This window comes from Thioalkalivibrio sp. ALE19 (assembly GCF_000428605.1).
Classification (GTDB): Bacteria; Pseudomonadota; Gammaproteobacteria; order Ectothiorhodospirales; family Ectothiorhodospiraceae; genus Thioalkalivibrio.
In genome coordinates, this window is sequence record NZ_KE386771.1 from 1 (window position 1) to 50,721 (window position 50,721).

Annotated in this window: 81 protein-coding genes and 1 tRNA gene; 4 read left to right on the forward strand and 78 right to left on the reverse strand. The window is 61.3% G+C overall.

The features are described 5' to 3' along the window. Positions 1 to 31: 31 nt before the first annotated feature. The 28 genes from F787_RS0114755 to F787_RS0114890 all read right to left on the reverse strand — a co-directional run bounded on the left by F787_RS0114755 (position 32) and on the right by F787_RS0114890 (position 16,610). Positions 32 to 1,590 (reverse strand): IS3 family transposase gene (locus tag F787_RS0114755; protein WP_369774285.1). Its coding sequence is split into 2 segments (ribosomal slippage): positions 32 to 1,098 and positions 1,098 to 1,590, totalling 1,560 coding nucleotides; the frame shifts between segments, so codons are not numbered across the junction. 127 nt (positions 1,591 to 1,717) lie between these two features. Then, positions 1,718 to 1,894 (reverse strand): hypothetical protein, encoded by a 177-nt coding sequence (locus F787_RS16935; protein WP_155989649.1) that lies wholly within the window; start codon positions 1,892 to 1,894, stop codon positions 1,718 to 1,720. Between the two features lie 24 nt (positions 1,895 to 1,918). Continuing rightward, on the reverse strand, positions 1,919 to 2,233 hold the full coding sequence (locus F787_RS0114770; protein WP_028492690.1) for a hypothetical protein: 315 nt from the start codon (positions 2,231 to 2,233) through the stop codon (positions 1,919 to 1,921). After that, positions 2,233 to 2,706, reverse strand: a complete 474-nt coding sequence (locus tag F787_RS15940) for a hypothetical protein (RefSeq protein WP_051246217.1) — start codon at positions 2,704 to 2,706, stop codon at positions 2,233 to 2,235. The genes F787_RS0114770 and F787_RS15940 overlap by 1 nt, the downstream gene beginning before the upstream one ends. Positions 2,707 to 2,807: 101 nt before the next feature. Next, complete coding sequence (locus F787_RS0114780; protein WP_019022994.1) at positions 2,808 to 3,065, reverse strand: hypothetical protein; 258 nt, start codon at positions 3,063 to 3,065, stop codon at positions 2,808 to 2,810. Beyond that, positions 3,062 to 3,337: an ATP/GTP-binding protein gene (locus tag F787_RS15945; protein ID WP_155986672.1), complete on the reverse strand. Its 276-nt coding sequence runs from the start codon at positions 3,335 to 3,337 to the stop codon at positions 3,062 to 3,064. Before F787_RS15945 ends, F787_RS0114780 begins: the two co-directional genes overlap by 4 nt. A gap of 1 nt (position 3,338) precedes the next feature. Beyond that, positions 3,339 to 3,824, reverse strand: a complete 486-nt coding sequence (locus F787_RS0114790; RefSeq protein ID WP_028492691.1) for a hypothetical protein — start codon at positions 3,822 to 3,824, stop codon at positions 3,339 to 3,341. 39 nt (positions 3,825 to 3,863) lie between these two features. After that, the gene (locus tag F787_RS0114795) at positions 3,864 to 4,109 is read right to left on the reverse strand and encodes a hypothetical protein (RefSeq protein WP_019022991.1); all 246 of its coding nucleotides are present in this window, start codon (positions 4,107 to 4,109) and stop codon (positions 3,864 to 3,866) included. A 63-nt stretch (positions 4,110 to 4,172) separates the two neighbouring features. After that, positions 4,173 to 4,358, reverse strand: coding sequence for a hypothetical protein (locus F787_RS0114800; protein ID WP_028492692.1), 186 nt, complete (start codon positions 4,356 to 4,358; stop codon positions 4,173 to 4,175). Positions 4,359 to 4,396: 38 nt separating this feature from the next. Continuing rightward, positions 4,397 to 4,855 (reverse strand): hypothetical protein, encoded by a 459-nt coding sequence (locus F787_RS0114805; protein ID WP_028492693.1) that lies wholly within the window; start codon positions 4,853 to 4,855, stop codon positions 4,397 to 4,399. A gap of 212 nt (positions 4,856 to 5,067) precedes the next feature. Further along, a complete protein-coding gene (locus F787_RS16940; protein WP_155989650.1) occupies positions 5,068 to 5,685 on the reverse strand; it encodes a hypothetical protein in 618 nt (205 codons plus the stop codon). 145 nt (positions 5,686 to 5,830) lie between these two features. Continuing rightward, on the reverse strand, positions 5,831 to 6,346 hold the full coding sequence (locus F787_RS17070; RefSeq protein WP_019022989.1) for a hypothetical protein: 516 nt from the start codon (positions 6,344 to 6,346) through the stop codon (positions 5,831 to 5,833). Positions 6,347 to 6,393: 47 nt separating this feature from the next. Beyond that, positions 6,394 to 6,723 (reverse strand): hypothetical protein, encoded by a 330-nt coding sequence (locus F787_RS0114815; RefSeq protein ID WP_028492694.1) that lies wholly within the window; start codon positions 6,721 to 6,723, stop codon positions 6,394 to 6,396. A 68-nt stretch (positions 6,724 to 6,791) separates the two neighbouring features. Next, on the reverse strand, positions 6,792 to 7,466 hold the full coding sequence (locus tag F787_RS16220; protein WP_051246219.1) for a hypothetical protein: 675 nt from the start codon (positions 7,464 to 7,466) through the stop codon (positions 6,792 to 6,794). Between the two features lie 49 nt (positions 7,467 to 7,515). Further along, positions 7,516 to 8,316, reverse strand: coding sequence for a hypothetical protein (locus tag F787_RS0114825; RefSeq protein ID WP_155989651.1), 801 nt, complete (start codon positions 8,314 to 8,316; stop codon positions 7,516 to 7,518). An 88-nt stretch (positions 8,317 to 8,404) separates the two neighbouring features. Then, a complete protein-coding gene (locus F787_RS0114830) occupies positions 8,405 to 8,683 on the reverse strand; it encodes a BrnA antitoxin family protein (protein ID WP_028492696.1) in 279 nt (92 codons plus the stop codon). Between the two features lie 99 nt (positions 8,684 to 8,782). Next, the gene (locus F787_RS0114835) at positions 8,783 to 9,313 is read right to left on the reverse strand and encodes a hypothetical protein (protein ID WP_028492697.1); all 531 of its coding nucleotides are present in this window, start codon (positions 9,311 to 9,313) and stop codon (positions 8,783 to 8,785) included. 176 nt (positions 9,314 to 9,489) lie between these two features. Beyond that, positions 9,490 to 9,681: a DNA-binding transcriptional regulator gene (locus F787_RS16225; RefSeq protein WP_051246221.1), complete on the reverse strand. Its 192-nt coding sequence runs from the start codon at positions 9,679 to 9,681 to the stop codon at positions 9,490 to 9,492. 82 nt (positions 9,682 to 9,763) lie between these two features. Further along, positions 9,764 to 10,114 carry a hypothetical protein gene (locus F787_RS0114845; RefSeq protein WP_019023113.1) on the reverse strand — a complete coding sequence of 117 codons (351 nt, stop codon included), beginning with the start codon at positions 10,112 to 10,114 and terminating at the stop codon, positions 9,764 to 9,766. A gap of 15 nt (positions 10,115 to 10,129) precedes the next feature. After that, positions 10,130 to 12,214 (reverse strand): bifunctional diguanylate cyclase/phosphodiesterase, encoded by a 2,085-nt coding sequence (locus tag F787_RS15965; RefSeq protein ID WP_051246223.1) that lies wholly within the window; start codon positions 12,212 to 12,214, stop codon positions 10,130 to 10,132. Positions 12,215 to 12,268: 54 nt separating this feature from the next. Continuing rightward, complete coding sequence (locus F787_RS0114855; RefSeq protein WP_051246225.1) at positions 12,269 to 12,928, reverse strand: hypothetical protein; 660 nt, start codon at positions 12,926 to 12,928, stop codon at positions 12,269 to 12,271. Between the two features lie 29 nt (positions 12,929 to 12,957). Next, positions 12,958 to 13,968 (reverse strand): ERCC4 domain-containing protein, encoded by a 1,011-nt coding sequence (locus F787_RS0114860; RefSeq protein ID WP_028492699.1) that lies wholly within the window; start codon positions 13,966 to 13,968, stop codon positions 12,958 to 12,960. A 19-nt stretch (positions 13,969 to 13,987) separates the two neighbouring features. After that, positions 13,988 to 14,260: a hypothetical protein gene (locus F787_RS0114865; RefSeq protein ID WP_028492700.1), complete on the reverse strand. Its 273-nt coding sequence runs from the start codon at positions 14,258 to 14,260 to the stop codon at positions 13,988 to 13,990. After that, positions 14,260 to 14,790, reverse strand: a complete 531-nt coding sequence (locus tag F787_RS0114870) for a hypothetical protein (protein WP_028492701.1) — start codon at positions 14,788 to 14,790, stop codon at positions 14,260 to 14,262. The genes F787_RS0114865 and F787_RS0114870 overlap by 1 nt, the downstream gene beginning before the upstream one ends. Further along, positions 14,787 to 15,230: a DUF192 domain-containing protein gene (locus tag F787_RS0114875; RefSeq protein ID WP_369774293.1), complete on the reverse strand. Its 444-nt coding sequence runs from the start codon at positions 15,228 to 15,230 to the stop codon at positions 14,787 to 14,789. The genes F787_RS0114870 and F787_RS0114875 overlap by 4 nt, the downstream gene beginning before the upstream one ends. Before the next feature lie 80 nt (positions 15,231 to 15,310). Further along, positions 15,311 to 15,538, reverse strand: a complete 228-nt coding sequence (locus F787_RS0114880) for a hypothetical protein (protein ID WP_028492703.1) — start codon at positions 15,536 to 15,538, stop codon at positions 15,311 to 15,313. Further along, positions 15,535 to 15,759 (reverse strand): hypothetical protein, encoded by a 225-nt coding sequence (locus F787_RS0114885; RefSeq protein ID WP_019023042.1) that lies wholly within the window; start codon positions 15,757 to 15,759, stop codon positions 15,535 to 15,537. Before F787_RS0114885 ends, F787_RS0114880 begins: the two co-directional genes overlap by 4 nt. Positions 15,760 to 15,761: 2 nt before the next feature. Then, the gene (locus F787_RS0114890) at positions 15,762 to 16,610 is read right to left on the reverse strand and encodes a hypothetical protein (protein ID WP_155989652.1); all 849 of its coding nucleotides are present in this window, start codon (positions 16,608 to 16,610) and stop codon (positions 15,762 to 15,764) included. Between the two features lie 215 nt (positions 16,611 to 16,825). Here F787_RS0114890 and F787_RS0114895 point away from each other — a divergent pair, with 215 nt between their 5' ends. Then, entirely contained in the window at positions 16,826 to 17,287 is a 462-nt protein-coding gene (locus F787_RS0114895; RefSeq protein ID WP_155989653.1) for a hypothetical protein, read from the forward strand. A gap of 386 nt (positions 17,288 to 17,673) precedes the next feature. Here F787_RS0114895 and F787_RS0114905 read toward each other — a convergent pair whose 3' ends face one another. The 28 genes from F787_RS0114905 to F787_RS16015 form a co-directional block, all read right to left on the reverse strand. Beyond that, positions 17,674 to 18,207, reverse strand: coding sequence for a PH domain-containing protein (locus F787_RS0114905; RefSeq protein WP_028492706.1), 534 nt, complete (start codon positions 18,205 to 18,207; stop codon positions 17,674 to 17,676). Next, on the reverse strand, positions 18,197 to 18,769 hold the full coding sequence (locus tag F787_RS0114910; RefSeq protein WP_155989654.1) for a hypothetical protein: 573 nt from the start codon (positions 18,767 to 18,769) through the stop codon (positions 18,197 to 18,199). Before F787_RS0114910 ends, F787_RS0114905 begins: the two co-directional genes overlap by 11 nt. Next, the gene (locus tag F787_RS16235) at positions 18,762 to 20,363 is read right to left on the reverse strand and encodes a hypothetical protein (RefSeq protein WP_051246234.1); all 1,602 of its coding nucleotides are present in this window, start codon (positions 20,361 to 20,363) and stop codon (positions 18,762 to 18,764) included. The genes F787_RS0114910 and F787_RS16235 overlap by 8 nt, the downstream gene beginning before the upstream one ends. Next, positions 20,360 to 20,818, reverse strand: coding sequence for a hypothetical protein (locus F787_RS15980; protein ID WP_042806097.1), 459 nt, complete (start codon positions 20,816 to 20,818; stop codon positions 20,360 to 20,362). The genes F787_RS16235 and F787_RS15980 overlap by 4 nt, the downstream gene beginning before the upstream one ends. A 22-nt stretch (positions 20,819 to 20,840) precedes the next feature. After that, complete coding sequence (locus tag F787_RS15985; protein ID WP_051246235.1) at positions 20,841 to 21,095, reverse strand: hypothetical protein; 255 nt, start codon at positions 21,093 to 21,095, stop codon at positions 20,841 to 20,843. Positions 21,096 to 21,098: 3 nt separating this feature from the next. Then, the gene (locus F787_RS0114930; protein WP_042806099.1) at positions 21,099 to 21,500 is read right to left on the reverse strand and encodes a hypothetical protein; all 402 of its coding nucleotides are present in this window, start codon (positions 21,498 to 21,500) and stop codon (positions 21,099 to 21,101) included. Positions 21,501 to 21,857: 357 nt separating this feature from the next. Further along, complete coding sequence (locus tag F787_RS0114935; RefSeq protein WP_028492709.1) at positions 21,858 to 22,070, reverse strand: hypothetical protein; 213 nt, start codon at positions 22,068 to 22,070, stop codon at positions 21,858 to 21,860. Positions 22,071 to 22,073: 3 nt separating this feature from the next. Further along, complete coding sequence (locus F787_RS0114940; RefSeq protein WP_028492710.1) at positions 22,074 to 22,442, reverse strand: hypothetical protein; 369 nt, start codon at positions 22,440 to 22,442, stop codon at positions 22,074 to 22,076. Then, a complete protein-coding gene (locus F787_RS0114945) occupies positions 22,432 to 22,638 on the reverse strand; it encodes a hypothetical protein (RefSeq protein ID WP_028492711.1) in 207 nt (68 codons plus the stop codon). Before F787_RS0114945 ends, F787_RS0114940 begins: the two co-directional genes overlap by 11 nt. Further along, positions 22,635 to 23,789, reverse strand: a complete 1,155-nt coding sequence (locus F787_RS0114950; RefSeq protein ID WP_155989655.1) for a hypothetical protein — start codon at positions 23,787 to 23,789, stop codon at positions 22,635 to 22,637. The genes F787_RS0114945 and F787_RS0114950 overlap by 4 nt, the downstream gene beginning before the upstream one ends. 61 nt (positions 23,790 to 23,850) lie before the next feature. Beyond that, positions 23,851 to 25,086: a hypothetical protein gene (locus tag F787_RS0114955; protein ID WP_155989656.1), complete on the reverse strand. Its 1,236-nt coding sequence runs from the start codon at positions 25,084 to 25,086 to the stop codon at positions 23,851 to 23,853. Continuing rightward, positions 25,083 to 25,475 (reverse strand): hypothetical protein, encoded by a 393-nt coding sequence (locus F787_RS0114960; RefSeq protein ID WP_028492714.1) that lies wholly within the window; start codon positions 25,473 to 25,475, stop codon positions 25,083 to 25,085. Before F787_RS0114960 ends, F787_RS0114955 begins: the two co-directional genes overlap by 4 nt. A 274-nt stretch (positions 25,476 to 25,749) precedes the next feature. Continuing rightward, complete coding sequence (locus tag F787_RS0114965; RefSeq protein WP_028492715.1) at positions 25,750 to 26,136, reverse strand: hypothetical protein; 387 nt, start codon at positions 26,134 to 26,136, stop codon at positions 25,750 to 25,752. After that, positions 26,129 to 27,046: a hypothetical protein gene (locus tag F787_RS17280; RefSeq protein ID WP_051246237.1), complete on the reverse strand. Its 918-nt coding sequence runs from the start codon at positions 27,044 to 27,046 to the stop codon at positions 26,129 to 26,131. The genes F787_RS0114965 and F787_RS17280 overlap by 8 nt, the downstream gene beginning before the upstream one ends. Beyond that, a complete protein-coding gene (locus F787_RS16955; protein WP_155989657.1) occupies positions 27,046 to 27,519 on the reverse strand; it encodes a hypothetical protein in 474 nt (157 codons plus the stop codon). The genes F787_RS17280 and F787_RS16955 overlap by 1 nt, the downstream gene beginning before the upstream one ends. 158 nt (positions 27,520 to 27,677) lie before the next feature. Continuing rightward, positions 27,678 to 28,535: a glycine-rich domain-containing protein gene (locus F787_RS16960; RefSeq protein WP_155989658.1), complete on the reverse strand. Its 858-nt coding sequence runs from the start codon at positions 28,533 to 28,535 to the stop codon at positions 27,678 to 27,680. A 240-nt stretch (positions 28,536 to 28,775) separates the two neighbouring features. Next, positions 28,776 to 29,042: a hypothetical protein gene (locus F787_RS0114980; protein WP_155989659.1), complete on the reverse strand. Its 267-nt coding sequence runs from the start codon at positions 29,040 to 29,042 to the stop codon at positions 28,776 to 28,778. After that, positions 29,035 to 29,475, reverse strand: a complete 441-nt coding sequence (locus tag F787_RS16005; RefSeq protein ID WP_155989660.1) for a hypothetical protein — start codon at positions 29,473 to 29,475, stop codon at positions 29,035 to 29,037. Before F787_RS16005 ends, F787_RS0114980 begins: the two co-directional genes overlap by 8 nt. 299 nt (positions 29,476 to 29,774) lie before the next feature. Continuing rightward, positions 29,775 to 30,095 (reverse strand): hypothetical protein, encoded by a 321-nt coding sequence (locus tag F787_RS0114990; protein WP_028492717.1) that lies wholly within the window; start codon positions 30,093 to 30,095, stop codon positions 29,775 to 29,777. 357 nt (positions 30,096 to 30,452) lie between these two features. After that, positions 30,453 to 30,803: a hypothetical protein gene (locus tag F787_RS0114995; RefSeq protein WP_028492718.1), complete on the reverse strand. Its 351-nt coding sequence runs from the start codon at positions 30,801 to 30,803 to the stop codon at positions 30,453 to 30,455. Positions 30,804 to 30,907: 104 nt separating this feature from the next. Continuing rightward, on the reverse strand, positions 30,908 to 31,231 hold the full coding sequence (locus F787_RS16965) for a hypothetical protein (protein ID WP_028492719.1): 324 nt from the start codon (positions 31,229 to 31,231) through the stop codon (positions 30,908 to 30,910). Positions 31,232 to 31,423: 192 nt separating this feature from the next. Continuing rightward, positions 31,424 to 32,212 carry a LexA family transcriptional regulator gene (locus tag F787_RS16010; RefSeq protein WP_155989661.1) on the reverse strand — a complete coding sequence of 263 codons (789 nt, stop codon included), beginning with the start codon at positions 32,210 to 32,212 and terminating at the stop codon, positions 31,424 to 31,426. Between the two features lie 115 nt (positions 32,213 to 32,327). Continuing rightward, positions 32,328 to 32,825 carry a hypothetical protein gene (locus F787_RS0115010; protein ID WP_028492720.1) on the reverse strand — a complete coding sequence of 166 codons (498 nt, stop codon included), beginning with the start codon at positions 32,823 to 32,825 and terminating at the stop codon, positions 32,328 to 32,330. A 43-nt stretch (positions 32,826 to 32,868) separates the two neighbouring features. Then, entirely contained in the window at positions 32,869 to 33,162 is a 294-nt protein-coding gene (locus tag F787_RS0115015; RefSeq protein ID WP_231373473.1) for a hypothetical protein, read from the reverse strand. Positions 33,163 to 33,250: 88 nt separating this feature from the next. Next, the gene (locus F787_RS0115020; RefSeq protein WP_028492722.1) at positions 33,251 to 33,568 is read right to left on the reverse strand and encodes a hypothetical protein; all 318 of its coding nucleotides are present in this window, start codon (positions 33,566 to 33,568) and stop codon (positions 33,251 to 33,253) included. Between the two features lie 137 nt (positions 33,569 to 33,705). Continuing rightward, positions 33,706 to 34,122 (reverse strand): hypothetical protein, encoded by a 417-nt coding sequence (locus F787_RS0115025; RefSeq protein ID WP_155989662.1) that lies wholly within the window; start codon positions 34,120 to 34,122, stop codon positions 33,706 to 33,708. Positions 34,123 to 34,198: 76 nt separating this feature from the next. Continuing rightward, positions 34,199 to 34,384: a hypothetical protein gene (locus F787_RS0115030; protein ID WP_028492724.1), complete on the reverse strand. Its 186-nt coding sequence runs from the start codon at positions 34,382 to 34,384 to the stop codon at positions 34,199 to 34,201. Between the two features lie 29 nt (positions 34,385 to 34,413). Continuing rightward, the gene (locus tag F787_RS16015) at positions 34,414 to 34,665 is read right to left on the reverse strand and encodes a hypothetical protein (RefSeq protein ID WP_196801946.1); all 252 of its coding nucleotides are present in this window, start codon (positions 34,663 to 34,665) and stop codon (positions 34,414 to 34,416) included. A gap of 79 nt (positions 34,666 to 34,744) precedes the next feature. Here F787_RS16015 and F787_RS0115040 point away from each other — a divergent pair, with 79 nt between their 5' ends. Next, entirely contained in the window at positions 34,745 to 35,359 is a 615-nt protein-coding gene (locus F787_RS0115040; protein ID WP_196801947.1) for a DNA-binding protein, read from the forward strand. 75 nt (positions 35,360 to 35,434) lie between these two features. Here the strand turns inward: F787_RS0115040 and F787_RS0115045 are convergent, their stop codons facing one another. From F787_RS0115045 to F787_RS0115065, 4 genes are all read right to left on the reverse strand, one after another. Continuing rightward, entirely contained in the window at positions 35,435 to 36,202 is a 768-nt protein-coding gene (locus F787_RS0115045) for a hypothetical protein (RefSeq protein ID WP_028492726.1), read from the reverse strand. Between the two features lie 158 nt (positions 36,203 to 36,360). Next, positions 36,361 to 36,993, reverse strand: coding sequence for a hypothetical protein (locus F787_RS0115050; RefSeq protein WP_028492727.1), 633 nt, complete (start codon positions 36,991 to 36,993; stop codon positions 36,361 to 36,363). A 68-nt stretch (positions 36,994 to 37,061) separates the two neighbouring features. Next, positions 37,062 to 37,814: a helix-turn-helix domain-containing protein gene (locus F787_RS16245; RefSeq protein WP_051246241.1), complete on the reverse strand. Its 753-nt coding sequence runs from the start codon at positions 37,812 to 37,814 to the stop codon at positions 37,062 to 37,064. After that, positions 37,814 to 38,431, reverse strand: a complete 618-nt coding sequence (locus F787_RS0115065) for a hypothetical protein (protein WP_028492728.1) — start codon at positions 38,429 to 38,431, stop codon at positions 37,814 to 37,816. The genes F787_RS16245 and F787_RS0115065 overlap by 1 nt, the downstream gene beginning before the upstream one ends. A gap of 146 nt (positions 38,432 to 38,577) precedes the next feature. Here F787_RS0115065 and F787_RS0115070 point away from each other — a divergent pair, with 146 nt between their 5' ends. After that, a complete protein-coding gene (locus F787_RS0115070) occupies positions 38,578 to 40,029 on the forward strand; it encodes an N-6 DNA methylase (protein WP_155989663.1) in 1,452 nt (483 codons plus the stop codon). 62 nt (positions 40,030 to 40,091) lie between these two features. On the opposite strand, the gene F787_RS0115075 is transcribed toward F787_RS0115070, so the two are convergent. From F787_RS0115075 to F787_RS0115110, 8 genes are all read right to left on the reverse strand, one after another. Continuing rightward, positions 40,092 to 40,427, reverse strand: a complete 336-nt coding sequence (locus F787_RS0115075) for a hypothetical protein (RefSeq protein WP_028492730.1) — start codon at positions 40,425 to 40,427, stop codon at positions 40,092 to 40,094. Positions 40,428 to 40,740: 313 nt separating this feature from the next. Further along, positions 40,741 to 41,235 (reverse strand): hypothetical protein, encoded by a 495-nt coding sequence (locus tag F787_RS0115080; protein ID WP_028492731.1) that lies wholly within the window; start codon positions 41,233 to 41,235, stop codon positions 40,741 to 40,743. A gap of 240 nt (positions 41,236 to 41,475) precedes the next feature. Beyond that, positions 41,476 to 42,180 (reverse strand): hypothetical protein, encoded by a 705-nt coding sequence (locus F787_RS0115085; RefSeq protein ID WP_028492732.1) that lies wholly within the window; start codon positions 42,178 to 42,180, stop codon positions 41,476 to 41,478. Between the two features lie 30 nt (positions 42,181 to 42,210). Next, a complete protein-coding gene (locus F787_RS0115090; RefSeq protein ID WP_028492733.1) occupies positions 42,211 to 42,393 on the reverse strand; it encodes a hypothetical protein in 183 nt (60 codons plus the stop codon). A 54-nt stretch (positions 42,394 to 42,447) separates the two neighbouring features. Beyond that, on the reverse strand, positions 42,448 to 43,122 hold the full coding sequence (locus tag F787_RS16030; protein ID WP_051246243.1) for a hypothetical protein: 675 nt from the start codon (positions 43,120 to 43,122) through the stop codon (positions 42,448 to 42,450). Positions 43,123 to 43,344: 222 nt separating this feature from the next. Then, complete coding sequence (locus tag F787_RS0115100) at positions 43,345 to 43,719, reverse strand: hypothetical protein (protein ID WP_028492734.1); 375 nt, start codon at positions 43,717 to 43,719, stop codon at positions 43,345 to 43,347. 209 nt (positions 43,720 to 43,928) lie between these two features. Continuing rightward, positions 43,929 to 44,357, reverse strand: a complete 429-nt coding sequence (locus tag F787_RS0115105) for a hypothetical protein (protein ID WP_028492735.1) — start codon at positions 44,355 to 44,357, stop codon at positions 43,929 to 43,931. 15 nt (positions 44,358 to 44,372) lie between these two features. Further along, complete coding sequence (locus tag F787_RS0115110; protein ID WP_028492736.1) at positions 44,373 to 44,903, reverse strand: hypothetical protein; 531 nt, start codon at positions 44,901 to 44,903, stop codon at positions 44,373 to 44,375. Between the two features lie 378 nt (positions 44,904 to 45,281). On the opposite strand from F787_RS0115110, the gene F787_RS16970 reads away from it, so the two are divergent. Further along, complete coding sequence (locus F787_RS16970) at positions 45,282 to 45,425, forward strand: hypothetical protein (protein ID WP_155989664.1); 144 nt, start codon at positions 45,282 to 45,284, stop codon at positions 45,423 to 45,425. Between the two features lie 71 nt (positions 45,426 to 45,496). Here F787_RS16970 and F787_RS16035 read toward each other — a convergent pair whose 3' ends face one another. The 10 genes from F787_RS16035 to F787_RS0115170 form a co-directional block, all read right to left on the reverse strand. Then, positions 45,497 to 45,886 carry a hypothetical protein gene (locus F787_RS16035; RefSeq protein WP_231373474.1) on the reverse strand — a complete coding sequence of 130 codons (390 nt, stop codon included), beginning with the start codon at positions 45,884 to 45,886 and terminating at the stop codon, positions 45,497 to 45,499. Then, entirely contained in the window at positions 45,879 to 46,406 is a 528-nt protein-coding gene (locus tag F787_RS0115125; protein WP_155989665.1) for a hypothetical protein, read from the reverse strand. The genes F787_RS16035 and F787_RS0115125 overlap by 8 nt, the downstream gene beginning before the upstream one ends. A gap of 165 nt (positions 46,407 to 46,571) precedes the next feature. Next, positions 46,572 to 46,937 (reverse strand): hypothetical protein, encoded by a 366-nt coding sequence (locus F787_RS0115135; RefSeq protein WP_028492738.1) that lies wholly within the window; start codon positions 46,935 to 46,937, stop codon positions 46,572 to 46,574. A 141-nt stretch (positions 46,938 to 47,078) separates the two neighbouring features. Beyond that, the gene (locus F787_RS16040) at positions 47,079 to 47,618 is read right to left on the reverse strand and encodes a DUF1643 domain-containing protein (protein ID WP_369774290.1); all 540 of its coding nucleotides are present in this window, start codon (positions 47,616 to 47,618) and stop codon (positions 47,079 to 47,081) included. A 177-nt stretch (positions 47,619 to 47,795) separates the two neighbouring features. After that, positions 47,796 to 48,356: a hypothetical protein gene (locus F787_RS0115145; protein ID WP_155989666.1), complete on the reverse strand. Its 561-nt coding sequence runs from the start codon at positions 48,354 to 48,356 to the stop codon at positions 47,796 to 47,798. A 196-nt stretch (positions 48,357 to 48,552) separates the two neighbouring features. Beyond that, entirely contained in the window at positions 48,553 to 48,762 is a 210-nt protein-coding gene (locus F787_RS0115150) for a hypothetical protein (RefSeq protein ID WP_028492740.1), read from the reverse strand. 80 nt (positions 48,763 to 48,842) lie between these two features. Next, positions 48,843 to 49,301 (reverse strand): hypothetical protein, encoded by a 459-nt coding sequence (locus tag F787_RS16250; RefSeq protein ID WP_051246245.1) that lies wholly within the window; start codon positions 49,299 to 49,301, stop codon positions 48,843 to 48,845. Between the two features lie 79 nt (positions 49,302 to 49,380). Beyond that, positions 49,381 to 49,944, reverse strand: coding sequence for a hypothetical protein (locus F787_RS16050; protein WP_155989667.1), 564 nt, complete (start codon positions 49,942 to 49,944; stop codon positions 49,381 to 49,383). Positions 49,945 to 50,106: 162 nt separating this feature from the next. Next, positions 50,107 to 50,370 (reverse strand): hypothetical protein, encoded by a 264-nt coding sequence (locus tag F787_RS0115165; RefSeq protein ID WP_028492741.1) that lies wholly within the window; start codon positions 50,368 to 50,370, stop codon positions 50,107 to 50,109. 190 nt (positions 50,371 to 50,560) lie between these two features. Then, a tRNA-Ile gene (locus tag F787_RS0115170) sits at positions 50,561 to 50,637 on the reverse strand. Positions 50,638 to 50,721 lie beyond the last annotated feature (84 nt).

The following is a 50,721-nucleotide window of genomic DNA, read 5'->3' on the forward strand; positions in this document are numbered from 1 at the left end:
CGGTGGCTGTCAAGGAAGTTGGCACATTGGGTCATGCGGCCTCTAATGCCGGCTCCGGGTTGAGGTGGACCGCCTCGACGGGCGTCCAGTCACGGACCGGTCGGCCACCCCAGCGTTCCGGTTTGGCAGCCCTGGCCTGTTCGTAGCGATGCTTGCGGCGTGCCAGGAGATGGCGGTCCCGGCCCCGATGGCGCTCGGCCGGCGTGACATACTGGATGGCGCTGTGCCGGTGCTCGTGGTTGTACCAGTGGACGAAGTCCAGGACCCACTGGCGGGCCGCTTCTAGGTCGTCAAAGCCGTCCGGCGGATAGCTTGGCCGGTACTTCGCCGTCCGGAACAGCGCTTCGGAGTAGGCGTTGTCGTTGGAGACCCGGGGCCGGCTGTGGGAGCGCGTGACCCCCAGTTCCTCCAGACGGGCGCACAGCGTGGCGCCCTTCATGGCGCTGCCATTGTCCGCATGCAGCACCAGAGGCCGGTGGGCCACGCCCTCGCGCAACACGGCGCGTTCGATGACGGTGCGGCTGTTGGCCGCACTCTCGGTCCCGAAGACCTCGAAGCCGGTCACCTTCCGGCTGAACAGGTCGATGATGAGATAGAGGTAGAAGAACTGCCCCCGGATCCGGGTAGGCAGATAGGTCACATCCCAACTCCAGAGTTGATTGGGGCCAGTGGCGGTGTGCCGTCGTGGCGGGCCGGGGTTGTGGGGCGCCGCGGCCCGCCCCCGGCGCTGCTGCTCGCCGGCGGCTCGCAGAAGGCGGTAGAAGGTGGATTCCGAAGCGAGGTAGCGGTCCTCCTCGTCCAACAGGCGTGGCACGATTTGCCCCGGTGGCAGACTGGCCCATGCCGGCCGATGGCAGACGGCCAGGACCTCGTCCCGCTCGGCTTCGGTGAGCGCGTTGGACGGCGATGGCCGCACCGCGTGCCGGCGGCCATCGACGCCACCGGTTTTCCAGCGGCGATAGGTGTTCAACCCAATGCCGAGCTCGACACAGGCCGGGGCGAGGCGCGCCCCCTCGGCCCGCGCCTCGTCGACCAGCTTGATGGCCTGTTCGCGATCCGGGGCGCTGGTCATGCGTCCTCGTCCCCCCAGATCGCGTTCGCTTTTTTTCGCAAGGTCAGCAGAGCGGCGGTCTCGGCCAGTGCCGACTCCTTGCGCTTCAGCTCCTTCTCGAGTTCTTTCGACCGTTGGCGCTCAGTGCGAACCTGCTCCCGCTCCTGCCGCGCCGATGCGTCGGCGGCATCGTTGGCCTGCTCACAGCTCGCGCGCCAGCGCTGGAGCTGTTCGGGATACAGACCCCGTCGGCGGCAGTACTCCGCCACCTCGGCCTCGGACAAGGGCGCCGTCTCCAGCACGGCATTGAACTTGTCCCGGGAGCTCCAGCCCTCGGGCTCCGGGCTGCTGTCCGGCAACAGCCGACCCTGCTCGCGGGCCTTCCGGCGCCAGTTATACAGCGTGGCGGCCGAGATCCCTTCTTCATCGGCCAGCTGAGCCACGGTCCGGTTATGCGGCGGCAGCAGCTTCTTCAGCACCGCCTCCTTGCGTTCATCCGAGTACTTCACAGGAACCTCTCTTCGCCCCCGGTCGTTGATAACACCCTAACATCGGGTGAGGTTCCAACTAGCCTGACAGTGGGGGAGGATGTGCCGGATCAGGTTCTGGTACTGCTCCATCGGTCGTGCCTCCGTGGCGTTCTACGCGGCCGTGTGCTGGCCGCGGTCAGTCGTGGGTTTCGTGGGTATGGTTTCGTTGGTGTTTGCGTTTGGTGCCCCTGCGGCTTTCGCGGTCGCGGTCGCGCGACTCCTCCCACCGCCAGGCCTGGTATCCGATGGCAGCCAGTCCTGCGACGACCAGGAGAATGGCAAGGACCCCGCCGACGACATCCGATGTCGACATGGAACCTCCCTGTGTTTCTCTTGTTCAGTGGTGATCGAAATCGCTGCCCGTGCCCATCGAGGACGAGGAGTGGTCACTGAAAGGATAGCATTTGCTCTGGTCATGGAACATAAAGTATTCCTCGGTGGAGCTGCGACTCTTCATCTGCGCCATCCCCGAATACCTTTCCTTTTTCACTGAAGCCCTTTCCTTTTTCACTTTATTGCCGTTTTTCGCCGTCTGACCTTTCCCCGGCATGGGCGGGTCGAATACGTCGCTCACCCAGAGGGCGATAACTCCCAGAACAACGAAGATTGCTCCAAGAACCAACAGGCTGATGAACATGCTCGGCTCTTCCATCAGACGGCCTCCTCTTGCTGTTTTCGTTCGCTTTCGGTCACGACATCCGGGCATTCCGGCCGATCACTTTTCACCTGGTTACCCATTCTAAGGATTTCCGGCCCCTCCGGTCGCATGAACGCCGCGTGGAAACGCAGCGCCGTATCGGCGGCTTCGCGGGCGGTCTCCGCGATAATGGAGACGGAGCGCCCCAGGGTCACGTTGGGTGGAAGCGGGAACGGGGTCGGGCGTCGAAAGCACGCCTCCAGATCGGCCCGCAACCATTCACCGCCGTTGTCGGTCACGCGGTCCATGTCTTCGGGGCCCAGGGGCAGGGCCAGTATCCGTTCACCCCGTTCTTCGTCCAGCAGAAAACTCCCGACGCAGATCCGCTCCCCGGAGAACTCGATCGGCTCCCAGTAGACATGCGTGAACGTCCATTCCCGTTCGGTTTCCATCCCATCGTTGTGATGTCCTACGTCTCCTTCGTACATGCGGCCTCCTTCCAGTTCGAGGGCTTGTTGATTCTGCCACGAGCGAAAACCCTCCCGGTGTCGCGGTTCAAGCGCGACACCGGGAGGGTTGCGGGGTGGGGCTATTCTTCGCTGGCGACGCGGGCCTGAATCGGCGTCGCCTCCGGCATCAATCGGCGTTCGACTTCCCCCTCGGGGATATCGAGGGCCACGATCCGGACGGCGCTGAATTCCCGGTTACGCGAATACTCGTTCCGCCGCTCTTCAAGAAATTCCGGGTTGATGTCGTATTCGTACTCGGTCATCGCTCCCAGAGCTTCGGGGCCGTACTCTCCCTCGTAGCTCTCTTTGCGCTGTGCCAACAGGACATAGATTTTCACGCTTCGGCCTCCTTCGAAAGATCCTTGGATGCGGCTTCCTCTCGGGCGCGCAGGGCGTTGTTCAGCCCAATCAGGCGATGAGCCACGTCCTCGGCTGTTTCGGGCTCCGACGGCGGGAAAATCGGCATCAAACGGGACATAAGCTCTCGATAGGATCCGCCCTGTTGGAGCGCCGCTGCGCAGTCGGAAGCGATGTGTTCCGCCTCGGTCGCTTCCATGTCCCAGGCTTCCAGCAGCAGCTGGCGGATTCGTTTGTTCAATTCAACAGTCAATTCATCGCTCCCCATACGCTGTGGCCGATTCGCCTTGGGTCTTCTTCAACTCCTGGTACGCTTCCTTGATCTCCTGATAGTCCCATCCGGTGATGCACTCCTCGTTATAGGTGACGAACAGGATACTTCCACACCCGTCGCCTCTGCGCTCCTCCACCATTGGCTCCAGATCCGGCTGTTCTGCGACCATTCGCTCGATCTCGGCGTTTCCTTCTTCTCCAATCGTTCCGTTCGATTCGATGAAGAAGGCGACGACCGGAAACGCCATCAGAATCAGGATTGGAACCCCGATGTCGAGGGCCCAGTTGTACCGGGTCAGATGGAGCCCCTTGGGAATCGGCGTTTCCTCGCGCCTTTGACTTCTCGTTTTCGGCTTCGGCTTCTGTTCCGGCCTGAAACGGGTTTCGGCATAGATAACGCGCCCCTTTTCTTCGGGTTTGCCTGGGTCGTTGCGCTCGTTCGTCTTCGGGCGATTATCCCGGCTCATGGAATACCCCCTTGAACCTTGGAGGGGCAAAGGGGTGTTTCACCCGCCTTTGCCCTCACTATCCTGCCCGACCGGGTACTCTTCGGGGGCAGTGGGATCGCCCACGAGCCCCCAACGGAGGCTGATCCCGTCCCAGGGCCTGCGGGTGATCCGTCCGCTACCATCCGCGCCCTTGCGGAGCACGGCCTGACCGTTTTCGATTTGCATCACGCGGACGTAATAACCTGCCGAGTTCTCCCAGACCTGACCTTCGTGAAAGCGTGTGACTCGATCATCCGAAATCATGGATTGTCCTCTGCTCGATGGATTCATCATCCACTTTGCCAGAGTTTCCCCGCCTGTCGATTTTTAGAAGATGCCGAACCAGACCGCTGCACCGTGGATGATCCCAACAGGGAAAAAGAGAGCGCCGATGACCAGAATCACCCAGGCTTCTTCCGCGATGGAGTGGATTACATGTGTAACGTACGCCGCCAGCATCGCGATTATCGTCAAAAGTCCCAATACATTCTGAACTTCTTGACTGTTGATCATTTTCCTTCCTTCGCCTTAAATTATTTTGGGTATCCGGATTAAGTGGTTGATGAGGTGCCACTTACCGTAGCAGCTCGACGTTCCACGTCGGATTCGGTAATCAGACCATGCTTGACCAGCAGCACTTCCGTTGTATCAATCTGCGACTCGATCTTTTCCTTGATGGACTGGAAGCGTTCCACTTCATCCCATGCCCTGGCGCTGAATACGTCTCGGAACCTTCCGGTATTGCCAAAGAGGCACGCCAGGGCAGCAGCCCCACCGGCGAATGTGCAGATAACCCGCAGGCCCTCTTGCAGATCACCTCGTGAGTACGCACTAAGGTCTTGAGTGATGAATGCGAAGATCGCGGCGGCCGAGGTATAGGTAGTGGTCATGATCACCCACCAACCTAGCACCCGGAAAAGACCGAAAAGCACGTTACCTACTTGTTCCAGGTAGGCTTCCGGGTCACGGAGCTGCTTACGTAGTGCATCGCTGAATGTGATGTCGTTCATAATCTCTCCCTTCTATGTATCAACCGGATAATCCGGATACCCATTATTTTAGATCAGCGATTTTCTGTGCTCGATCGCCACGCCGGAAAGGGTGGTGTATCCGTCGAACGGCACGGAAGGAAATGCCGGGTTGCCAGGCTTAACGTGATGGATTGAGCCCCCGCGTTCTCGTCGAAGCCTGTGTGGTACAGATGGCATACGGTCTCCCATAGTTACGACACCGCCCCCATCTGTCTGCAAGCCGATTCTGCCTTTTGCCTCCTTTCTTCGGTTCCTTCTTCCCCCCATACCCGCTTTCGAGCCACTTTGTATTCCACAACAAGAGGTCGACGGCCTTGATGTGCGATCTTTCTCTGGTAACTTTCCAAGACTTTATCTTGGTTTGTCAGGCAGAGATAAACAAGGCATTCGTCAGGATGGGTTTCCGGGCAAATAGGCCTTAGCTTCATCAGCTCTTTCTTGATGTTCTCTCTTGGCTCATGAAAGCTTTTGTGTTCGCGAGAGCTGGCGTACCTATAACCCAGCCAATACCCAAACATGGATATAACAAAAGTGCCTCCCAGGTAAACAGCCGCAACATTCGCTTCCTTATGCGTCTCACTTGGATTATCGCTTTCCTCCAGAAGGGTTGATAATCTCTCGTGCTCCTGCTGGGAGATGAGTATTAGCGCCACAAGTGTTGCGATAATCATCCAAATCATCGTGGATGACCAATCGCCCTGGATCGCCAGAAACGCAAAAAACGCAACGATTAAGACTGGAACCACGAAGTGCGGCCAGTCAACAATACCGCTGTACCAGGTCGCAGTGAATACTGCTGTCAGCAGCACTCCTGCAATTCGGTTTTTACGTCGATATCGAGCCTGATCTTCATTGGTTCGTTTCCAGCTTTCGAGTAGGTCTTCGTTCCATTGCTCGATCGTTTCGGGGGATGGGGGGGGTCGCAGTGTACATCGATGTCCGATACTTTCATCATTACTTTGTCTCCCCTCTCGTATTCTTCCGCTGCGCCCAGACTCGATCCCAGATTCCCACCCCCGGGTATTGGCGGATCAGTGGCTCGGGGTCGATCCCCTCCAGCTGCGCCAGGAACCGGCAGGCCTCTTCCCAGGCACGCTGATCGCCGTATTCAGCGACCGAGAACCTCCGCTGGATTGTGGTTCCATTGCGGTATTTCCGAACGCCCCAGGCCCGATATTCGTAACGCCGTCCGTTTTTCTCGCTATCGGTCAGCATCGGCTGAACACCGCTGACCGGAGACAATCCCTTGGGCTTGCGCGCCTGGCGCCGCCGTTCGCGGGCGGCCTCCATTGCCCGGAGCAACTGCGCGTCGTACTCCAGGGCAGCCTGACGAGCCTTTTCGACCACATCAGGCGGGTCCCGGTCGGCCCGGGCGGGGAAGCTGCGCTGGTGGGTTTCTCCGTTGATCGTGCGGCGCACGATGAAGCCGTAGGTTCCCGAGGGTGATGGGGTTCGGGTGTGGTCTTTCATGGCCTCTCGCGCGGATTCGTTTTCGTCGTGGCGCCGGTTTCGCCGGCTCAGTCCTGCCCGATGGCGCTGGCGTCGATCACCCGCCAGTATTGGCACTGTTCCCGACGCATGCCGGGTTTGGCATAGATGCATTCCTCCGGGCGGCCGTAATCCAGCACACAGTTCTCGTCGATGATGCCTTCGATCTCGGCTTCGACATGGCAGCCGTATTTCATCCGCCCAAGGGATTCGGTTTCGAACATCTGTCCGATCGCGTCCGCCGCATCGTACATCCCGAGGCGGTTGGCGACCTGGCGCAGATCGGCCATCTGTTCGCTCACCGAGTCCTGACGTTGTGGCTGCGCCGGAATGGACTGCAGCAGATCCGTACTTTCCATCTTTCCTCTTTCCTCTTTTCGATGTATTCAGGGAAAGCGTATCGAACCGCCTCCGTTTGTCGATTTCTTCACTCGACCAGGATTGACGGGAGCAGGGGATAGGGAACGCGAATACGTGCCCGCCGGCCACTTTCCCAGGCGCCCAGAATCGTCACGGTTTTGGGGTTGCGTCGCTCGATGATTCCATTGAATCGAACCCCCTGGTAGTCGATCGCCAGTTGACGACCAAGCGGGAGCGGGGGCAATTCGATCTTCGGCGGTTGGGGCCGTTCGGGTTTGTCCGGCGTCTCCTGGATGGCCTCATCCGGGTAGGCGGTCCGGATCGCAGCCTCCAGCTCCGAGGCCCAGCCGTGCCCGGGCAGGCTTGCCAGGATTCGATAGAAGGTCGCGTTATGAACGCTGCCGTACCGGCGCCCACCCTGTTCGATCTGAACCGCATGAGCAGCTTCGTGCAGCACCACATGGGTCAGCAGTGTCGGGATCGAGCAGGGCACCGGCCACCCCAGGCGATTGCGCTCGCGATAGTTCAGCCAGCCGTGCACATCCCCGACCAGGTGCTGGCGGACCATCTCCGGCCCGATCGTGATCCGGTGTTCCCCGTCATCGAGGCAGTGGTAGGTTCGCTTCCCGCGTCCCCGGCGAAACCGCAGCGGCTGTTCGAGTTCGCCGCTCAGGTTTTCGGGGATGCAGTCGTGAGCGATCTCCACGAGGGTTCCCGCGAAGTCGCGGGCTTCATGCTCCATTGCTCGAGGCTCCTTCCTCCTGCCCATGTTCGTCTCCTGCCGTGGATGTTCAGTGGGGTGCGTTCGTGTTCGAGGCCCCGGTCTGCATGGCGGCCCGGAGCTCCTGTGCGAGCGGGGATTCACCGCCGTCGCCGGCCACGGAAAGACGGGCCTGTTCTTCCCTGCGTTCCCGCTCCAGCGCCTCGTAATCGTCCAGGCCCCGGGCCTCCCGCTGCAGGCCTTCCCACAACGATTCGTCGCGAATCCGCCCGGCTCGCCGCAGCCGTTCCCACATGGCGCCGGCCTCCAGGATCAGGACGGGCGGCGGGTTCTTTTGGGGTTCACTCGGAACAGGGAGCTTGAGATCCCGGAGATCCCGGGTGGTGCCAATCGAGGGCGGCGGCTTGAGCTCCGGCACCGGCCGCACCCAGATCACGCAGTGCGCGATCTGCGGGTTCAGATGACGCAATACGGTGCGCCGTCGGTTCGCCTGCCCGCGTCCGGCCGTCAGGGCGGACTTTGCCGAAGCGCCCGATTTGACCTCGAAAAACCGCGGCGGACGGTCGGCCGGGGCTTCGACGGCATCAATCTCCAGCATGCCCGCGCGCTGATCCCAATACGCACCGTGTCGAAAAAGGGCGACCCGCTTGTCGGTCAGTGGCACGCCCTGGTCAGCCAGCCAGTCGCGCACGGCCCATTCGAAATCCTCCGCCAGCCGATGCGTCGGCCTCGGGTTGGGCATCCGATTCGCTTGCTTCGGGGCCTTCTGTTGCATGGTCTGACGCAGCATTCCCCGATAGCCGGGATCCTCCGGCGTCACCAGGCGAACCCGCGTCGGGTTCTCGATGGGGGCTGTCCGTGTGCGAACCATCAATGCATCTCCGGGTTGTGCGTGGCACAAACCATGGGTGCCGCCACCGCACCTCGCTGGTGCGTGAAGGCGATCCGGGGGCGGGGCGTTATGACTTCTTGTGCGCTTCCATGTACGCCCGGAGCAGGGCATTGATCCGGGACTGGTATCCCTCTCCGCCGGCCCTGAACCACTCCAGGACGTCGGCGTCGATCCGCATTGTCACCTGTTGCTTCCGGGGTGGCGGCTCGAGGCCTCTTCGGGCCGCGGCGCGCGCGAACTGTTCCGGTGTCGGGTCCGGGATGTCCGAGGTGTCGATGTCCTCGTCCGACATTTTCTGCAGACGGTCCCAGTCGGTACCGGGTTTCTCGGGAGGGCTGGCGGTCATCGTTTTTCACCTCGAGGGTTCGCTACTTGGCGGTGGTCGATCACTCCCGAGTGTAACGCCAATCCGTCGTTACGCGCAACGCGCATCGTGGCACGGCCTTCAGAATGCCACCGAGGCGTATTCGGCCTGCTTGCGCTGAAGCCAGCTCTCCATGTTTTCACCTTCCGGCCCCGGAGTGAGATCGTCATCCGTCAGCACCCGGCCCACGAAATCCCGAGCCGCCTGCCATTCGAGTCCGTTTCGGTCCCCGTCGGAGGTCACATCGACCGCATCCGGTGCGACCTTTTCCGTGACAAGCAGCACCGCGCAGACCATCAGATCGTACGGCTTGCGGTCGGTTTTGACCGAGGCCGGATCGTTCTGGCCTTCTCGTGTCATCCGGAAAGGCTCACAGCTGAGGTCCATACGGGAAGCCCCATCGGCCCCATTGAACCGGATTTCGTCTCCATCAACCTTCGGCGGGTTGCCATCTCCATCGTCGATGATCAGGGGATCTTCCGCGTGATAGCCGCCGGCCGTGTCCGTTCGGGGCGGCATGTGGTCGATGAGTTTCATGAAGGCTTTCTGGATCGCCTTCCACTCGTTTTTCGAAAATGCCCGGTTCCTGTCGACATGGTGTGCGTATCCCATTGCGTCTCTCTCTCGATCGTTTTCTGAATTCGATCCTGATCTTATCGAGAGCCCCCTTTCTGTCGATTTCTTCCTCGCGGCTAAGATTCTCCGGGCGTACAGCAAAGAACGTTAAGGGAAGGGCAGGCCAGGGGAAGGGTTGGTTGTCTCAAGGGAACCGGATGCCGAAGCCCCGGTCAGGGCCGATAAGGCCAGGCCGGCAACCCATAGAGCAGGGCGGCGACCGCCAGCCCCAGGTACGGCGGCGGGTTACGGCGGCCGGACTCCCAGTCCTCGATCGTTCGGGTGCTGACGCCCAGCGCCGCCGCGGCCTCCCCCTGGGAGTAACCGGACATCTCGCGCCAGCGCCGGATGTCTTCGGGATTCAATGCGTCGCCTCTGTCTTCGGTCCCACGTTTTGCGTGGCCCCGCCGTCGCTGGCGCCACGCAATGCGTGGCTGATCACCCGTGTCACCCTCGGCCGCCTTCGGTCAGCCGGACCAGTTCCTCCCGGTCCAGCCAGACCACGACCGGCGTTCCCTCGTCGGCCGGTGTTGCGGCCGGTCCGAAGCGCGTCATCCAGCCCGGTGGTTCAACCAGGCCCAGCTCCTCGGCGTCCGCGACCAGAACTCCGCGCTGCAGCATGGCCTGCATTCCATCCTTCTCCGGAATCCGATCACGCTCGACGCCCGGCAACCCGTTCCGGCGCCGCTGCCACTTCAGACTCCGGGAAAAGCGATCGGGCGCATCCTGCTCCTCGATGGCGACGTAGGGACGGCCTCGCCCCTGGTGTGCGGTTACGATCAATGCCTTGGTCTCCATCCCCATCCTCCCCTGTCAGTTCTGTCCGGCCGCCAGCTTTTCAAACCGCCAGCCCTCGCTTTCCGATTGGGCCCACTGGGTCAGCCACTCGGGCACCTCTTCGGCCGGCATCGGCCGGGCGATCCCGAACCCCTGGCCCTGACTGCACCCGCGTTCGAACAGCACGCGGCCGTGCTCCCGGGTCTCGACCCCTTCCGCGATCACCGTTCGGTGAAAGGCCTTCGACAGACTGATGACCCCGTCGATGATGTTGAGGTCCTCGGGATCCTCCAGCATGTCGCGCACGAAGGTTCGATCGATCTTGAGGGTGTCTGTAGGCAACCGCTTGAGGTAGGCCAGCGATGAATACCCGGTTCCGAAATCATCCAGAGCGAGTCCAACCCCCAGGTCCCGGATCTCCTTGAGCGTTGCGGAGATGCCCTGGATGTCATCGATCGCGCCCGTCTCCAGGACTTCCAGTTCTACCCGATCCGGAGCCACGGAGGGGTGCCGACTCAGCATCTCGCGGATCATCGGGACGAAGTCGGCACTCTGCAGCAGGTCGACGCCGATGTTCACGCTGATCGGGACGTCGATCCCCTGTTCCGACCAGGCTTCGATCTGCCGAAGGGCGAGCCCCAGCACATGCCGGTCGAGATCCTGGGTGACGGAGGTGCCTTCGATGTAGGGCAGGAATGCACCCGGGTTGAGAAAACCCCGCTGCGGGCTTTGCCAGCGGATCAGGGCCTCCATGCCGATCACCTCGCCGGAGGCGATGCTGATTTTTGGCTGGTAGTAGAGGACAAATTCATCGTTGCGGATGCCACCGTGGACGGCGCGCATTTCGGACGACTGGGCGGCGAGCCGGCGGTTGTTCTCGTTATCGAAGAACTGGATCTGATCGCCACCCTGCTGTTTGGCCGCGACCATCGCCTGGTCGGCATGGCGGATCAGCTGGTCGCTGTCCCCCGCGTCGTCCGGGAACACGGTTACGCCGATACTGGCCTGGATGTTGATGATCTCGGTGGAAAGCCGGATCGGGCGGATGATCGCCTCCCGGATCCGCTCCACGATGCCGGGGATGTCCTCGACGGACCGGATGTTCTCCAGCAGGATCACGAATTCATCCCCGCCGGGGCGGTGGACCGTATCCGTCTTCTGCAGGATGTTCCGCACCCGGCGAGCAACGATCAGGATGATGTCGTTTCCCTGTTCCCGCCCGATCGCGTCGTTGACCTCCTTGAAATTGTCCATGTCGATGTAGACGAGCGCCCCGATGGACTGATTGTCCCGGGAGTGCGTGATCGCCTGTTCCAGCCGGCACGTCAGGATGTTGCGATCGGGCAGCCCGGTGAGCGTGTCGCGCTGATCCTTGATCCGGCAGTCGCTCTCGCCCGAGCTGGGCGCCTCCTCCGGGTTCAGATAGAGCGTCCCGAAATAGAAAGGGCCGCCTTCGTTCCCTGAAAACCCGTTCACGACCCGAAGGTCCAGGATCATGTCGGTGCCGGCCGTCTCCGGATGCCCGAAGTCCTGCAGTCCAACCCGGCCGATCCAGAACCCCTTGAGCCGGAGCACCCGCAGGATTTCCGTCGGGATGGTGGCCTCGTCTTCCTGTCCCGGGAAGAACGGCGGACGGGCGCAGGCATCCTCCCCGGGGCGGGCATCGAAGAAACGCTTGTAGCTCTCGTTTTGCGCCAGGATCGTCCCGTCATGGCTCATCGTGAAGCAGGGCCGGGACTTCAGGAACGTTTCGCTGCCCGCTCCGCCGTTCCGCATTTCCCGGCAGATGCGAATCGAGTCGTTGTGATCGAAAATCCAGCCGGTCACGCCGAACGAGCCATCCTCAAATGCCTCCGGATCCACGCAGCAAACGACCCACTCCGAGGGCCCCGAGCGCCGTTTGAGCCGGATATCGAGCAGCTGGCAGGTATGAGCCTTTGCCCACTCATCGAAGGTGTAGGCGGGATCCGGGGTTTCGATCCATTCGTCCACCCCGGTCCGGAGAGCGGTGGAGCGGGGGATGCCCGTCATGTCCTCCCACTCCGGCCCAAGGTCGATGATGTATCCGTTCGGGTCGATACGGAACCGCACGGTGGGGTAGATCACCGGGAAAACAGGCATCGCGTCACACTCCTTGTTGCAGACTTTGTCCATTTTCGGCCCGCGCCGGGCCGTTCAGCTGACTTCGGGATACACGATCGAGCTCAGCATTTGGGAGACCTGGCGAGAACGGGCATCGCGCGGTGGATTACGCCATTCGGGGCATTCCTCGTCCATCTTGGCACACAGCGCGTCCCACTCGAACGCGATGGCCTTCCACTCCGGGCTGGCGTCGAGCAGATCGGGCAGCTGGTTGGGCGAGGCCTCGGGCACCTGTTCCACCAGCAACCGGCACCGGCGCAGATCCCCCGCATCGAGGGGGTAGTCGATGTCCTCGGGGAGCGATCCGTTCCCGTGCTTCGCTTTCGCATAGGCCGCCAGCGTCTCCGAAGACAGTCCGCGTTCGCCGAACTCAAACCAGTGCCTCAGTCGCTCGATAAAGCCGGCGCCGGCATCCGGCCGATTCTTTTCCGCTTCGGCCTTCTGTTCGTCTCGGCGTTGAATCAGCGCCTCCTGCGGACCGAGGAAATAGGTCCACCCCAGACGTCTCGACAGATCGACATCCATCTGAAGCGACGGATCCTGTTCCGCCAGCCCGTGGAAAAGGCTGGCGATCAGTCGCATGGACGCGCCCTGCGGCGCCTCAATACCGAAACAGCCGTCCGGCATCTCGTGGATGATGACCTGGTTGGGGGTGCCCGCCAAATGGTCGGGCTCCTGCGTGTTTTCTTCCATGATTTCTTCGATCTCTTCTCGTGGGTTTCCTATCCGCCGCCGAGCACCCGACGCATATCCGCCAGGCGCTTGGGGCCGATGCCTTCGATCGACAGCAATTCCTCGTCCGAGGCGTTCACGATGTCTGCCAGGGTGTCGTACTGCGACGCGATGCGCTGGGCGAAAGCCCCGCTCAAACCGGGAAGCCCCTCGAGCACGAACGCCAGCCGCTCCTTTTGCCCGGCCGGCTTCTTCCCGCGCAGCGGCGGGACGTACCCCAGGCCTGACCGGTCGTGGGTCGCCAGTTTCACGAGGACGTAGGCCGTGTGATGCACCGAATAGGTGGTGATCACGTTCAGCCGCTGGACGGTCACCAGGAACGAGATCGCCCCGTCCACCTGTTGCGGCGTCATGGCCTGCTGGGACTGGTGGGGCTCACCTTCCAGGATGAAAATCGGCAGGCACCCCTCCGCCAGCCGCATCTTCTCCGACTGCGTGAACAGGCGCTTGTCCTCGCCGATCACGGAGGCCTCGAAATCGGTGTGACCGTCACTGTTCCCTCGGCACGACTTGCGCTCGATCACGATGGACCCGTTGATTTCGATATCGCCCATCGGCAGCTCCGCGCGCTCGATCTCGACGTTCGGGATGCCCGCCAGCGCGTCGAACAGCTCCGGCGGCTCGCGATGGTCCACCCGAATGGTGACCGGGTCCGGTACCGGAATCGTCCGCGGATCCAGTGCGGCCACCTCGGCATCGCGGTGTGCGGGACCCCGGGTCGCCCGCGCCGGGGGCGGGGCGGCCGGCTCCTTCTCGCTCGCTTCCACCACGTCTTCCAGGCTCATGCCGGCCAGGTCCGCCGCTGAGTCGAGGATGCCGGCTTCGAACAGTTGCTCCAGCGCGTGTTCGTGCCAGTCGCCGGCCACCAGGCGGATGCCGATCCGGGAGCGCCCGATGGGCTCGAAATACAGCTTGTTCTCGCGGGGAACGCCCGGCATGCCATTGATATACACGCGGCGAAGCGTTTTGCGCTTGGGGTGCTGCCAGAGGGCCATTCGCATGGCGCGTTCTCCTGTTCGTTCAGGCAGGGAACCCGACCCGCCCGGTGATCCGGATGGAAGCCTTCAAGGGGTCCTCGATCTCCCGCTCGGTCTCCACGATATAACTGGCGACATGCGTTGCGGCCCACATGGCCCGAACGCCTTTCTTGAACCAGGTCACCCCCTGAATACGATGCACCAGGTCCGCCGATCCGTTTTCATCAATGCGAATGGCGATCGGCAATACGCCATACTGACGCCCCAGGTACTGGAATCCATTGCGGTACAGCGTCTCACGATCCAGCCAGAACATCAGTCCCTCCATGGAACGGCGCGTGTGGGCGCGAATTCGTGTCTTGATGGGCACATGGTCGAGGCCAGATACACGACCTCGACGGGGGTGGCGATCGACAGCGCGCGGTAATGCGCCGGGGATTTCAGCTCCAGCTTCTTCGCCATCGATCGACGGATCTGCTCGATCTCGTCGTCCGATACGGCCTCGGACTCCAGCCAGGCGCCCGCGCTCGGATTCACTTCGTCCGAGTGAATGATCTTCAGGCGCCGTACCTCGCTTTCCACCAGCTCCAGGCCGTCGAATCGCTGGAACCCGATCAGATCACCCACCTCCAGGGGGAAACCGCTGATCGTCTGCCCATTGCGCTGCACGGACACCTCGGCCGTGGCGATGCCGCACATCTCGACCTGAAATGCGATCCGCGGCGGTTCGGGGTCGTCCGGGGTCTCCTGCGCACACGACACAAAACGGCGGTAGCCGCAATCGGAGATAAACCGCATCTCTTCGGTCAGTGTTCGGGATCCCTGCAGGGTGCGCAGTTCGATCAATTCGCTTCCCCCTCAAATTGCGACCGGTCCAGCTCCGGTATCCGGTCACCGGCCTCGATGCCGTGCGCCTCGAACCATCCGGCATTGACCTCCAGGGCGTAAGGAACCGGGCCTGCGGACTCATGCTGGCGGGTGGTCTCCGGCTGCATGGTCTCGATGTTGGTGATGACCCCCTCGGCGTCGATGAACGCGACGTCCAGCGGGATGACCGTATTGCGCATCCACATGGCCCGAGGGCCGGCGTTGTCCCACAGGAACAGCATGCCGTGGTCATCGGGCAGATGCTCACGGTGCATCAGCCCGCGTCGCTGACTTTCGGGGCTGGCGGCGAGCTCAACCGTCAGCGTCCGGTCGCCCACCTCCAGGGGTAGGGTCGGCAGATCCCCGGGCGCGTTCTTTGCGAGTTGGTCTCGGTTGTTTTCGGCGATCGCCAGACTCATGCCGACCATGAGCCCCACCGTCAGGCCCACCAGAATGGAGACCCACGGGATATAGATACTCGAAGGAACATGCATCACGATTAAGCCCTGCTGCTAACCTGTTCTCGGGACTCCCAGCGTTGACGGGCACGCGTCCAGGCCTGCGGCGCACTGCGGCCCATGGCATACGGCTGCTCCACACCCGGCAGGAGGATCACGAAATGCGGGTGAGGGGAGGCGCCCCGGCGCTGGCACCGCGTCCCCTCCGGCAGCACCCGCATGGCGTCGTCCCGCGGGCTGGTGCCGGGCAGGGGGCCCAGTGCCATCATGCGTTCACCTCACGTTCGTAAGCCGCCCGTGCCTCTTCGAAAGAATCGCCCTCGTAGACCACCTTTTCGCCCAGGCGAATCTCGAAATCGTTTGCGCCGACGTTGGTGACGAACTCGAGGGGCTTGCGGAATGATCCGCGAGTCACCATGCAGCTTGCATACACCAGGCGCTGTTTCTCCACCCAACGGAAGAAATCCTCGCGGTCGATCGTTCGATCCAACGTCAATCCTCCTTTTTCATCGGCTGATACCCTCCGGCAAAACCCCGAACCGGGGCCCCATAGACATCTTCCAGCCCGTAGTCCCGAGCGAACCGGTCCATCCACTCCTCGATCTGCGCGGGTTCCCCGCCGATCAATCCGACCTTGATGCGTTTCGATCGAGCATCTTCCATGCGGTATTCCACCGGCACCCCCAGCTGCATCGAAGCCTCCGGCAGCTCATTGATCGTCCCCGGGAGCCGCACGATGGGGCCACCCGCGATCTCCACCACCTGTTCCGGATTGTGCAACGCCTGCATGATCGTGGCCCGGGCTTCCCGGATACGCATCCGGACCGTCTCCTCCGGCTGGTTCTGGTGCTTCGCGCGTGTCTGTACCCGCCAGGTCTCGATCTCCTCGGACGAAATTCCCGGGCAGCATTCTTCGTACGCGGCCTTCAGGCAGTGATCCGCCGCGGCCGCCAGGTACAGATCCCGCATGTGCGGGGCTACGGCCTCCGCGAAAAGCGGCCCCATCGCCTGCGGTTCCGCCAGGTCGCTATTGATCCAGTTGACCACCTGACCGATCGATGAGCCCTCCCAGAAGGCCTCCGGTGCGCAGTCAAACCCGGGATCGCCGGGGTTATGGTGATCCACGCGCTGGATGACCCGCTCGTGGCACTCCTTGGGCGCGCTCTCCGCAAAACCGCACTCTACGAGCACCAGCGGTACGTCACCGGGAAGCCCCGGACACTGATCGACAGCGTAGGCGTTGCCCGGGTGAACGGGCGATCCTTTCGACCACCCCTGAATATAGCCGCTCACCAGCCCGAGCTTTCGGGCCAGCCCGACGACCGTCTTGATTCGCGCCATCTCGGGGTCATCCGCCCCGAGTACAAAAATCGGTTTCGCATCCGTCGCCGTCAATTCCAGGATCTCCTGTCGTCTGGATTTGCGGTCATCCTAACCCGTTTTCTCTCCCTGTCGATTTTCTTGTTACATGCTGAATGTTACCCGATCGCCTTCTTGTTTTCGACCTTCCTTTTCGTCTAGCGTTGTCGTTTTCCAAAACAGCATGAGAGGTGAAAATGAAGTGGCATGTTCACTTTGAACAAGGTGGTGAAAATCACGGGATGTCGATCGACGCACCGAATGCCCGGGGGGCCGAGCAACGCCTGAAACAAAGCTATCCGGATGCCGTTATTGTGGATGTCGAGCCGCTGGACGGCGAACCCCACTCCTCCAGTGGTGCGAGCGGGGCTTCAGCCGGTCAGGGCAACGACCCGGTCCAGGAAGCCCTGAAGTCGCGTGATGCCGTGGGCCCGGCCCTGATGGTGATCGGGGTCATCGTAATCCTGGTCGATCTGGTTGACGGCTTCGTCAAGGCTGCACATCTCCCGGACCAGGCGGGCGACCTGGCGATCGTGGCGTCGATCCTGAGCGTCTCGCTTTATGGCGTGGTCAGTGGTCTTCTGATTCTCGGTGTTGGCGCTATGGTCACCTATCTGTTCCGCATCCAGCAGATGATGGCCCGCGACCGCGCCGAGTAACCGCGGTCGGATCGGGGCGTGCCCCAGGCTGGCGGACGCTTCTGGTCGCATTGAGCCCCGAGCTGGCGGATAATGGATCGAGACGGCGAGGGGAGGAGCATCCATGGGGACCACCTATTTTCTGATCGGCATGGTGGCCGTCGGCACGGCGCTGATCGTGGTTCTGGCGCTGTATCTCGATCGCCGGCAGAAACGAAAACGCTAACCTCGATGCACACAAAAAAGGGCCGTCACCCGTTCGGATGCTGGCCCTTTTCGGGTCGTCTTGCGACTGCCCGATGCCGAAGTTGAGCTCGCTCAAGGCAAGTATATGAGCGCCGACCACCTGGCGGGGTGGCCGGATTTTTATGTTACACCGGAATTCGCGGTTCTGCCATCAATCGTTTTCACTTGCCCCGCGACGCTTCGATTCGATTCATCACGACCTGTTTGAGCCGCTTCGGATTGGATACATGCTGCATGTGAAATTCCCCTTCGTCGCCGCCGCCGGTCGATGAAACCTCCAGATCACCGACCACCAGAATCCGATCAACGATCCCCCGCCGGATGGTCGGGATTCGGGCGTTTTCGTAGTACAGCGACCGCTCCTTGTTGGCAACCAGTCCAATGGAGGCGTGCATATACCCCGGGTGAAACGTCCAGGTGTAGTAGTAGCGGGAGTAGGTGATCGACAGCGCCATGACCGCGGCCCCGATAAAACCGATCATCATTCCGATCGTCGCCAGCCCGGTGTCCCCGAGCCCCGGCAGGTCGAACGAGGCGGCCGCGAGATCGCGCAACTGCTGATGATCCTGTTCCGCCAGCCAGGCCACACCGTTCGGGGCCATCAACCCACCGGCCGCCAGCAGCAGCAAAAAGAAGATCCGCCCGTAAAACGCCCGTATGGCCGGGCGAACCACAACACTCGCTTCATTTGTCATTTCGTTTTCCCTCCCTGGTTTCGGGCGTGCCGGTTTCTTCCGGGTACGGCTGTTCGTCATGGCCGGCGTCGCTGGATGATTCAGCGACCCGGGCCTCGCTGGCTCCAGGCGCGGTCCCGGATTCGGTTTGATCGGCGGGCTCGGGTTCGTGTTCCAGGCGGCTGCGCACCAGAACCTCGAGCGCCAGGCCGGCGACGAGGATGTACAGAATCACGAACGTCAGCGGTCCAGCCATGGGGTCTTCCGGGATCGGTTCGACCCCGGAGACCAACACGGTGATCATGTGAACCTGAATCGTCGCGACCAGGAGCAGTGGCGCGATCATCCACTTCACTAGAGATCGGATGCGATTGGACCCGATGAGCGGGCCCATCATCATCACCAGCGTCAACGGCCAGGCGGACGACAGATGCTGGGTAATCGGATGATCCTGTGGAATGCCCCAGATCCCGATGGCCGCCATCATCAGCAGGGCATAAACGGCATAAGCCTTCAGGTTCATTTCGGGCCATCCACGGCGCCGTGTTCGATCACGACGACCGGGGGTGATCCAGTCAAGCATGTTTCGCCTCCTGGCGCTGTCGTTCCACTTCCTCGACGATCTCGAGATAGTCCTGCCACCGATAATCGTTCCCCCGAGCATCGCCCTGAGCGTCCGGGTCGTCGTCGCACTGTCGGCAGATGGCGTACGCCGCCCGATCCTTCCAGTCATCGGCCAGATCGACATGGCGCCGATGGGCGCTCTCCACCAGCTCAACCATGCGCAGGTAGTCCTGCCACCGATAGCCCAGTTTCGACTCTTCATCGGAGAAATCGGGATGCTCCCCCAGGTACTGGGCCAGTTCGCGCGCGGCGTCTTCCTTCCAGCGCGGGACCTTCTCCCGATCCATCAGCACCACCGGCTGCGTGGTTTCCAGGATCATCCGGGCATGACGGACCAGATCCGATGGGTCTTCGTCCGGCTGCGCATCGTCCCGGGACGCCTCGATCCAGGCCACCAGCGACTGCAGGGTTTCCCGCCAGCCCATGGGCATCCCCCGGGCCTGGTCCGCGATATCCAGCAAGGAGTCGCACCCGGACAGGACCGCGGCTCGATCGAAGAGGTCGTCGCCGGTCTCGCGGAGCTCTTCCTGTTTTTTCCGAACCCACGCATGGATGTCCTGACGGGACACGTAGCCGGGGAGGGTGCGCGGTACCACCGGATCCACCTTGAGCGTTTCCATGTGCTCCCGGTATGCCCGATAGCCTTCCACCGCCAGGCGCAGGCGCCCGGCGGCCTCCACCGCCTGTTCATCCACTGGCGCCAGCCGGTGTGCGGGCTCCGGCACCGGGATCAGACCGGCCTCGATCGCGTCCGCCGCGGCATCGTACAGCGCCTCGGTCACCCTCTCCCGGCTTTCCCTTGGGTTGTCTGCGTCCAGCAGTGACCGGCACCGGCTCAGTAGGTCTTCCCGGTGAGGGGCAGGCTCGGACTCGGTCAGCACGGGATCGTTGTTCAGGACCTCGATGGCGTCTTCCAGCAGCCAGCGCGTTTCTTCCGGACTCGGGAGGCGGTTGTCCTCCAGCCGCGCCGCAATGCGGCGGCGCAGGGCGTGCGCACCCACCGATACATTCATGTCCAGGGCGCCCCGGGCGACGGCGTTGTACGCCTGGAAGGTTTCTTCCAGATCCGCCAGCAGCGTCATCAGCTTCTCGTTGCGGTCGCCGGCCATGGACCGACTCCACCAGGCATCCATCGGTGGCGGCTGCCCGGATTCAATCGCCTCTCGGTTCGCTTCCAGGAATTGCCGGTAGCGTTCGATGTTCTTCTCGCAGAAGACCTCCAGTTCTTCCAGGAACAGGCGTGGCGAATACAGATGCCCGGCGCCCTCGAAGTCCGCGATGACCACGGTGCCGTCCCCCAGCGGTGTGACTTCTCCGCCGGTACACTCCATGACTTCCGCCACAGTGTCGGATACCAGCGGGATTGGGGTCGAGCCGTTTTTCGGGATCGCCGGTTCGCACCCCAAACGCTCGATGTTTTTCTGACCTTCCTTCAGGGGTTCCGTTACCCGCATGGGCTTCGGGTCGTCGTTGAGCCGGATGATCGCCCCCTCGGGCAGACTCGACGCATTGACCCACCGCCATCCATCCCTTTCGAGCGTTTCGATCTTCATCGCGACTCTCCCCACCAGGGCTCCATCGGAGGCGGATTCCCATCCTCAACAGCGTCCCGGTTCGCATCGAAAAAGGCCCGGTACCGCTCGATATGCTCCTCGCAGAAGGCCTTCAGTTCCTCATGCGGCAGTCGCGGGGAATAGAGATTCCCGGTCGCTGCAAAATCCGCGAGGATCCCGGTGCCGTCTCCGAAATCCGTCATTGATCCGCAGGTGCAATCCATGGCCTCGGCAACGGCATCGGAGGCGAGGTTGACGGCAACAGGGGCATCCGAGGGGATGGCCGGCTCCGCTTTTAGTTCCAACCTTCCGTTTCCGCAATCGTTTGGCGGCGAGGTGATCCTTTTCGGGGCCGGGTTGTCACCCGCGCGAATGATATCGCCCGGTTCCAGGTTGACCATCTCCGACGGACTGACCGGATACCAACCGTCCCTGGCAAGTCTCTCAATTTTCATTGTTCCCTCCATGGGTGACCCGTTATTTCGTTTCCTTGACCCCGGCATTGTCGGACATTTTTGCACTCGATGTCTGCCCCTCAATCGCCGAATCCTTCCCGTCCTCAAAGCCAGCCATATAGGCCGTCGTGAGTTCGTTTTCTACGGCCTCCATCGAGTCGATGTACCGGCGAAGCTCCTGCAGGGCGTGATCGCCTTTTTCGGATGCGCCGGCCTCGGCTACATACTGGAGGAGGGTACGTGCCCGCTCGTGTCGGTTGTTCCAGTTTGCGTCCATTCGTTACCTCGATGGTTGCTTGCGCCGCCAGCGATGATGTTCGGTCCAGGGGCTGTTTTGCTTCGCGCGGCGGCCGGTTACGATCAACCGCAGCACGGCGAAGGCATCGCCTGTTTCGGCCGAACGCAGGTCGGCGATGTATTCGGGAAGCCCTTCGTCGGCGTAGAGCCCGCCGATCAGATAGCAATAACAGGGGAGGCGACTTGCGAGGGCCGCCCGTACCGCATCGCAGTGCGGGCAGACCCGGTCGATCCGCCAGCTCCCGTCGAGCAGGGTTCGGTATTCCAGATACTGCTCACCCGCCCGGATCGCTCGATGGCAGTCGGCGCATCGGTGCGCTTTCTGCGCCGTGCGCCAATCCTGCTGACACAGATCCGGGACTTCCGTGTCACATCCGCACGACATGCTCAGGCTCCCGGTCCTGCCCAGACGCGATACAGAGACTCCCGCCAGTTACCCGGGTGGCGATGGGTTTCCGGTGCTTCGCACCAGTTCCCCGTAGGCATCCAGGTTCCCTCCACCCGCTCCGGCATCAAGTCGGTCTGTGCGACGGTGCCATACCCGGTGGTGACCACGTATCTCGCGAAAGCGTCCAACCCCTTCGGGCTGCAGAGAGGCACCCCATCCGCAGCCGTGAGCGGCTGATACTCGATCCCCGGGCACCAGTCCACTCGCGCCACCGTATCCACCCACCCATTCGGACCGTCGATGCATTCGACCCAGGCGGCCGGTGCCAGTGTGGGCGGATTGTGGCTGTCATGCTTAATCATCGACATCTCGCTTGTCCTCTCGATAGATTGTTCGCCCCTGACGCCTCGCTTCCCGTACCACGTTCACGAGGGCATGCACGTCCCCGTATCGGCGCCAGAAATAGCTGATGCAGCTGAACACCACGAACGCGGCCAGGGCGAGGGCGCCCGCGACGATCACGGCATAACCGATCAGCAACGCCAGGATTTCGATCCATTCGGCCACCGATTACCTCCAGACCCGGTACACCCGAACCGAATCGTCCGGCGACGCGGGATGCCGATGGGTTTCCGGGGCCTCCGTGATCGTCCCCAGTACCGCTTCGGCGGACTGAATCTGAACCACGGTACCGTCCGGGTGCGTTGCGACACTCTCCGTTTCCGGCTCCAGGCCTTCGGCACTGCAGTACGGGGTGCCATCCCGGTCGGTGAGGAGCCGATACCAAACGCGCTGCGACCACGGCACTTCATCGACGCGGATGGCATCGGCCACGGCCGATGGCCCGCCCTGGATGTCCCGCCACTCCGCTTCCACCAGCGCAGCCGGTGCGAGGGCAGGGGGCTTGTCGTTCTCCTGGTACAGCCATTTACGTTTCACCGGCGCTCTCCTGGCAGCGATCGGGAACGCCCATGCTTCCCTTCAGTGCCCCGCAGTTCTGGCAGCGATAGGCGGGAAAACTCCCCGTATCGTCCACGGGCGCCATTGCCCCGCAGGGCATCCGCTCAAACGCCGGCATCGGGATGTAGCGGTCGCTGGTGGCATCGAAGACCCGTTTGTCCGGTGCTTCCTTCATGCCGCCTCCCTTTGTTCACTGGATGCGTCCAACCACGCCGCCATCTGTTCCAGCACTTCCGCGGATTCCGGATCCGCGAAGATCCCGACCGACGGGTCCTCTTGGGACAACTCGAACGCGGTGTCATGGAAAAGTGCCCCCAGGTTGGCATCGACCCATTCCCGAGGGGCGTTGGCCTGGTAGTGCTTCATCGCGGGCGTCGCCTGGATCGCTTCGTGATAGTGCATCGTGAAGTCCTCGGCCGCCCCGGCTGCGCGGGCGGCTTCGACCATTCGCTCGTCGGCCTCCAGCGGCGCCAGCACCCATCGTTCGTTTGCGAGGGCTTCCTTTCGTTCGATCGCACGGGTCAGCCGTACCTCCAGCGATTCCAGTGGATGCGCCGGCACGCCGAGTTCGGACCGGATACCCTCCAGGACTTCGGCGTACTCCATGGCGATCTCCTGGTTCATCTGCAGGGCGTCGCGCAAATTCATCAGGGCGTTGTCGGCGGCTTCATCCTTCCGGGCCCGGCTTTCCAGCTGCTTGGCCTCTTCGTGCTCATATCGGGCCTGGATGCCGGGTTCGGATACCCGACGTGCATCGGCTGTCGGTGCGATGGGGTCCATCCATCCCGCCATCGATTGCAGAGCGTGTGCGGTCTGGATATCGCCCGATACCTTCTCGTCACCCGCGAGATCCCGAAGGGCGTCCGTCACGCAGCTTTCCCCCCAGATCGCCGGCGCCGAAACCCGTTCGGGCTCCGTGCCTTCAATCGCCTTCAGCGCCGCCCGGTAGTGGTCCGCAAAGTCCGGCCCGGCGCCTTTCTTGAGGGCGCGGTCGACCATGTGCGGATCCGGCCGGACGGGGACGAACAGCCACCCATCAGGGGTGGGTTGATGGGCCACGCTGGCGGCTTCATGCAAGGCTCTGTACAGCTCATCTTCCGAACCCGAGGAGGGGAACCCCGCTGCCTGACGAGTCGCATCCAGAAGGCGAGCGAACCGATGGATATCCTCGATCGTTTTCTGATGCACATGGATCAGATGATCCAGCTGTTCCATCGCGACCGAATCGTCCTTGCATGCAGCCCTCAAAGGACCCATTTGTTCATCCGTGGGTTCTTGCGGGTACCGCCCGGCGGCGGCTTCTTCGATCATGCTCTGATATATCATTGCTCGTTCCTCTTTTTCCGTTCACTGTTGGGGTCGAAGACAGTCTTTTCCCGCGTTGCTCTCATGCTGTCTCCCGGGCGCCCTTCGAGGCATCGATCCATTCCGCCATGTGCCTCATCACTTCTGCCCACCGGGCCATTTGCTTCTGATTCTTCTTGAATTCATCGGCAACACCCCGCTCAGTCGACAGTTCTCCTCGATACCAGTCGGACGCCATATCGCGAAGAACGTCTGCAATGCCGGCATCCACCCAGAACTGAGGCGCGTTCGGCGGATACGTTTTCATTCCTGGCGCCGAACGGATTGCCGCTCGATAGTGTGTGGCAAAGTCTTTCGAGGCGCCTGCTTCCCGAGCCGCTTCGATCATCCTTTCATCCGCTTCCAACGGTACAAGCATCCAGTTTTCGTTTGCGGAGAACTCCCTTCTCCGGATGGTCTCCACCAGGGTCTCCGTCAGCGCCTCCGGGGAGCCTTGTGGCGGCACGCCAAGTTCTCTTCGAACCCGGTCGAGCGTCCTGGCATATTCATCGACCATAGACCGAGCCTCATCCGTCCTAAGCCAAAGAGCCTGCAATCCTTCGACTGCATACGCATCACTCCGGGCCCGGTTGGCCAGCTCACCGATTTCGATATCACCGTATTCGGGGATCCCATTCGTCTCGGTTTCCTGAGAGACACCGCTTTCCACCCCTTCAGCTTCCATCCAGTACGCTACTTGCTGCAAAGCCAGCGCCTTCTGTCTCTCGGAGCTCTTCAACTGGTTGTTTACGAGGACATTGAGAGCCGCGGGAAGCCCTTCCTCCTTCCAGGCTTGTGGCACAGGGTAACCCTCTGGCTTTCCTCCGGAGATGGCGCCAAGGGAGACCCGGTAGTGATCGACAAAGCCGGGCGGGGAACCCGCCTCGATGGCCTGCTCCACCATGTATTGGTCCGGTTTTTCGGGGGCAAAACACCAGCCATCGGGTGTCGGAGGCGTCGCTGTCCTGGCGGCTTCCCGCAGGCACTCAAAAAGACTGCCATTCGCCAGGCACTCATCCGAATGGTCCGTCGATGGCATCGGTACTCCCAGGGCCTTACGCACGGCATCGAGCCAACGAGCAAACCGGACCGCGTCACTTACAATGTCCCGGTATTGACGATAAAACTCTTTTAGCTGTTCTTCCGCTACCGCATCCTCCTTGCTGACAGTTTCCAGGGCATTCCACATGGTGGCCCACTGACTCTGGGGTAATCCTTTCTCGGGCTTCGGGGGATACCGTCCCTTAACGGCGTCCCGGAAAGTGTTCAGGTTCGTCATTGCGCGCTTCTCTTCTTTCGGTCGATTTGATCGAAGGCCTCTCCAACCACGATGGCCTCCACCAACTGACTCACCAGTCGATCCTTGAGGTCACTGGTGCCGAACCAGGCGCCGCTTCCGTCGGGCGATATGATTTGTGCTGCACCGTCCTCGTAACGGATCCGCCATCCCGGCGGAACCTGATCGAGAATTGATGGATCGCGGAACCCTTCCGTCTGTGCGAGTTGCGGCAACCGGCCCTTAGTGTTCGACTCACTGACGCTTTCCTCGGCAGGGTTTTGTTCACGCCGCCCGCAGGCGGCGTTCGGACAGTAAAGATTCGCCGGGTGCGCGGGTTCGCCGGCCAGGAATTCCATCGGCGTATTGCACACCGGGCACCGCTCGGACATTACCGGTTCTCCTTCGGGTTGGTCACATCGACACTCTGCTCGGTATGGATCGTGATGGGCGCTTTCGACATGACTCATGCTCCTTTCGGCTTCGGGCCGATCCGTTGAAGAGATCCCAAGGTAGCAAAAAGGAGCCGTCTGTCGATTTTCTGGATCAACCGAGATACCGACCGCCACTGGCTGGCGGTTGAGGGGAGGGAGGTGCGTCAAAAGTGCGCGCCCCGGTACGGCTTGGGTGTGATCGCCCAACCGGGTACTCGTGCGCTTCGTCGCCTCACCTTTTCCGTTTGGCTCGACGATCGTATTCGTCGAGTGCCGCTTGCGCGTTTTCCATGTCGCGATCGAACAGCTCCTTTACGCGCCCTCGGTTTGCATCACAACGGGCATCCGTTCGGACCAGGCGAAGCGATTCGTAAAGTCGATCCATCAGGGATCGCTCGGCGATCAGCACCGGGCATCGGTCGTACTGGCACTTTTTCTGGCCCAGCTGGCGGTCCATCTCCTGCACCCGGGCGTGCAGGCGGGCGTTCTCCGCGCGCAGCCACTCGATCTCGTCAGCGGCCTCGTACCGGACCTGGTTGTGCTGCTGGCGGATCATGGGCTCGTCCGACCAGAAAAGCTCGTCGGGCATTCTCAGGACGCCCATCTTGATCTCACTCATCGCTGCTCACCTGTGGCCGTGGCGCCGCGTTACGCATACCCTGGTAAGCCTCGCGCAGTTTCTGCCTCACCATGTCCTTTTGCGCGTCAGGCGCGTTTTCCCAGCCACCGACGACCGCATCCACGAATGCCGCCAGCATGTTGTCGTCCGGCTTCGGTGGCATCATCTGCCACCCACTTGGGAGCGTTCGTACTGCCTCCGCCAGCTGTTCGGGATCTTCTCCTCGTTGATGCATCATCATCGCGAAGTTCGCGATATCTTCGAGGTTGCCCGGGTTCCCCTTGTACAGATGCTCCACCAGCATTCGCGCGAGCATTTCGCCCGAGCACTGGTCCGGGTCGTCCCAGCCGCCACGGCCTTTCTCGCGGGCCTTGGCGAGCTTGCGCTTCATGGCGCGTGCGAAGCGGTCCACGGCAAGATCGTCCGTGTGACGCGTTTCCGGCTCCGGCCGGGCGTCGATGGCCTCCTTGATTTCATCCGCCACGGGCGGGGGAACCAGTGCGATCACCTGGTCTCGCCAGAACAAGTTGATGTATCCCTTACACCCGCCTGGCGCCGTCACATCGACGTATTGAAACGCCTCAGCCGATGGCTGACACCCCGGGGGCTCGTTATTCTCCAGTGCGTTCTGAAGCTGTTCGTAGGCCGCCCGTCCGGCTGCCTCGAATGACTCGTCTGCCGGCGGAATCGCTCTCTGGAGCGTGCTGAATACTTCTTCGGCCAAGGTGCGCCAGCTTTCCAGCGCCGTCTGAGTCTCCGGCACCGGATGGGATTGCCGCAGCCGTTCGTTCTCCGCGCGCAGCCGCTCGATCTCGTCCGCGGCTTCTTCCAGACCGTTCGACATAGCGCCAACAGAGTGGGCCTGGTTCAGGTCCGCGAGGTCGGTCAGACGTTTCACGATGTCCTCCATCACGCACCTCCTTCCGTCTTCGCCGCGGCAGCGAGAACTTTTTTCCCGATGTCTGCCAGTAACGGCGCGGCGATGTGGGCGCATTCGCCGGACGCAATTTGCGGCCACCCGTATCCATTGTTTATTGCCCATGCGGGAAGACCCGGTACGGGCTGCGCGTTCGGCCCCGGCGCGGAATCGATGATCATTTCTCGCAGTTCACGCCAGGCACCTTGAACCTTCGGGCTGCACTCACAGTCCCCGTGGCACTCGTCGGCGCCGCTTTCACACGAACCCTCGAGACGGCAAAGGGGCTCGGCTTGCTCGCGCGACAAGCTTTCCGGGAGAGGCACCGGTTTGCACTGCTCAATGTAGCGGCGAACTCTTTCACGCCTTTCGCGTAGCTCCTTGGCCTGGTATCCATTTCGTGTTTCGGATGCCGCCATCAGATTGTCGAACTCTTCCAGTACCTGTTTTTTTGTCATTTCATTCATCACACACTTCCCGATTTTCCAGGCGGATAAACTGCCCCGGGATCCCGCTCGCAGCGAGGGAACCCGCGTTGGCTTCTCCATACGCAATCAGCGCCGATGGTGCGCCCGCAGGTCCACGCCGGCGGATCCATCGGTGGCCCGGGGTTAGATAGTTTTAATTACTCGATAGAGTATCGGATAATAACGATTCCGGAGCCCCCATCACCACCTCCACCGCCGGAGGTTCCACCACCACCGCCGCCACCGGTTTCTGGTGTGCCATCCTGACCCATATCGCCGCCGCCGAGGCCACCGTCACTATCTTGCTTGTCGTTGGTTCCCGCTTGTCCGGCGCGGGCTCCACCGCCACCTCCGTAATACCGGGATTCGCCGGAAATAGTGGACTCAACACCGTCACCGCCGTCACCGGCCACGGGGTCCCCATTTTCATCGATCCAGCCATCTTCTCCAGGCTCACCGGCACCCCCGCCGCCTCCGTCAGAACCACCGGCATTGGCACCACCGGGGTTGCCCTGCAGACCCTCCCCGCCGGGATCTTCAGAGGTATTCCCGGAGCCGCCACCATTACCACCATCGCCGCCGGGTTCGTCGTATGCGCCGTAACCGCCTCCGATTGCAACAACGCCTCCGAGGAAGGAGTCTTCTCCGGACGAGCCAGAACCTGTGCTACCGGAGTGACCGCTACCTCCCCGCCCTACATGGATCTCTGTCTGTCCTTCCTTGAATTCCTTGGCCCCCGACAGAACGGCACCACCACCGCCGCCGCCACCATTCCAGGCACCACCACCGCCTCCGGCAACAACGAGGTATTCAGCGGTTCCGGGATCACGGACATTGAGGGTGTCGGACCCTGTCGAGTCGAAGACATGAACACGGTATTCCCCATCGACCTCATAGGTCGTTCCGCCCTCCATGAAGGGCGACTCATCAGCACCTTCCTGAATAGAACCACTTGTGCCGGGGAGGATAATGCGAAAGTCGGCATCACTGTCGGCAGCTTGTTTCCAGTATTTCAAGGGGTGGAAAGCAATCAGCCTTCATGGTCGCCCGTAACCGCCACGGACGGATCCGCCAGCCTCCACGCGCTGAGATGACCGCAACGACCGCTTCGACTGACGACCATCGGAAAACCGTCGCCACGATCCTCTCTGACGCGCACGCGCTCTCCTGAGCGGAAGAAACGACTGCGAGGCGGGTGCCTGACCACGTACCAGGCGCCGAGGGTGATTTCGGTTGGACGCATGGTTGTTCTCGACTCAGCTGCGCATGGAGAGGGCGGTGCGAGCGCGTTCTTCCGCGCGCTGAATCGCCCCGTTCGACATATTGGTGGTCTTGTGGCTCTCCAGCATATCCAGCAGCGCCTCCCGCAAATCGGCGATCTCCACCTCGGCTTCAGCCGCGATTTCGGCCGCCGCATGGCGGGCATCGCGGTGGCCGTTCTTGTACACCCCGCGACCCGGGTTTTCCTCCGGCATGTCTTCGCCGACCTGCAGATTCATAATTCGGTTGTGGTAGTCACCCATCGTTCTGGTTCTCCTGTGCTGCACTCTCCGCCGACAGGGCGACGTACGAGACATCGTCCACGTAATCGTCTTCCCGGTACTTGCCCGCACCCTTGCGCGCCTTCTTGAGAAGGGATGCGAATTCCCATCCCAGCGTTTCACTGAGCGGATCCAGGCCGGCTTCGATGCGCCGCCGGATCATGTCGCCGTACAGGGCGTTCATCGCGTTCACGCACCGACCCATACTGCGTTCACCCTCGGGATTGTCCCGGCTGGCGGCGCGATCCCGCATTTCTTCGGCCGCCATCCGCAGATAGTCCTCCGCGGAATGCCGGCTCTTTTCCAGCGGGTCGTTGGCTTCCTGCGGCCAGTCTTCGTCGGGAATCATGTTGGGGTCCTCGAACATCCGCTCCGGGGGTTCATGGCTCATTGTCTTCGATTCATTTTTGCTCATGGGGTGGCTCCTTTTTCCCTGGAACGATGATTTTTGAAATCGATTCTCAGCGTACCAAAATCGATTGCACTGTCGATTTTTTCTATCCTTTCTCGGTCACCACCCCGGGCCACGTCCTTGGGTATCGCCCGGTGTGTATGCCTTTAGCCTTGCACGGAGTTCCCGCCAGGCTCGCTGCACGGCCGGATTGGCTGTGCATGTTCCATTGCACGGGCCCGTCTTGCTGCACGAGCCTTCCAGGCGACACAGGGGTTCCGCGATCTCGCGGGGGAGAGTTTCCGGCAGATTTTCAAGCTCACTCACGACGAATGCCCTCGTTCCAGCGCAACGGCCTTGAGCGTTTCGATATTCCGGGCCTCGCGGTAGTACCCTAGAATTCCGAGCGTCTGCATCATCGTCCCCGCAGCCCGGGCAACCCGTTTCCACTCGTCGGCGTCGTCGATGTCCGCGGCCAGGCTCCACCACGGGATGAGGGCGCTGACCATGGCGGTCTCCATCTCCCCGGGGGCGGGCGTGCTCTCGATGTACTGGCACGCCTTCGCGGTATGCCACTCGACATCTTCGCCGTGCCGAATCGCGCGTACGGATTCCAGCGCGTGCGTCTTGCTGACCTGTTCCATTTTTCCTTCTCCTCCCGGCTACGGGCCGGCGCCGTCTCTCGTTGGTGACAAGTCCAAGCTACCAATACCGGATCGTCTGTCGATTTTTTGCGGGCGGCGGATCGATGCTCGTCTGGCGGGCCACCTATCCAGGCTCCGTGTTCCGTCGAAACGGGGGGGTGCGAGAAGGGATCGTCTGACTGGTGAGCGGGGCAGGGCGAGGGTGATTTTAATGCCGCGGGGCGTTTCCGGTTGCCGAAAGCTGTTCGGTGCCGGGGTCACTCTCGAGTGAGCCCCCGAGGCCTCCCGTCGGAGGTCTCGGTTAGCCACTCAGCGGATTTACGGGAGGCTGGTACCTCCCACCCGTGAGGTGTACGCCTACTGAGCCTCTTCCTTCCGCATCTCCCGGAGCATGGAAGCCACATCGATGTCTTCGGTCTCGAATGAGCGACCGGTTTCTTTCATGTAGCCGCCGAAGCAGAAATATCCGCCTTCGTGAACGGCACAATAGCTGCCCCGGGGGCGACAGAACTGCATGTCGTTTTCGGCTTCCGTTTCCCAATGCGCCGAAGGAAGAGGGAACCTAGCGGTGCTCAACCCCATCGATTCGACCGTTTTCGACACCTGACGAATCCTCTCCGCCAGATCGGCATCGATGTCGACGGTCACCTTTTCGGGCATCCCCAACTCGGAATCCCAGACCGGCATCACTTCGAGTTCGTACTGCATTATTCCTCCTTGCCCGGCTTGGTGCCGGTTACGTTTGATGGAGCTTCCATCGTAGCGGATGAAGCCTTTCTGTCGATTTCTTGCGTGGGGACCGCTCGCGGAAGTCAGGAAACCGGCTCTTTTTCATCCATCATCAGCGCCTGGCGGTGCTCCGGATGCACGAAGATGTATTCGATCGAACTATGAACGATGTAGTAACAGGGGTATCCCCGGAACCGGCTCTTGTGGAATCGAACCGCATCATCGGTATCCAGCCGCAATCCCGGCGGGCACTGGTCGTAGCCGAGCAGTTCCGTGGCCTCTCTCCAGTCGCAGCGGCGACGGAACGTGCTGGCGGCCACCTCCACCGACGCATCCACCATCGCTTCGATAGCTTCCGCATCGTCGTCGACGCAGCTGGTGAAGTACACGAATCGGGTCTGTGCCATGTTTCCTCCTCGCCGGCTGCGGGCCGGCGTCCGCTGGTTGAGTCGGTTCCAGGTTATCGAAAAAGGGGCTTGTGTCGATTTTTCGGGGCGGGCCGCCGGGACTGGAACCGGTCGATGGTCTCTATGCCAGCCCCAGTGGCACGGTTATGGCTGGCGGTCTGGATGTCCTGGTGAAACTCGGTCATGGTTTCCTCAAACACCCAATCGTTTTCTCTGCTGGACCACACAGCCGATCACGTAGCCACCATCAAGTTCACGGTTGTTCTCGAACTCGGGGTAGATCCGGAAATAGGGGTAGTCGGGGTTCTCTGGATGCATCTCCAGTATTACGCTTCCATCCTTACCCCGTCCGCGATCACGCATTCGCCCCAGAAGGTGATCGGCCGAGACATCAATGCGTGCCAGGATGATGGAGCCGGGCTCAGGGGTGCGGCTTGGGTCGATCACCAGCACATCACCACGTTCAAACACCGGCTCCATCCGACGGTCCTCGACGGTCCATGCAAACGCCTGCCTCCCCAGGTTCTTTTCCAGTTCCGGTCCAACCCATTCCCACCGATCCGAGGCTGTTGCCTGTTCAATCGCCGATAAATGGCCGCCACTCGTCTGGATTCGGTTGCTGTCCAGGACGGGAACGAATCGGCCTTCCTGGTGAGCGCCTTGACTGAACGAGGGAGTTCCATCCGGATTGAACATGCCGCCTTCGCCGCGTTCGAGCCAGTCCGTGGAGATCCCCAGCGCGCGCGCAATGGAATGCGTGTGTCTTGAACCTTTTCCATTGCTGGCGAGTTTATGGACCGATTGCTGGGAGATCCCGACCTTCTGCGCCAGCTCGATCTGTGTCACCCCGGCTTGTTCCATCGCATGGCGCAACCTTTGCGCGTAGGTTTTCATATTCCCCCCCTTCGATGCCCGAAACAACGCCCGATCCACCGCCCGGCATGCGTCCGCCAGCGGGCGTTCGGGCGTGTCCGGGTTCATCGAGGCGTGGTTGTCCTTCAACCGCTTCAGGTCGAACTGCTCCGTGGCTCGCTCACCCCATGGTTAAAACCCGGGGTCTGCGCTCGCCGATGGATCAGCAGGAGATGCGGGAGGCTCACGGCTGCTCCCCCAGCATGTGCCGGGCGATTGCCCGCAGGACCCAACCCCGATCCTCGGGAGCGACTTCGCCCTGCGCGATCTGTAGCCAGCCGTAGTCGGCGGCGATCACCGATTGCGGGAGATCAGGAATTGCGCTCACCGGCTTGGGGCCTTCTTCAGTCGCCTCGATGGTCAGTGCCTCGCAGACGGCGGCCGTCATGGCGTCGATGCTTTCGCTCATCAGGTTGGGATTCTGGTTGCGAATCGCCGCCCGCACGGAATCGTTCGGCGGCCATGCGGTACCGCCGGGGGCGGCGAGGGTGTTCGTGTTGCCGTTCCGGCCGCGCCGGTAGTCCGCCAGCTTTTTCGCGAGCTCTCCGGCGTCGAGTTTCAGCCGATTCTCCAGCGCCTGGATTGCGCGCGAGGCATCGGATCGCGAAAAACGCTCTCTCGGATGGGCCTGCTCGCGCAGGTTGTCCGCGGCGTACGTATAAGGGTAACGGGTGTCGCTCATGTTCTTCCCTTCTGGTTCTGGTGGTTTCGTCGGAACCGTATGCCTATCGCCGTGGATCGGAGACGACTTCTTGAAGCCCCTTGATCTTTTCTCCCAACCGGCTTTCCCGGTCCCGAATTTCGGCCAGGTCCTCGCAGGCCGCCATCGCCGCGTCCCGCGGAGCACCGCGGCGCTCCAGTTCGTCGACAAGGCAGTCCGGGCAGGGCACGCCGGCCCGCATCTTCCGGCCCCGCTGGCAGGGGCAATCGTCGTCCCAGGGCGCGGGGGCCTGTTCGTAATGCTTGCGCAACTCTCCGATCAGAGCCGAGAAGCTGGCTTTTCGCATGCTGTTCTGCATGATGTGGCCTCAGATTCGGATTTACGGCTGGCAGTGGCCCCTCGAAGGGGGCCAAGCCCCCACGAGGTCGCCATCATCGCGTGCCCTGTCACGGCTCCTCGATTTTCGCCACCCACCATTCGTCGTCGAGATTATCGGCGTAGTCGTTGGCTTCTTCGCCGTTGCCAAAGGGACCGATGTGAACAAGCCCGTCCACCGGGTTTCCGGTGATAACGATGAACGTGCCGTCCATCGGATCATCGAGTTCATCCATGGCCTCCCGGCACTGCTCGATCTGCGCCTTCAGACTCCGAGCGTCGTTGGCGTCCTCCGGCAGTTCGGGTTCATCGATCCGGCCGGCTTCGATGGCTTCGTCGACCATCTCCAGCAGGGTTTCCAGTTCTTCGGTATAACGGCTTTTCTTCATGGCTGTGCTCCTTCCCGGCTTCGGGCCGGTTTCCGTTGATCGAGATTCCACCTTAGCAAACCAATGTCCGTTGTCGATTTCTCGGTCGGCCGATCGGTGCGCCGGATGCCCGGAATGGATGCTCGCTTGAACAGGGCTTAATGCTGACCCGACAGCAGGAACAGATCCGACAGGTCCGCCGTCTCGTTGTCTTTGGACGCGCCCGACTCCGGGCGGATTACCGCATCCCGTCCGTCCACGTCCTCGACTACATACATTCCTCGCTTCTCCGGGACCACGCTATCCCACAACACCCGGTCTCCTGTTTCGACCCCACCAAAACATTGCATCTGGATCATCCATGCCAGCTCTTCCCTGTTCAGGTGCTGAAGTTCGTGCGGGATGGTCTGCCCATAGAACACATGCGTATCCTCACCCTTCTCCGCCAGCAGCATGGCTTCCGCTTCATCAACGCTCTCCGCATAATAGATCGCGTTTGCCGTTTTCATTCCTTCTTCCTGATACATAAGGAAGATGAGGTAAAGGTGGGTGCTTTCTTCGGTTTTTGCGTTCATCATTCTTTCCCCTTCGCCTTCTTCCTCTCTTTAACCCTGGCTCATGATGTTCTCCTGAGACCGATTGAATCGGCTATTACTCGATCACCTCGGCTTCGATGTCGATGAAGTTGTTGGCCCACTCCTGAGCGGCCGCGTCGATCAGTTCTTCCCGCTCTTGTTCGGTTTCGCACTCGTCCCACTCGTCCTGGTCGAGTTCGATGATTTCCTCACGGGTGGCGCCGGGGAACCCGATGCTCAGCTTTGTCCGGATTTTCGGCATGTCTGACCTCCTTTAGGGTACAGTCTGGATTAGTCGGCATCCTGCAACGATTTCACTTCCGGCCATCCTTCATCTTCTTCGAAATCCTCCGTCATCCCACGAATTACGATCTCGTGAGCAGCAGTGGAGTAGGGGGTGCCGTTTTCAACCATCTCACGACCCCGGCGCATACCCTCTTCGGTGACATCGCCAAAACCGTGCGTCGAAACGTATTCCTCGAACATGAGCGGGTCGAACTCTTCGGTTTCGCAGATGCTTTCGAAATGCTTTTCTTCGGTCATCATCGTTCCTCTTTGCGTGGCCGCAACCGATATCCGGCTGCGTTTTCTGGATTCGAAATCAATGTATCAGGGGGTGGCTTTGCGTCAATTTCTATTCGGCGGTCTCTCGGTCATTTACATTGGACAAGCGGCTGATATACGTGCGCTCATCCGCTCCCGCAAGCATCTGGACACCACCGAGATCCAGCCCTGGCTCAACCTGTTCAGCGGGGATGAGACGGAGGATGAGGACGCCATCATCCCCGATCCTGCGGAGGGGGAGGGCGCCCCGGAGGTCATCACCCCGTCGGATGCCCCGGTTCCCGAAGAACCGGCTCCATCGGCCGAGGCGGATGCTTCACCCTCTCCGGCACCGGCTCGCGCGCGTCCCCGTCGAGGGCTGACCGAGGCCGATGTCCACCGGGCCGCGGACGCCCTGACATCCAGCGGGGAACGGCTAACCCTGCGGGGGATTCGTGAGTGGATCGGCAAAGGCTCGTACACCACGATTCAGCGTCTCCTTGGAACGTGGCTGGAGCAGCATCCCGAACATCACTTCCGGTCGGTGGACGCCGAGCGTATCCAGGCACTCGAAGCGGAAGTTGCGCGCCTGAACCGGGCGCTGGAGGAAGCGGAGAAACGGGCGATCCTGGCTGAAGCGCGCGCGGAATTGGTGGAGGAACTGCGGGATCGTCTGGAGTCGACTTCAGAGTGATCGAAAGCCCATCCCCATCCGAGTGTTCGGATGGGGTGAGGGCAGGAACCGATTCAGATACTCCGGGGCAAGTGGTCAGTCCACCTCGACCACATCCTCCATGCCGGCATCTTCGTACAGTTCCTTCGCGAGCCAGCGGTGCCCGAAGAACCCGATGACCTCGTCCTCGGTCTCGCAGACCTTTCCGCTGAATCGATCCTGCTCGCCCTGCCAGCGGGTGCGACCGATCTGATGGCACACGAACTTGCCGCCACGGGTCCGGTACAGGGACAGCTCGGTCCAGCGCCCCGTCTGCCCGCTGTAGCTGGTGCCATGGGCGTTGTTATCGGTGCTGGCCGCATGGGCGATGCGTTCCCCCGTGAAGCGGATGTCCGGCTGGTTGTCGATGCGCAGGGTAATGGTTTCCATCGTGCTGTCCTCGTCGGTGTCGATCTCCTGGATTTCCTCGATCTGAAGCTCGCTGTAGTCAATCCGGCTGAAGCGTTCATCCAGATAGTCCGCCAGCTCATGGGCGGACATGGGCTCGCCGTCCTCGTCCACGACCGTTGCACCCTCCACGAACCAGACATCGTTCTGGCCTTCGGTCCCGGTATTCAGGGTTTCTGGCTGGTATCGGTCGTAGTTGAACCCCTCGGTGTAGGTGATCCGAACCCCCTCGCATTCGGAGCGCAGTTCGGCGACACCGAAAACATGCGGGACATGCACCTGGCAGGGATCGCCGTCCTCGTCCCATTCCTCGCGGGGCTGCTGGATCTCTTCGACCACATCAACATCCTGCTCACGTTTCCATTCGCCATCTTCCACGAGCCTTTCGAACGTATCGATCGTCATCAGTGTGTTCATCGTTTTTGCCCTCGTCTTTACCCCGGAGTCGCCGCCGGGTCTCGGCTGTGGATGTCGTCCACGGCTTTCAGCCTAGCAAAGCGCGATCGTCTGTCGATTTTTCCGGTGGGTGCGGATTATGAGAGGGCAGATAGAAGGAGCGAGCGGAGAGATCCTGGCTATTTCGGGCACAGGGATGCCAGGGCATCCTGGTCCCGGGTCACGAGTTCCACCACCTTGCCGAAGATTCCACGGGTTTCCTCGTTTTCTCTGTACCGGGAGAACTCGGGCCGGGCGCCCGATTCCTTTGGCCGTTTCAGGACGACATCGCCGGCACGCAGATGACCGGGCTTAACGATCACCGCAATGCTCCAGAGGGAGCGATCGTCCAGGCTGACCCCACAGATGGGCTGGCCGTGCTGTGCCTGGATTGTCTCACCCACCTCGATGAATCCGCGGCTGGGTCCGGAGCGCCATTCCAGGGCGACGCTCACGAGGGCGGGGCGGCTCAATTCTTCCAGGGTCAGCACCGGTACCGGCACGGACGCCAATGCTGCGCGATCGTTTTCATCCGGGGATGGCTCGGATGCAGGAGCAGAAGCGCCTTCCAGGACGCCGTCCATCGCACCGTGCTCCATTCCCAGACTCCGTTCGATCCATCGGGCGGATTTGTCGCCCAGATTCCGGTGACCGGTCAGGATCTGCGAGATATAGTTCGCGGTCCACTCCAGGCGTAGCGCCAGGGCCTTCTGGCTGCCGGCCTCGGACACCAGGTATTCCAGATTCCGCCGCCGGATGGTCTGCACATCCATCGGGATGCCTCCTCGTATCGAGCAACGGAGTCATCCGCTGCATGGTTTTGCCGGAACCGGGTGCCGCCTCACTCCGGGTCAATCCCCGGGCATCCTCTGGCCTCCGCCGTCTCTGCACCCCAGGGCAACCAGATGATTTCCGGTCCTTCCGGCCGACACAACGCCGCGGTGCGCCGCAGCGCCGCGGCGGCGGCTTCCTCGTAGGTCTTTTCCTTGGTCATCACCGAATAGCCCAGGGTGACCCGGGGCGGGAGCGGGAAAGGGTAGGGTGACCGAAAAACGCCGATCAGTTCACCCCGGACCCGCGCGGCGTTCCCGCCCGTGATGCGGTCCAGGTCTTCGGGGCTCAATGCGAGCGCCAGCAGTCGCCTGCGCTGCCAGGCATCGACCAGGTAGGTCCCAACCCCGATCCGATCTCCGATCTCCATGAGTGGCGACCAGAAGATCGGCGTAAAGCTGGCGGCAGGGACGTTGTCGTTCATCGGGGTGAACCGGTCCCCATAGGCGTATGCCAGGATTTCGCCGGGTGCTTCCGGTTCTCCGTTCTCTCGGGACAGGATTTCCCGGGATGGCATCCGCTTTCCGGTTCCGCTGGCCAGCCATTCGAAGTTCACACCCAGCTTCTCCGCGATCTCCAGGAGCCGGGCGTGCTTCGGGAACGCCTCTCCTTCCAGCCATTTGCGGGCGCCTTTCTGGGTCACCTGAAACAGTTGAGCGACCGCGTTCTGTCGGCCTTTGCCCTTGGGCGGAATTCCGATGGCGTCACAGGCCGCGTTGAGGCGCTGTGCAAAGGCTTCAAGCTCGCTGTCCGTTTCGACCATCACGCCACCGCCATCGCCTCGAAATTCGGCTGCAGCAGCGCCCGTGCGTGGCGGTGCAGGGGCGTATCCGCGTGCGCTGCGTGCTGTTCCAGAAGAACGCGGAGTATGTCGCCCATGCGGGCCGCCTGCGCGAACAGGGTGACGGTGCGCCGCACCTCCGACGGTGCGACTGCGTGGCCGGCGTTGTCACGCCCCGGTGCGAAGGCGACCTCTACCCGGCTGCCGGATGGAGTGACACGCTTCAGTTGCTGACCGTCATCGCCAACCACATAACCGCCACCTTCGGGTGCGACCACCACGAGGGTTTCTTCACCGTTCGCCGCGCGAAGGATGGCCCGGGCCCGGGCGTGCGACGGCTGGTGTTGCTCGTGGATATACTGCTCCAGCAGGGCCGCCAGCGTCGCGTGAAAATCCTCAGCCCGAATAAACAGCATCGCGTCGCGCAACTGCTCCTCGCGGGTCATCCCTTCCCGGTTCTGGCTGGCGGTCGTCTCCCGCATCGTGACCACCATGCGGTTTCCGCCCCGGGCATTGCGCTGGACCATGCGGATCCCTCGATCGGGGATCGCATCTCCGTTGACAGTCCAGTGGTTGAAGTACGTCGGCAGGGTTTCCATCAATTCCTCGATCGCATTTCGGCTTCGAGACGGTTTCGTGGATTCGGATTCCACGCTATCAGAAAGCGGTGGTCTGTCGATTTTTCTTCGCGGCTTTTTATGGCGTGCTACGATTCGCGGAAACGACCCTACATGGAGGTTTGGTAGTGCTCTACCGCCGTTTTTCAGATAGTTCCGGTGCTCGTGTTTCCAGCGGATGGTACTCAGCTCACGAAGCGATGCGCCATATTGACCGATGCTATACCGAACCCATGGAAGAATTTCTGAAGTACGCCTTTCTTCGGTGTTCTCTCGAGCAAACCCTATCCGTTCCGGGTCATCCGGGCCCCATCGACCTCATCCCGGAGTCGCTTGACGACTCCGAGGTTTTTCCTGGTCAAGTCGACGCCATCATGAATGACCCGGATTCTTGCCGTGCGCATTTCAACGAGATCCTGTCTCATTCCAGTGACTGGGTTCAGGAGTTGTGGCCGGAAGGTCGCTTCCTTCTCTCCGATATGGCGCTGGAGGCTATGGGTTACATCCTCCGTGATACTTCCCTTCGCCATATTCCCCTGAAAACTCGGGATTACGTCTTCCTGGATTTTCTCTTCCACACAAAGCACTCCCTTATTCACCACTACACATGGCCGGTCCTGGCGGACCTGATGACCCATTTGGTTGGTGTTCGGGTGGGTGATTCCGTGGTTGATCCTGCATGCGGATCCGGCACGATTCTCTCCGCTGTCGCTCGCCATCTTCAGCATCGGCTCCCCAAAGGGGAAATCCCGACGGTCTATGGCTGGGATGTCAGCAGCGCGCAAATGATGCTGGCCAACCTGCATCTGGGTTTCACCCCGGAAGTCGATTTTCGATGCACTTGGGCGAATACCCTTCAGTTACCCGCCGATCCAGAAGATAATCCACGGGAACGCCTGCGTCTTCCTTCCCAGTACGACGTTGTCCTGACTTCCCCCACGGGCGATACCCTGACCTCCTTCTACTTCCAGCGTTCCTGGAGGTATCAGAACAATGAGCATCTTGAGATGGCACGAACCTCCCTGGCGGAAGACAATCCTTTGATCGCTTTCAGCTTTTTCTTTCTTGAGCAATCCCTGAAACTGCTCAAACCCGGCGGGCACCTCGGCATTGTTCTGCCACAGCAGGTTGTCCTAAAAAGCTCACAGTCAATTCGAGAAGGCCAGTCCGTCATCGGCGACCTGGCTCAACTCCTTGAAGTCTTAAAACTTCCCCGGGAGCTCTTTCCTGAATGGGGTACCAGCGGCGAGTTTGTCTACCCTGATGATCTGGTTCTTTTGATCTTTCGAAGGTACGAAGAATATGAGGATCGTACGGAGGAGGCTTGTGTCGGAGCCCAGAAAGTCGAACTGTCCCACAATCACTCCAGGTCTTTCCTGGAGCCCGACGAGTGTTTTGATGAGCGCATGAAGTCATTCGGCGATCATGGCGTGCGCAGCATACCCAATGGGGTCGACCGGATGAATCCTCGTGCCCATGGTCCTTACCCCAAACGGGATATCCTCGTTCGCTTGGGTCAGGAAGAACGCGTTGGGGACTGGTGGGCTCCCGGGCCTCCTTGCCCGGAATACGTCCTCTAGCGCCCCGACGGTTGTTTGTCCAGGCTGCCATACAGCTCATCGGATTAAAGCCGAGGTGTTCGCTACCCGTTTAGGCTGTACGCGATCTCCAGGGCGGAGCCGACTTCTTCCCTCATCCTCCCGTAGTCGTAATCGTGGATGCCGCCCAGTTCCTCCGGTGAGGCCGGCTGGTGCCACCACTGATTCTTCCCCTCGATTTCGATGAGCCCCGATCGGTAGAGCAACCCATCACAGCGGATCCCGCCAATGCGGCGGCCGTTGCGTTGGAACAGCAACAGATGGCCGCCGGGGGTTCGGCGGAAGAAACCGAAGGCTTCCGGTTCATCGGCCAGGGCGCCTTGCCCCTCGACAAAGCAACGGCCGTTCAGATGGAAGGAAAGGGGGTTCGCGTTTTTCATGGTTCCTCCTTCCGGCTTCGCGCCGGATGCGTGGATTCAGGTTCGGACTTCTTTGGAGTGAGCGCCTGGCGAGTCTCCGATCGCGTCTTGGAGCCCCGGGATCCTATTCCGCCCAGTACCCGGAGGACTCCCATGGTGTGACGGCGTTCGGAATAAAACTGGTACCACCGATCCCGTGGGGGTAGGCCGTGCCGTCCTCGCCGAACTCCACGAGTTCACCCGGATCATGTTGTTCTCCCTGGATGGATGGGTAGGCGGTGAAGCATCGGCAATGCCTGCCTCTCGACCGGAGAGACAGGCGAGGGCAGGGCGCTTAGTCCTCGGACTCGGCCTGCATTTTGGCTTCCGCCTTTTCCGTCTCGATGTACGCCCAAACCCGCTGGGTGCGATCCCTTTCGTCCATCTGCGGCCAGCGTTCTTCCACGTCCGAGAAGAACGGGGCCGCGACATCACCGGATGTCACACCGATGTTGATCTGCAGCTTCTCCAGCGCATCATCGAAGGCCGGGTCGTTGATGCCTTCCACTCGCGCAGCCGCTTCAACCATCTGCCGAATCTCGGGATCGCTTTCGAATTCCCCGGGGTCCGGCAGCTCCTCGAAGAAATCGGGCTCGGAACCGGCCGCCAGCAGCCCGTATGCGGCTTCCAGCGGCGACAGCTCTTCAGAGGGGGTATCCTGCGTGTCCGCCACCACATCGCCCGTTTCCGCGTCTTCCACCAGATGATTCAGCGGTTTCTGGAGTTCGTCTGCACCCTTCGCATAGAAGGTGACGGTGAACGTCTTTCGATAGTACGTATTCGTGGACATGGGTGTTTTCTCCTTCCGGCTTCGAGCCGGGTCCGTGGGTTCGATTTCAAGCTATCAGAAAACGGGCGCCTGTCGATTTTTCCGCTCGACTCAGACGGAACGCTGCACTCCAAAATCCCATCGAGGGTTGCACATCGAGCGGCGAGGGCGGACACAGGAAAGGCTGGCGGAAGGGATCCGCCAGCCGCGCCACCCGGAATTCGGGTCGGTCGGTTCAGGGTGAGACCCCTGTTTCGGGGTTCAGAACCCGTAGATCCTCCCGCCGAACTGCCGCAACTGACCCTCCATAGATTCAGCATGCTTCCCGAAAATCTTCCTTACCTGGGGTGCTGCGTCCGCTTCGTTGCCGTATTCGTCCTGATAAAGGATTTCCCCGCCACTCTCGCGGGTCCACTTCACCCGTTTCAGCGCATCGAACAGAGCCTTCCCCACCGGGTGACGGCGCGCTTTTTCAATCACGTGCCTCCCCTGCCGTACATCCCAGGTGACGGTTCGTTGCTCGGCGTCGAATTCGATCGAAGCATCTTCCGCCAGATGGATGCGCGGGTTGGCTTCACGCAGGCCGATCGGGGCCATTCGAGGATCGTTGTCCAACGCTTTGCGCGTCGGCTTGCGCGGCTTGCGATTCGGGTTCGGAAGACCCTTAGCATCGGTGTACCAGCCCATCAAGCTCTTGATTTTGCCGGCCTCTTCAACGTGGTCCGACCCAAGAACCTTCATTGCCATATAGATCACCAGCCGTTCGTAGCCCGTCCAACCCGGCGTACGAAAGTCCTCCGGGATCTGAGGGGTTGGTTTTTCTCCCATACGCGTATGGATCGACTGGGCCAATCGCAGCATGCGATCGACGTATTCGTTATGCGCCTGAACCACGGCTCGGCGGACCTTCGTAAACTCGGTTTTCGGGAGTTTGATCGTGCCGCTCTCCTGTTCCCAATGCCCCATACTTCACACCTCTTGATTGTCGTGTTCAGGTCAGCTGGATTCACATGTATCCCCACCTTCGCGCGCGTTGTAGCGCGCCAGGTCGAGACGGTCGATCGCGACTTCTTCGTCGGGTTGCTGTTCCGGATCCAGATCGTGCTCCCGGATGAACTGGTCGTAGCTCACCTCGGAGAGAAGTTCCTGAGCGCCTTTCGCGGTGGTCACGATCATCATGGGTGCTTTCTCCTTCCGGCTTCGAGCCGGGTCCGTGGGTTCGATTTCAAGCTATCAGAAAACGGTCGGCTGTCGATTTTCCCGGGGCGACCCGAAAAGGTGTCGGCACTCCGGGTCCGTCCCCCAGTACCACTTGCCGTAATCCTCGAACCCCGCGTTACTGTGCGCCTTGTCGTTCCCCTTGATCAGACCCCCGGTATCTCCGGTCCACCGAACCGCATCCAGTGCCAGGAATAGTCCGGCCGCTACCGGATGCGCGTGAACATCCTTGATCAGATCCTCGCCTTCAGGGATCTCCCAGATCACTTCAGGCTGGCGGCCGTTCAGTTCGAGTCGGGCGCCCCAGCCCAGATCCATCCGAATCAACGTTTCGTTGATCCGCTGGTCGCGCGTCATCGGGACTTCCTCCAGTCGCTTCCGGGTCGGCGCCCCGGGCATTGTCCAGGTATCCCTCCAGTCCAGCAGAAGCATGGCCGCCAGCTGAACGGCTCGCTCCAGCCCCGCGCCGACCTGGTCCATGACCTCGTGCTCGATGTGCTCAGGAAAGCTTCTCCGCCCGGGTAGCTCGTCCGCGTTGCGAAAGGTCTTCAGCTCCGCGTGGATCTTCTTCGACAGGGTCAATGCCCGTTCACGAAAGGCACGATGTTCTTCCACGACCGCCCGCTTCAGGGCGGGCCACTCGCGCTTCGGGATTCGGATGACCCCGTATTCCATTTCCCAGTCTTTCATTGATCGTTCCTTCCGGTTTCGAGCCGGGTTCGTGGTCTTCACTCGATGCTACCCGAATCCAATGGCCTGTCGATTTTCCCTCCCAACACAGAAAAGGGGCGCAGCGCGCCCCTTGTCATCGCCCGCTGGCGGGCTCAGCCATCGTTGTTCGGCCGTTTCATGGCGTACCTCCTGGTCGGTTTGGGTGACTGGTGAAGGGTGAGGAGTGCCGGGCCGGCGGGGTTATTCGATGGACACACCCAGGTCCCGCGCCGGACGATCACTGGGCCTTTCCCCGGTCAGGTTCGCGTAGCGGCTTTCAATCTCCCGAAGGTCCGACAAGCTCAGGCATGGCTCGTTGTCGCGGAGGCCACAACCTTCCTCCATTAAACGAGCGACCGTGTCGCGTAAATCCGGTTGGTCCTCGACCATCTGGGTGACCTTTTCATATCGCTCGATGCTGATCTCATCGAGGTTCAGGATTGAGGACAACACGGGCGGCCAGACGATAAACCCTACGACCAAACCAATGACGAACAAAACTATCTGAACTCTGTCCAAGCGAACCCAATCATCTCCGATATGTTTCTGGTGGGCGCCTCGTTCTTCGGTACTCATTTTTCATGATCCTCTTTTATTCTCTCGGTCAGGTGTTCCAGCCTCGGGCTGTTGTCGCTTCAGCTCGACCTCGTGGTCGAGCCAGTCTTACGTTTCTTTCTCGTTGGAGAATATCACCCCCCGAACCCGGTACACGAAATCACCCCGAAAGCGATGACGTAGCAAGAACGCCCCGGCGTTAGACGCGGGGAGGCTCAAGCAGTCGAAACTCACCGACCCGCCTCCCCGTTGTCAGCGGGCAATTTCAGTTCCGCGGCAAACTCTTCACGGGCCTGTTCGTCCCGGAGCTTCTCCAGAGCACTCGAAAGTCGCCTGTACTCGATGTACGTGATTCTTACGGCATCGTCGCCTTTGGACGTTTCCTGCGCCTGATCGATTTTATCCCGCATCTCGGGGTGCTCCTGATAGGCCTCTTCGATTTCATCGTATCGCTCCTCCGAAATCTCCGAGGACATCCCCACCAGGAAAATAAGAATGGCCGCGGCCATCATGGAATTGGGAAATACGATATTCCTTCCATCCTTTCCCCCTTCCATCAGTCCGGCAACAGTCACCCCCGCAAGAACGATAAACACGATCAAAAGCGATACCTGCCACCACGCCATATCGGCGATCGCAATCCAGATTCCCTCAACCATCCCTCGGTCCTTTTTTTACTGTGACTCGTCTTCGCTTTCGCGTCGCTGCAACCAAAAATCCCCATCCCGGGCCTGTCCGTCGATGAGCAACTGAACCGCCTGCGCCAGATCCAACTCCTTTGCGGCAATCGGCTGCCCATCGCGGGTTGCACCGCGAGCGGCGAGGGCGCGCACGTGCTCGATCAGCGGATCGACCAGGACGGCGTCTCCGGTGCGTGCCTCCTCGGTCCGGGCATGCTGGAGGTAGTGCTCCACCCACCAGGCGGTATAGCGGTGCTCGCTTTCGAGGCGGGCGAGGGCCTTGTCCAGTTCTTTCGCTGCATTCTCGAACCGCATGCGGATCTCTTCGGCATAGGCTTCGGCATCCGATCGCACCGTATCCGGGAGGTCGTGTGCGGGGTTACCGATGTCCACCTCGCCGTCGATCACATACCGGCGCCCATTGGCATGGAAGTCCTGGGGCCAGTCCCAGACCTCGGTGCGCAGCGCGCGGGCGGTTTCCTTCAGGTATCGAACGAGTTCGCGGTAATGCTCGTTTTGTGGCACTGAATGTCTCCTTTGTCCGGTTCGTGCAGCAAACGCTCCATGACGCAGTCCGGAAGGGGCGCCTCGTGCCCCCGGAATATTCGAGCTCGTGAGCATAGAGCTTCGGGTCGTGTACTTCGCTCATGGTTTCTTCGCGTTTCGGTTTCAGGCTACCGTGAGATTCCGCGGTGTCGATTTCTTCGGCGGACGCGGGCGTCCGGGAAGGGCCGCGGTTGCTCATGGGGGGAGGGGCTAATCTCGGGGAGCCTGATCGACACCAGGCCACGGCCGGTTTCGGTTTGCGGGGTACTCGGGCAAGGCGCAAGGCGGCAGAATCTCCGGGCGCGGCCGAACGGAATGGACCGTGTTTGGATGACCTTCCTCGCCGGGCCAGGCCCCGTGAACCAGGTGATACACCCGCAGGAGGAAGTCGTCCTGGATCGCTGCGTGATGGATCACTTCGGGGTATTGCTGGAGATAGTCGGTTCGGCGGGCCAGGGCTTCCACGTCCTCGCGGTGTTCATCGAGGCGCTTCCGGATTGACGGGCCAAAATCCAGCTGTTCGGTAATCGTCGAAGTCCGGGTGTATCCGAACTTTCGAAGGATGCGATCGATCATGCTTTTCCGGACTCCTGACGTCTTTCCATGGCTGCCTGGCCCCGGTTTCCGCATTGCCGGTGGCCGGCGCCGCCCCGGCTCAGGGCCGCGGGCGTTCCCTGTGTGCCCTGGTTCTCGCAGGACACCCAGCGGATCCGGCGCGTGCCCGGCCGGGGCGTGGCTTGCAGCAGGGGCCTTCGGGACAGCACCCGCACAACCCCGTCTTCCTTGCCGACCTCGACGGACTGGATCTCGTAGTGGTACCGCGCACTGTGAGCGAGGTAGTGACTCCGAGCCCGCTGCTTGATGGTTTCGAGCCGCGCATAGGGGCTCGATTCCCAGGCAGGGTAGGCCGACGGCAGGACCGGATAGCGAAAGGCGAGCACTATGTAACCGGATTCAGCCATTCGAGGACTTCGTCGGTTGGCGGGGCTGCATGAATGCGTACACCGGCTGTCCATCCTCGAGGTCGCAATACCGCAGGCCATCCCGGAACTGGACGCCCTCCCCGTCCACAACCCATCCGACGACTTCCAGGGCCTTCTCCACTCCGGCGTCGCCTTCGGAATTCAGCCGGGCGCGGGACTCACTCTTGATCCAGCTGTTGTTCTCTTCGAACCCGCTTCCGTCGACGCGCCCCTTGCGGTGCCCTTCCCGGAACGCTTGCTCCACAAGGGCCTGGAGCCGCGCGTTCTCCGTGCGTAGATGCTCACGTTCGAGTTCGACCTGATTCCTCGCGTGCTTTTTTCGATCGAGCTCGGCCATGTCTTTCGCATGCTTCTTCTCTCGCTCGATAAGCGCATCGTCCACGATCACGCTCCCCGATGGGTTGAGCGAAGGGGGTGGCATGGACTGGGTGGCCCGCCTCACGGCTTCCTCGTGGCTGATGACCTCGCCTTCTTCAATAACCTCGTCTTCTTTTCCCATCTCGCTCCCCATGTTTCTGGCTATTCCACCCAACCCAGCTCGCGCTCCAGGTCCCGGGCATGCCGCTCCACGCGCTGGATCCGTTCCTGCCCGACGATCACACCTTCGATTCCATCCTTCCCACCGTTGGTCGCACTTCCATTCCAGCCGGATACGCTGACTTCCTCAATCCCCCTCGTACACCACTTTCGACCGTAACTCGTGTAGTTCCGGTACCTCGTCCCCATGGACGCCCATTTCATCGAGCAGGACCCGAAAGCCCTTGACGGTCTCGACCGAGGCCTGATGCTGATCGGGGCAGAATCGGAACTCGTCGGTCTCGCTGATGGGGTGTTCCGGCTCTCGGTAAGCCCGCCGGTTCTGCTGATGCACAGAGGGCAGGGCGTCCATCAGTTCGGCCATGTCCGCCAGCCAATCCTGTGCGCTGCCGGCGCCACGGGGGTCGATATCCGCTCCTTCTGCCCCGGCCAGATCCGCCAGCTCGTGCAGCAGGTCCTGGATTCGCACGGCGCCATTCGTTTCCTGCGTCATCGTTCGCTCCTTCCTTCGAGGATTCACATCCATGCTATCGATCAAAGCCGAGGTGTCGATTTTTGCACGGAAGGTTGTTGGAGGAGGTGAAGCGTCCGGCACCCGCGTTCGAACTGGATTCCGATCTCCCTTGAGCCGAGATCAATCCTTCCTCCAAGGGACAGGCTCAAGATTTCGGGGTAGGTACAGTGGGTGCCCGGGCTGCCCTGTTCCCGTCACCTTCAAAGCGCGCATGGGCACCCCTGCTTGGGTGAGCATGTTCGCCACAGTTTCACCTCGACCCTGATAGACGCCATGGTTTCCCCAGGCCGCGACCACGCAACCGGCGTTTTCCGTCTCACGCCGTAGCATCCAGTCGTTATCCTCCCCCACCGGGTCGTCTTGCTCCTTGAGCTCGGCCGGGTTGGTCGCGCGATAGGCGAACAGGTTCAGCACCACGACTCCGTCGAATCCCCAGTCAAAGGCATATCCCATACAACGGCGGATCGTTGGGTCGTCCTCGGTCTCGTCCGCCGTACTCGGATTCAGGAGGATAAACGCCATTCTCCGATGGGCGTCTGCGGTGTGACTGGGGCCCCAGTGACGCCACAGCGCGTAGCGATAACGTCGGCACGGGCTCAGCCGTGCCCCCCTCTGAACTTGTACGGCATCGTGTTTCTTGACCATCCAGGATTCCCCCATTCAGCAGTGGGTGCTCGAGTTGCCCCAGCCCAGGCTGGCCCTGATCACTCGGCGAGCAAAATGGCTCCAGACCCCGTCGAAGATAGAGCAGGTGCCTGAGCTCGCCGATGTCCGTGACCTTCATGGCCCATACCCCGCCCGCGGTTTTTCTGGAACGTCGACAGGCGTATCGCGACATCAAGAGCGGTCTTCATGGTCATCGTTCTTCGTAGTTTTTCCGCTCACCACGTCTCCGCGTGCAGATGGACACTCGCCCACTGGTTTCCAGCCTTTCATCACCACCGGACCTTTCATCACCACCGGATATGGCCTGCTTGTCCGGCTCACCATCAAGGCCCCGAACAGAATGGCGATCAGCATTCCGAAAGATGCCACCCTTTCCGGATCTTCGAGAGCCATCCGGTAGAGGTCATCGCCAAAACGACCGACCATCCACATTGCAACCGTCAGGAACAGCACCCCACTGGCCATACTTTTGATTACGTCGATATTCGGAGTCCAACCGTTCACCAGTTGGGAGGTGCTAATAGTGAGGATCTTTATTATGAATACGAACGCCACCGTCGCCATGTAAACCGGCAAACCGATGTGCCAAATCATGCTGTAGGTGTCTTGCGCGAATGCTTCTGATGGTTCCCTCATGGATGCGAATAGACCCATCAGCAATATGGCGTAGACCCCCCATTTCATCGAAAATACGATTATTTCGGGTCGATTGTCCGATGCCCACTCTTTCACGTACTCCCAATTCCACGCCCTCATAAAAACTCACTCCTTTTAATTGATGGGAACGTTGATCTATACGCCTTATGCTCTATTACCCGACAGGCGGGGCAACCCGACACACCAACGCTCGGTGGTATCATTGTCGGTTAGTGGCGGCACGGACTCAGTTCGGCACCACGGCTGGCGGTGATTTTGTCCATGGATAACCTCAGTCGTCGAACGGGCCGCGACTGTAATAGGCCTGGTATTCGTTCTCCCGGTCCATGGAATCCTTGCCGAGCGCGTCCCTGTCGGCGTCCTGATTCTTCTTGCTGCTCTCATCGGGGCCATGTTCCATCAGGATCACCAGCTTGATGAACCCGACGACCAGACCGATGAAGATCATGATCGAGATGAATGCTCCGAAGTTGTCGTGCATCGTCTTGCTCCTGCGTTGGATCGGTTATTGGCTGGCGCCACGCCGGGGGAACCCCGAACGTGACGCTATTGCAGTCCGGTTCAGATGGCGTCCCACTCACCATCCTCACCATCATCATCATCGGTTTCACAGGCGGTCAGGGACTGCTCCTGATCGCCTTCACCCGGCACGTCGTCCACCTGAATGTGGTAGTCGATGCAGGTCCGGCCGTTCTTCTCGTAGGGCTCCGAGGCGTCGATGTTCTTCTCCATCGCCTGCGCTTCCTCCGCCGTGATGCCCGAGTTGCCGCCCATCGCGCTGAAGGCCGCGCCCATCGCGGACCCCTGAAGGCTCTGTGCGGCCCCGATGGCCGCCCCGGAGCGGGCCGCATCGCCGTCTGCCTCATCGGATACGTCGCCGAGCGCGTCCCTGTCGGCGTCCTGATTCTTCTTGCTGCTCTCATCGGGGCCGTGCTCCATCAGGATCACCAGCGTGATGAACCCGACGACCAGACCGACGAAGATCATGATCGAGATGAATGCTCCGAAGTTGTCGTGCATCGTCCTGCTCCTGCGTTGAATGGGTTATGGGTTGGCGCCACGCCGGGCATTCCCGAACGTGACGCCATTGCCACCCGGTTCAGATGGCTTCCCACTCACCATCATCGGTTTCACAGGCGGTCAGGGACTGCTCCTGATCGCCTTCACCCGGCACGTCGTCCACCTGAATGTGGTAGTCGATGCAGGTCCGGCCGTTCTTCTCGTAGGGCTCCGAGGCGTCGATGTTCTTCTCCATCGCCTGCGCTTCCTCCGCCGTGATGCCCGAGTTGCCGCCCATCGCGCTGAAGGCCGCGCCCATCGCGGACCCCTGAAGGCTCTGTGCGGCCCCGATGGCCGCCCCGGAGCGGGCCGCATCGCCGGCTGCCTCACCGAATACGTCCATGGGATCCGGGCCATCGCTCGAGGAAACCATGTCCTCCGCGGCCTCCCGGCCGGCGCGGGCCGCTTCTTCCTCGGCCATATCCTCCAGATCCGGTTCGGCCGCCCCAGGCGTTCCTGGCGCCCCGGGGGCACCGCCGCGTGCGGCATCGATCACATCCCCCGGCGTTGCGCTACCGGCACCCGGCGGGGTGGGTCCGCCAGCACATCCGGTCAGCAGCAGTGCCGCAGTGGCAGCGAGGGTTCCCTGTGCAATTCGCTTCATTATTGCTCCTTTGCTTCGTTTCGATTGTGGCTGTCGTCGTGTGTATTGGCTTCACCCGAACCCCGAATCTTTCGCCTGATCCCTACCTCGATTTTCATGGCCGGGAAGGGCGGCAAGCGAACCCGGGAAACGGGCATGGCCTCCATGCCGCGGGTCGAGCCTCTAGGACAATGCCCCAAAGGCCTGCACCCGGCGGCTCCAGTCCCTGAACCGCTCGTCCGGCCCGATCACCGACCGGACCAATTCTTCCTGAGTGCCGGCGATCGCCAGCACTTTTCCGCGAACGCCGTGCTGCACTAGCACCCAGCCTTTCCACCCCTGATTCAGATACAGCGCGAGTCGCATGGCCGTGGAAAAATCGTCCGCTCGATCGGATGGATGCTGGCGGCGAATGTAAGGACGGTACCGCTTGTGGTGGCTGCTCATGGATCTTTCCCCATCGGTTATTCGAACATCATCCGGAACCCATCGTATCCAGGGTTTCCGTGGTGTCGATTTCTCCAAACACAGCCCGCATACACGCATTCCTGATGCCACCTTTTCTCGCCTCCGGGCATAAAAAAACCGCGCCATCGAAATGACGCGGTAATGGAGGCATCACACATCCCCGTGTGATTGGGGGCACCGGCCGGGCTCGAACCGGCAACCAAACCGTTATGAGCGGTCTGCTCTAACCACTTGAGCTACAGTGCCTTGATTGTCAACCGCTACTTCGAAAGGTCAGCGGTGCGTGTCTTCATGGCGCAGAAACGAGGCCGCCATAAAAAAGCCGCGCCA

What these genes read in the sequence shown, in the direction of transcription:
- F787_RS15940 (WP_051246217.1), bottom strand. Translation starts at nt 2,706, where the DNA reads ATGTACGAAGGAGACGTAGGACATCACAACGATGGGATGGAAACCGAA.
- F787_RS0114815 (WP_028492694.1), bottom strand. Translation starts at nt 6,723, where the DNA reads ATGGAAAGTACGGATCTGCTGCAGTCCATTCCGGCGCAGCCACAACGT.
- F787_RS0115105 (WP_028492735.1), bottom strand. Translation starts at nt 44,357, where the DNA reads ATGGTTGAGGGAATCTGGATTGCGATCGCCGATATGGCGTGGTGGCAG.
- F787_RS0115045 (WP_028492726.1), bottom strand. Translation starts at nt 36,202, where the DNA reads ATGAACACACTGATGACGATCGATACGTTCGAAAGGCTCGTGGAAGAT.
- F787_RS0114980 (WP_155989659.1), bottom strand. Translation starts at nt 29,042, where the DNA reads ATGGGTGACTACCACAACCGAATTATGAATCTGCAGGTCGGCGAAGAC.
- F787_RS0114790 (WP_028492691.1), bottom strand. Translation starts at nt 3,824, where the DNA reads ATGAGCCGGGATAATCGCCCGAAGACGAACGAGCGCAACGACCCAGGC.
- F787_RS0115080 (WP_028492731.1), bottom strand. Translation starts at nt 41,235, where the DNA reads ATGTCCACGAATACGTACTATCGAAAGACGTTCACCGTCACCTTCTAT.
- F787_RS0114945 (WP_028492711.1), bottom strand. Translation starts at nt 22,638, where the DNA reads ATGAAGGAAGCACCGGACAAACGGGTCTTCGATGCCACCAGCGACCGC.
- F787_RS0115150 (WP_028492740.1), bottom strand. Translation starts at nt 48,762, where the DNA reads ATGCACGACAACTTCGGAGCATTCATCTCGATCATGATCTTCATCGGT.
- F787_RS0114890 (WP_155989652.1), bottom strand. Translation starts at nt 16,610, where the DNA reads ATGGCGCGAATCAAGACGGTCGTCGGGCTGGCCCGAAAGCTCGGGCTG.
- F787_RS0114880 (WP_028492703.1), bottom strand. Translation starts at nt 15,538, where the DNA reads ATGATGGCACTGGGCCCCCTGCCCGGCACCAGCCCGCGGGACGACGCC.
- F787_RS16005 (WP_155989660.1), bottom strand. Translation starts at nt 29,475, where the DNA reads ATGAGCAAAAATGAATCGAAGACAATGAGCCATGAACCCCCGGAGCGG.
- F787_RS0114950 (WP_155989655.1), bottom strand. Translation starts at nt 23,789, where the DNA reads ATGATATATCAGAGCATGATCGAAGAAGCCGCCGCCGGGCGGTACCCG.
- F787_RS0114855 (WP_051246225.1), bottom strand. Translation starts at nt 12,928, where the DNA reads ATGGAAGAAAACACGCAGGAGCCCGACCATTTGGCGGGCACCCCCAAC.
- F787_RS17280 (WP_051246237.1), bottom strand. Translation starts at nt 27,046, where the DNA reads ATGGAGGACATCGTGAAACGTCTGACCGACCTCGCGGACCTGAACCAG.
- F787_RS0115050 (WP_028492727.1), bottom strand. Translation starts at nt 36,993, where the DNA reads ATGGATGTGCAGACCATCCGGCGGCGGAATCTGGAATACCTGGTGTCC.
- F787_RS0114875 (WP_369774293.1), bottom strand. Translation starts at nt 15,230, where the DNA reads ATGAGTCTGGCGATCGCCGAAAACAACCGAGACCAACTCGCAAAGAAC.
- F787_RS0114825 (WP_155989651.1), bottom strand. Translation starts at nt 8,316, where the DNA reads ATGGTTCGCACACGGACAGCCCCCATCGAGAACCCGACGCGGGTTCGC.
- F787_RS0114835 (WP_028492697.1), bottom strand. Translation starts at nt 9,313, where the DNA reads ATGGGATACGCACACCATGTCGACAGGAACCGGGCATTTTCGAAAAAC.
- F787_RS15965 (WP_051246223.1), bottom strand. Translation starts at nt 12,214, where the DNA reads ATGCCTGTTTTCCCGGTGATCTACCCCACCGTGCGGTTCCGTATCGAC.
- F787_RS16015 (WP_196801946.1), bottom strand. Translation starts at nt 34,665, where the DNA reads ATGACCGAAGAAAAGCATTTCGAAAGCATCTGCGAAACCGAAGAGTTC.
- F787_RS16955 (WP_155989657.1), bottom strand. Translation starts at nt 27,519, where the DNA reads ATGAATGAAATGACAAAAAAACAGGTACTGGAAGAGTTCGACAATCTG.
- F787_RS0114795 (WP_019022991.1), bottom strand. Translation starts at nt 4,109, where the DNA reads ATGATTTCGGATGATCGAGTCACACGCTTTCACGAAGGTCAGGTCTGG.
- F787_RS16250 (WP_051246245.1), bottom strand. Translation starts at nt 49,301, where the DNA reads ATGCACGACAACTTCGGAGCATTCATCTCGATCATGATCTTCGTCGGT.
- F787_RS16030 (WP_051246243.1), bottom strand. Translation starts at nt 43,122, where the DNA reads ATGAAAGACTGGGAAATGGAATACGGGGTCATCCGAATCCCGAAGCGC.
- F787_RS0114830 (WP_028492696.1), bottom strand. Translation starts at nt 8,683, where the DNA reads ATGACCGCCAGCCCTCCCGAGAAACCCGGTACCGACTGGGACCGTCTG.
- F787_RS0114805 (WP_028492693.1), bottom strand. Translation starts at nt 4,855, where the DNA reads ATGAACGACATCACATTCAGCGATGCACTACGTAAGCAGCTCCGTGAC.
- F787_RS0114955 (WP_155989656.1), bottom strand. Translation starts at nt 25,086, where the DNA reads ATGACGAACCTGAACACTTTCCGGGACGCCGTTAAGGGACGGTATCCC.
- F787_RS0115020 (WP_028492722.1), bottom strand. Translation starts at nt 33,568, where the DNA reads ATGAAGAAAAGCCGTTATACCGAAGAACTGGAAACCCTGCTGGAGATG.
- F787_RS0115010 (WP_028492720.1), bottom strand. Translation starts at nt 32,825, where the DNA reads ATGAGCGACACCCGTTACCCTTATACGTACGCCGCGGACAACCTGCGC.
- F787_RS0114995 (WP_028492718.1), bottom strand. Translation starts at nt 30,803, where the DNA reads ATGCAGTACGAACTCGAAGTGATGCCGGTCTGGGATTCCGAGTTGGGG.
- F787_RS16010 (WP_155989661.1), bottom strand. Translation starts at nt 32,212, where the DNA reads ATGAACCCGGACACGCCCGAACGCCCGCTGGCGGACGCATGCCGGGCG.
- F787_RS0114960 (WP_028492714.1), bottom strand. Translation starts at nt 25,475, where the DNA reads ATGTCCGAGCGGTGCCCGGTGTGCAATACGCCGATGGAATTCCTGGCC.
- F787_RS0115030 (WP_028492724.1), bottom strand. Translation starts at nt 34,384, where the DNA reads ATGCCGAAAATCCGGACAAAGCTGAGCATCGGGTTCCCCGGCGCCACC.
- F787_RS0114770 (WP_028492690.1), bottom strand. Translation starts at nt 2,233, where the DNA reads ATGGAAGAGCCGAGCATGTTCATCAGCCTGTTGGTTCTTGGAGCAATC.
- F787_RS0114860 (WP_028492699.1), bottom strand. Translation starts at nt 13,968, where the DNA reads ATGCGAATGGCCCTCTGGCAGCACCCCAAGCGCAAAACGCTTCGCCGC.
- F787_RS16220 (WP_051246219.1), bottom strand. Translation starts at nt 7,466, where the DNA reads ATGGAGCATGAAGCCCGCGACTTCGCGGGAACCCTCGTGGAGATCGCT.
- F787_RS0115075 (WP_028492730.1), bottom strand. Translation starts at nt 40,427, where the DNA reads ATGAAAAACGCGAACCCCCTTTCCTTCCATCTGAACGGCCGTTGCTTT.
- F787_RS0114965 (WP_028492715.1), bottom strand. Translation starts at nt 26,136, where the DNA reads ATGAGTGAGATCAAGATGGGCGTCCTGAGAATGCCCGACGAGCTTTTC.
- F787_RS0114905 (WP_028492706.1), bottom strand. Translation starts at nt 18,207, where the DNA reads ATGACAAATGAAGCGAGTGTTGTGGTTCGCCCGGCCATACGGGCGTTT.
- F787_RS0114895 (WP_155989653.1), top strand. Translation starts at nt 16,826, where the DNA reads ATGAAGTGGCATGTTCACTTTGAACAAGGTGGTGAAAATCACGGGATG.
- F787_RS0114930 (WP_042806099.1), bottom strand. Translation starts at nt 21,500, where the DNA reads ATGTCGTGCGGATGTGACACGGAAGTCCCGGATCTGTGTCAGCAGGAT.
- F787_RS16935 (WP_155989649.1), bottom strand. Translation starts at nt 1,894, where the DNA reads ATGTCGACATCGGATGTCGTCGGCGGGGTCCTTGCCATTCTCCTGGTC.
- F787_RS0114865 (WP_028492700.1), bottom strand. Translation starts at nt 14,260, where the DNA reads ATGTTCTGGCTGGATCGTGAGACGCTGTACCGCAATGGATTCCAGTAC.
- F787_RS16235 (WP_051246234.1), bottom strand. Translation starts at nt 20,363, where the DNA reads ATGAAGATCGAAACGCTCGAAAGGGATGGATGGCGGTGGGTCAATGCG.
- F787_RS0115025 (WP_155989662.1), bottom strand. Translation starts at nt 34,122, where the DNA reads ATGAACGCAAAAACCGAAGAAAGCACCCACCTTTACCTCATCTTCCTT.
- F787_RS0115135 (WP_028492738.1), bottom strand. Translation starts at nt 46,937, where the DNA reads ATGACGCAGGAAACGAATGGCGCCGTGCGAATCCAGGACCTGCTGCAC.
- F787_RS0114990 (WP_028492717.1), bottom strand. Translation starts at nt 30,095, where the DNA reads ATGGAACAGGTCAGCAAGACGCACGCGCTGGAATCCGTACGCGCGATT.
- F787_RS0115125 (WP_155989665.1), bottom strand. Translation starts at nt 46,406, where the DNA reads ATGGGAAAAGAAGACGAGGTTATTGAAGAAGGCGAGGTCATCAGCCAC.
- F787_RS15985 (WP_051246235.1), bottom strand. Translation starts at nt 21,095, where the DNA reads ATGGACGCAAACTGGAACAACCGACACGAGCGGGCACGTACCCTCCTC.
- F787_RS0115015 (WP_231373473.1), bottom strand. Translation starts at nt 33,162, where the DNA reads ATGCAGAACAGCATGCGAAAAGCCAGCTTCTCGGCTCTGATCGGAGAG.
- F787_RS0115165 (WP_028492741.1), bottom strand. Translation starts at nt 50,370, where the DNA reads ATGAGCAGCCACCACAAGCGGTACCGTCCTTACATTCGCCGCCAGCAT.
- F787_RS0115090 (WP_028492733.1), bottom strand. Translation starts at nt 42,393, where the DNA reads ATGATGATCGTGACCACCGCGAAAGGCGCTCAGGAACTTCTCTCCGAG.
- F787_RS0114910 (WP_155989654.1), bottom strand. Translation starts at nt 18,769, where the DNA reads ATGCTTGACTGGATCACCCCCGGTCGTCGTGATCGAACACGGCGCCGT.
- F787_RS0114845 (WP_019023113.1), bottom strand. Translation starts at nt 10,114, where the DNA reads ATGGAGACCAAGGCATTGATCGTAACCGCACACCAGGGGCGAGGCCGT.
- F787_RS15980 (WP_042806097.1), bottom strand. Translation starts at nt 20,818, where the DNA reads ATGAAAATTGAGAGACTTGCCAGGGACGGTTGGTATCCGGTCAGTCCG.
- F787_RS0115100 (WP_028492734.1), bottom strand. Translation starts at nt 43,719, where the DNA reads ATGAGTACCGAAGAACGAGGCGCCCACCAGAAACATATCGGAGATGAT.
- F787_RS16245 (WP_051246241.1), bottom strand. Translation starts at nt 37,814, where the DNA reads ATGGTCGAAACGGACAGCGAGCTTGAAGCCTTTGCACAGCGCCTCAAC.
- F787_RS16965 (WP_028492719.1), bottom strand. Translation starts at nt 31,231, where the DNA reads ATGGCACAGACCCGATTCGTGTACTTCACCAGCTGCGTCGACGACGAT.
- F787_RS0115085 (WP_028492732.1), bottom strand. Translation starts at nt 42,180, where the DNA reads ATGGGGCATTGGGAACAGGAGAGCGGCACGATCAAACTCCCGAAAACC.
- F787_RS0115065 (WP_028492728.1), bottom strand. Translation starts at nt 38,431, where the DNA reads ATGGAAACCCTGCCGACGTACTTCAACCACTGGACTGTCAACGGAGAT.
- F787_RS0114800 (WP_028492692.1), bottom strand. Translation starts at nt 4,358, where the DNA reads ATGATCAACAGTCAAGAAGTTCAGAATGTATTGGGACTTTTGACGATA.
- F787_RS16035 (WP_231373474.1), bottom strand. Translation starts at nt 45,886, where the DNA reads ATGGCTGAATCCGGTTACATAGTGCTCGCCTTTCGCTATCCGGTCCTG.
- F787_RS17070 (WP_019022989.1), bottom strand. Translation starts at nt 6,346, where the DNA reads ATGAAAGACCACACCCGAACCCCATCACCCTCGGGAACCTACGGCTTC.
- F787_RS16040 (WP_369774290.1), bottom strand. Translation starts at nt 47,618, where the DNA reads ATGGGGGAATCCTGGATGGTCAAGAAACACGATGCCGTACAAGTTCAG.
- F787_RS16050 (WP_155989667.1), bottom strand. Translation starts at nt 49,944, where the DNA reads ATGAAGCGAATTGCACAGGGAACCCTCGCTGCCACTGCGGCACTGCTG.